Here is a 57,671-nt window from a genome sequence, read left to right on the forward strand (position 1 = left end):
TGGGCATGACCTCTCTGGTGTCGAGACGTACGGTCTCCTCCCGGCCCCGGCTGACCAGGAAGATGTTGTAGTCGACGCAAGCGCCACCAGGACAGGAATGCCAGCAGCGGCACTGAAATAGTCGACATCCTTGAAGCCGAGGATCGTGTCGAAGACGAACCCGCTGCCGCCGAAGGCCGCAGCGAATGAGGCGATCACGGTGGCCATGAGGACCAGCGGGGCCACGATCGCGCGCAGCAGCAGTCCGAGGATGATCAGGACGAGGTCGCGCACCAGCGGGATCACCAGCTACTCGTCGCGGCTGGTGGTCATCTTGGTGTCGAGGTTCTCCACACTCGGCTCGCCGACGCAGGAATTGGTCCTGCTCCCGCAGGGCGCCGGTGTTGCCGACCAGCCCGATGGCGGGCACGCCGAGGATTCCGAGCGGGATGGCCGGCCAGATCCGCCTGCCAGGCACCACGAGCACCGCTGGCAACACCGTCAGCATGGCCACCAGCGCGCACTGGATGCCGGCAGCGCCACACGTAGCGGAACAGTTCGCCGAGCGCGGTAATGGACAGGGCGAGACCGAGGCCGAGGGCCAGGCCCAGCGTCGGGTTGGATTCGAAGGCGGCGCCGCCGAGGTAGCCGATCAGGCCGCAATAGCCGGCCCAGGTGACGGCGGCGATGGCGGTGAACGGGGTGAAGCGGGCAAGCGGGTAGCCGGTGGCACCGCTGGCGGTCACGATCGCGGTGCGACCGCCGGGCACGAACCGGCCCGCGATGATCAGGGCGCCGCCCCGGCGGTGCAGGTGCGGGGCGATCCTGTCGGCGGCGCGGATCAGGCGGCCGCCCGGACGGCGCTCGCGCATCAAGCGCCCGATGAGGTAGCCGATGTGGTCACCGGCGAAGGCGCCCAGGGCGGCGAACACGATGATCAGCGGAAGCGACGGGATGCCCGACCCGGCGAAGACCGCCGCCGCGATGACGACCGACTCCGACGGCAGGAAAGGCAGGAACGCGTCGAGGGCCGCCAGCGCGAGGATCGCCAGATAGACGACCGGAGAGGCCATCGCGTTCTCGATCATGGCCATCAGGTCCATCGGGGCCGCTCCTCGCCTTCGAGCACCCAGGCGCAGAGCCCGACTACGACGAACACGAGCGCCAGCAGAACCCGTTCGGCCAGGCCCGCGAACGGGAGATAGCCTTGGCCGAGCAGCACCGCCGGCCCGTTCACCGCCGCGAACGCGACGCACGTGGCGAGCGCGGACCACCCGGCCGCGCGTAGCCAGCGGACCCGGGCCGGGTCGGCCCCGTGCCCGGCACGCTTGGCGATGAGCAGGGCGAACAGCGGTGGCAGCGCCGCCATCAGCGCCGCACCGATGCGATGCACCCCGGCGGTGACGCCCGGTTCGGTCCCCGGCAGGTTCGTGGGGAACACCACCACCGCGACCAGGGACACGCACCACACCGACAGCAGCACGGTGAGGGGCCAGGCCGGTAGCAGCACACGCCGGGCACCGGCCAGGAGCCAGGCACCGGCTGCCGCGAGCCCACACGCCGCCAAGGCCAGCAGGACGGCGCCCGGCACGGTCCGGATCGATTCGCTGACCATCTCGTCCACCGGGTCGACATCGCCGACCATCAGCAGGCCTGTCCCGGCCGCCGTGCCCACGCCCAGGCTCAGCTGGACGTTGCGATACCAGCGGGAGGTGCCCACCCGGACGATCGTCGCTGTCATGCGGCGGCCTCGACGGGCGCGGGCGCCTCACGGGCCGGACGGATCCGGTAGAGCTGCTCGAACGCGGACACCGTGCGGGTCTGGTCGTGCTGCTCGGCCACGGCACGAGCCCGGCGCCCCAGCTCTTCCGCGTGCTTGGGATCGCAGAGCACCCTGAGCAGTCGCTCGGCGAGCACGACAACGTCGCCGGGCGGGAACAGGTAGCCGGTCTCCTCGTCCCGGACGAGGTGGGGCAGGGCTGCGGCATCGGCGCCGATCACAGGTTTTCCACTGGCCATCGCCTCGAGCGTGACCAGGCTCTGCAGCTCGGCAGTGCCCGCGTTGACGAACACCGCCGACGCCGCGTAGGCGGAGGGAAGGTCCTCGTCAGAGATGAAACCGGTGAACGTGACATGCTCGGCGACGCCCAGCTCCCCGGCGAGCGACCGCAGCGTCCGGTCCTCGGACCCGGTGCCGACCAGGAGCAACTGGACGTCGAGGGAGCCCCGCACCAGCGCGAACGCCCGCATCACGACGTCGAGGTTCTTCTCGGCGTCGAGTCGGCCCACGTACGTGATGGTGGGCTTGTGCGCCAGGCTGTGGGCCCATCGGAACTCGGCCGCGGGCGCCTGCTCGCGGAAGCGGGTCAGGTCGATGCCGCACGAGATGGGCAGGACCGGCCCGGACACACCGGAGAACACGGCGAGCGCGGCGGCGTACGGGGTCGGGGCCGTGACGATGTCTGCCTTGGCGAACACCCGGGCGGCGTCGCGCCATGCCCACTCGTGCACCCTCGTCCGGCCGGCGTTGCCGACGGGCAGGTAGTGGATCAGGTTCTCGGGCATGAAGTGGTTGGTGGCGATGACGAACAGGCCTCGCTCGTGCGCCGCGTCGACCAGCGCCCGGCACAGCGGGAAGTGGCTCTGCACGTGCACCACGTCGGGCTGGACCTCGTCGAGGATCCGGCGGGCTGCCGCGCGCAGCCCCAGTGGCGGGCAGAACCGGAAGGGTGAGTGGCCCGGCACCGGCAAGGAACGCACGCGGTGCTCGACGACGCCGTCGCTGGACATGCCGGCATGGCTGCGGGTGTCCGTCGACGGCGCGGCCACGTGCACCTCGTGCCGGGCGGTCAGTGCCACGGCCAGGCGCTGGGCGAAGTAGGCCGCCCCGTTGACGTGCGGGGCGTAGGTGTCGGCACCGATGAGGATGCGCATGGGACAACTACCTTTCGTAGGTGGTAGCGCTTCATGAAGAGGTGGAAGACAGCGACCGGCACGGCGACGGCCGCGGTGAGCAGGAAGATGCCGCCAGGCAGTGCGAGCAGACCGGACAGCTGGCTACCGAGCAGAGCGCCGAGACCGATCAGCACCAGGCCGCGTACGGCGGCGGTGGCACCCACCCAGGCGGCGAATCTCCGGTACGGAAGCCCGACGAGCCCCGCCGACACGAATGCCGGGAGGGCGAAGACGTCGACGAGCTTGGCGGTGATGACCAGCCGAGGCAGTGACATCCCGGCCAGCCGGTCGAGCAGCGCCGTCGCCTTGAGCCTGCCCAGCAGGGACGCTACCCAGGGCCGCCGGGCCGACCGGCCGACGAGGTAGAGCAGGCTGTCGCCCACCACCTCGGCCAGCGCGACGATCACCCAGATCGGCCAGAACGCCGCAGCGCCGGCGCCGACCAGGGTGCCCGCGGTGATCGTCGCGGCCGGCCCCTCGATCAGTACGAAGAAACCGAGCAGCAGGTAGGGGTGATCGAGCACGGCCTGTGTCACAGCCATGCCGAGAAGCTTCGGCCGGAGGTTCCACACCGGTCGTCCCTACGCCGGGCCGACCGATGTAGCTCCGTGGTACGGGGTCCGATCACCAACCACGGCACCGACCAGCCGGCCAACCGACCGGCCGGCGCCTTCCCGGGCGGCGCTGCGTTGACTGCCATCACTAGCCCCCTACATACGGGTTACATCGCTCTCTCTGAGGCCTACTAGTACCGAGCGAACCTGAGGCGACCGTTAATGCGCTGCTCAGACCGGGTGACCGAACCAGGTGCCCGGCGCACGCACCAGCCCGGTGACGTCGAGGTCCTGCCCGGCAGGCAAGGTCCAGGCGACCCAGCCGTCGGGCCGGATGAGCAACGCGTCGACGTCGACCCCGTCCGTACGGACGGTTACGGTGCGCGTGCATCGGCATGCTGCGGGGGCTCGTAGAAGGGGTTGAGCCCGGTCGAGTCGCGGGCAGCCCGAGCGCTGGGTCGCTCGCGGGGAGGACTGGCCGCCGAACTGCAGCGGCCAGGACAGCGCCGACCTCTTGCGGCGCGGCACCTATCGAACAGCAGGCCGACGGCGAACCCCGATCAGCACCAGGCTGAGCGGCCAGCGGACGACGTCCCACGCGGTGCGGGTGCCGCCGCGCCAGCCGAGCGGGCGCCGCGCCCACGGTCGATCCCGTCGGTCTTGTTCCAGCTGACGGAGCGCAGCGTCACCTGCGCACCTCGGCCGGCGCCGCGCGCATGTTGGGCCGCAGCACCCACCACAGCAGGCCGACCCAGAGCGCGGTCAGGATCGCGGCGCCGAGCAGGTCGGTCGGGTGGTGCATGCCGCGGTACATCCGGGACAGCGCGACGCCGGTCGGCATGACCACCGCGAGCACCCCGGCGAGCCAGCGCCACCGGCTGTGCACCCGGCCCATGACCAGAACCGCGATCGCCACCCAGATGCACATCGTGGCGGCGATGTGCCCGGCCGGGAACGACGACGTGGGCATCGGGTCGTCGAGCTGCGCCACCGGCGGGCGGTCCCGCTGGACGGCGGCCGCGGTGCACAGGAACAAGGTGAGCCCGCCGAGCATGGTAAGCGCCACGAACACCGTTGGTCGCCACTGCCGCCACACGGCCAGCGCGATGGGGCAGAAGACCAGCGAGATGGCCAGAATGGCGTGGGTGTCGCCGGCCTTGCTCCACACCCAGCTCACGTCGTCCAGGGCGGGCGTACGGAACGCCTGCAGCCACCGGACCACGCCGTCGTCGAAACGCCCCAGCCAGGTGCCCTCGGTGTAGTTCTTCAGCAGGTAGCCGACGACGTACAGGATGCCGAACGTGAACACCCAGCCGGTCAGGATCTCGGTCGCCTTGACCCACCGGTGCGGGATCGGGCGGCTGGAGTCAGACGCCGGCTTGATCGCCTCGGCGGCCTCGGGCTCCGGGCCCTCGTCGAGCGGCACCACCGGGTATCCCGCCTCCCGCCGCCACACCCGGAACGCGTACGCCGTGACGCTCAGCCACAGCACGCCGAGCAGCCAGCCGGCCAGCACGTCGGTCAGGTAGTGCACGCCGAGCGCGATCCGGGTGACGCCGATAGCGAACACGATCAGCCCGACCGCCAAGATGAACAGCTTGCGGTAGCGCACCGCGGGCAGGAACACCAGCAGCACGGCGCCGTAGACGACCATCGAGCCGAGCGCGTGCCCGCTCGGGAAGCTGTTGCCGGACGCGGCCGCCACCGGCACCTCCACCACCGGGCGCAGCCGGCCGACCAGCGACTTCACCGACGGGACGAGCAGCAGCGCGCCGGTGGCGGTCGCCAGCAGGTAGACCGTGAGGTGAAACCGCCGGCGCACCAGCAGCAGCACCGCGGCGACGCCGACCAGCCAGAGCATGACCGGATGCCCGCCCAGCCGAGTTGTCCCGTTGAGCGCGTTCACCAGATACGACCGGGGCGACACGACCTCGTTGAGCCGCCGGACGACATCGCGGTCGACGCTCATCACCGGTTCGAGGTGCAGCTGGACGAGGAGCACCAGCAGCCCGAACCCGAGCCCGACCGCGACGACCACCAGCAGCGGCGACCACCGGCCGGCCAACCGACCGGGCTGCGCCGCTTCGACTGCCATCAACAGCCTCCCAGGTACGAGCTACATCACCAATTCGATGCCAACTTCGTACCGAGCGAATCTGAGACCACGATTAATGGACGTGCGGGCGGCGCAGGTGACGTGGTACCGCGCTCAATGTCGCCACCGGCGAGATCGTCGGCGAGTGCCGACCCTCGTGCGACGGGGCGGCGTTTCTGGCCTCCCCCCACAAGTCCGTGGCCCACACCGGGGACGCCAGGTCCACGTGATCCTGTTTCCCCTGCCGAAGAGGCGCTTTCGTCTATTTACAAGCCGGTCGGACCGCGTAGGCACATTCCTCGCACACTGTGCGACGGAGGCGTCAAGAACCGCACAGGCTGAACCCGCCAGCGATGTCAGCAACGACCTGCACCCTCAACCGGAAATAGCCGGAAAACCCGGAGCGGTTCAGGGTCAAATGCGTCAGACCTTGATGCCGAACAGATTCTCGGCATTTCGGAAGGCAATCTTTTCCTTGTCCTCACGCGGAAGATCGACCGCCCGGAACCAGTCAGTCCCTTCTTTGATGCCCGCGAAGGGATAGTCGGTTGCGAACATCACTCGATCTACGCTGATGTATTTCAGTAAGAGATGGAGCAGATTATCTTGAAAGAACGCGCTGGTTGTGAACCAGAAGTTGTCCTGAAAGTATTGCCCGAAGGGCTTCTCGAGTGAGTCTTCGGTCGGCTCGCCCATGTCTCCGACGATCCGCTCGTAATAGAAGGGAAGACCTTCGCCCATGTGGCCGATGATGACTTTCAGTTTGGGGAATCTGTCAAAAACCCCGTACGCGATCATCCGGATGCATTGGGTTAGAACCTCCTGGTGCCAGCCATATCCAGACCCACTAAAAATGTAGTCTTGGTACTCTTCCGTGTATTTGGACCGTGTGGTGCTGTAGTAGATCTGGAAGATCTCGTCAGCCGGGTAGCCGGGGTGCAGGTATATCGGCACATCGAGAGCCTCGGCACGTGCCAGAACAGGCTCGAAATCGGGATGATCGAGGTACTTCTTCGCGATGTGTCCGTTGGTCAGTGCACCCAAGAAGCCGTCTTGCTTGACCGAGCGTTCCAGTTCGTCCGCCGCCGCCTCCGGGCTCTGCAAAGGCAAGGTGGCGAAAGCCTGGAAGCGGCCCGGATAACTGGCGATTGGCCCGTCTACAAGTTGCCGATTGAGACGATAGGCAAGGTCGATACCCCGTTGCCCGGGGACGTTTTGTACGGACGGTGTATGAGCAGAGAGGATTTGAACATCGAGTCCCCCCTCGTCCATATCGCCGATGCGGCGCTCGCCTAGATCCGAAAGACCAATCTCCTCAAGGAACGCTATGTGATCCTTATTGATGGAGTTCATCTTCAACAACGTGGGAGTCGAAAAGGTCTCCTCCGTGCCGATGAACTTCAGATCTTGGTCACGAAGCGCGATGTCCTTCTCACTGAGGGAGGCTTCCGAGTCCTCTTTGTCGTCGGTGCATGCCGCGAGTGCCGTCGCGGACAATCCAACGCCAGCGCCGATTGCAGCCGCGCGAGCGATAAAGCCGCGGCGCCCAATCAACGGTTTCGCTGTGCCTTCTCCGATCAGCCTCATGCCATGTGCTCCTTTTGCTGTTTTGTGTAGTGCGGGTCGGTGAGTTCGTGGAACAGGCCGAGGAGTTCGTCCTCAAGGGTCATGACAGCTCCGTGCGGAGTTCGACGGTGCGCGGGCGTGGCGCGACATGGCCGGCCCGTTGCTGGCCAGAGGTCATGTGGTGGCGAGTGCTTCAGGACATGTCCCTTGGTTAGGAGATGCCCTTCAGCTGTGAACGAGAACGCACGGATCGCCATCCGCCAGCGGGACGCAGTCGGTACTCCTCCAGGAGCATCTGGGCCGAACCGAACCTGATCCTGTCGTGCCTCGAGCGCTCCTCAGAGGACGTCCTATGACCTAGTTTGTGTGTTATATGGTCTTGGTCGTATCGCCAGATTTAGGGTGGTTTCGCTCAGAGGCGACGACAGCAGCGAACGTTGTCACCAGCGTCATGGCGCCCCGTGGACTGTCAGGTCTCTTCGTATCCTGAACTCTAGGACCCATTCCGTCGTGTCTCGTCGTACCACGGTCGTCAATCTCGGGAGGGAGGCGGTACCGCGGTACTACTTCACCTTCACCGCGCGTACGTGAAATAGCCTCGATGATTCGCGCTTGACGCCGCCTCCTTTGGCCCGGCGGAGCGGATCATAGTTGATTGATGTGGCCTGGTTCCGGGCGTGGTGGCTGGCCGTCTGTCGCGGCGGTGGGCGTGGTCTCCTGGGTCCGCCCCTTCGGTGGGGCAGCGGTTGAGCTGGTCAGCCGGGGTCGGGGACGGCCATGATCCGGTTGAAGGCGGTGGTGATCTGTTCGGCCCAGGGCCAGGTGGTGGGGATGCGTAAGCGTGCACCGGCGACCAGGCCGAGGCAGGCAGGCCGGTGATGGCGGCACACGTTAGGTTCCGCCGATCGACCAGCCGGGAGTACTCGACCCGCCGGCTGCGCCTGTTGTCCTGCTCGCGGAGCCAGTCGAGCACGGCGTGGGTGGCCGCGCGGCCGGCTCGCACAGCGCGCACGCGGACGGGTCGTCAACTCCACCGCAGCCGCTGCGCGCCGGCTGGCGGGCCATGAAGGTCGAACTCAACCCGGGCACGCCGAACGCCAAGGTCGTGCTGGACGTGTCGCAGTTCGACTTCGACAGACGGGCGGTGACGTGGGCGGCTGCACGCGGACCCGGCAGCGGAGCGGTCGATCACGCGGAGCGGATCGGCCCGGAGCGGTGCGGCTGGGATCTACGGCCGCGCCCTCGACGGACGCGCGAGATGAAGCGCTAGTTCGGCCGGGTGAGTCTCAGGTCGTAGGCGAGGGTGACTGCCTGGATCCGGTCCCGTGCGCCGATCTTGGCGAGGACCCGTCCGACGTGGGTCTTCACCGTCGACTCCGACAGCGTGAACCGTTGCGCGATCTCGCCGTTGGTGAGGCCGTGGCCGATGGCGACGAGGATCTCGCGTTCCCGGCCGGTCAGGGAGTCCAGCCGGGGATCCTCCCGCATGGGCCCGCAGAGGTCATCGTCGAGCCGGTCGGCGAACGCGTCGAGCAGCCGCCGCGTCAGCGCCGGCGCGATCGCCGCGTCCCCGGCGGCGACGGCCCGGATGCCGGCGAGCAGTTCCTCCGGGCGGGTGTCCTTGAGCAGGAAACCGCTCGCCCCGGCCCGCAGCGCGGCGAACGCGTACCGGTCCACGTCGAATGTCGTCAGCATCAGGATCCGCGAACGCCCACCGGCGGCGACGATGCGCCGAGTGGCCTCGATACCGTCGACGCCCGGCGTGCGGATGTCCATCAACACCACGTCGGGATGCAGCTCGGTGGTCCGCCGAACGGCCTCGGCGCCGTTCTCGGCCTCGCCGACGACCTCGGTGTCGGGTGTGCTCTCCAGCAGCATGCGAAACCCGAAGCGCCGCAGCGGCTGGTCCTCCACCACGAGCACAGTGATCATGAATGGCTGCCTTCCCGGGTCGCGTGCACGATTTAGCCGCCGTCCGGTGCGGGACCGGCGCTGACCGTGCCGCCGTAGGACACGGCGCCTTCGGCCATGCCGCCGAGGCCGAGACCCGCGTCGCCCGGCGGTGTCCACTTCATACCGAGCGAACCTGAGACGACCGTTAGAACCAGTGCGTACGGTGCGCATGCCGCCGACGTCGTACTCCCACACGTCTGGGTGACCGAGGAGAACTCCCCCTCCGCCACCAGCAGGACTTGGTGCTCTGTCGCCTGGGCCTTGCCTACCGGGCGGTACCTCGACGCCACCACGCTGGTGGATGCGCCGGGCACCTGGTTCGGCCACCCGGCCTGAGCTCCGCATTAACGGTCGTCTCAGGTTCGCTCGGTAGGAAGCAGGGACAGCACGCGCCAGCTTCCGACCCAGATCACTCGCCGCGTCCGGACATCGATCCGCGCGGGGCAGGCCTGCTCGATGAGACAGCTGCGGTGCCGCCGGGCCTGTGCATGCACACCGAACCCGACCCGGAAACAACGACAAAGCCATAAAGCACCCTCGGTTCCATGGAACACCGTGTGAACCCTGACCAACCACTCATCGGAGATCTCGTGTCCTCACGTCCAGATTCAACGGTCGTCGACCGGCAGTCCGCGAGCGCGCTGTCAGCCAGTGTTGATGACGCTGCGGCCACGCTCGTCGGCGCCGTCAAGCGATACGGCTCCGGCCGGTCGGCCGTTGTCGCGCTCGACGACGTCACCATCGCGTTCCCCACCGGGAAGTTCACGGCTGTGATGGGCCCGTCGGGTTCGGGAAAGTCGACGATGATGCACTGTGCCTCCGGGCTGGATCAACTGACGTCGGGCCGCGCATTCGTCGGCAACGCCGATCTGTCGACCCTCGACGATCGCGAGTTGACCAGGCTTCGCCGAGAACGGATCGGGTTCGTGTTCCAGGCGTTCAATCTCGTGGCGACACTTACGGCCGAGGAGAACATCTGCCTGCCTATGACGTTGTCCGGGCGGCGGCCGAGTGCCGCGGTGCTCGATCAGGTCGTGTCGCTGCTGCGCCTCGGTGATCGCATGCGTCACCGGCCGACGGAGCTCTCGGGTGGGCAGCAACAACGAGTCGCGGTCGCCCGAGCGCTGGTCGCCCAGCCGCAGGTAATTTTCGCCGACGAGCCCACCGGCAATCTCGACACTCGGTCCGGCCAGGAAATCCTTCGATTCCTGCGATCAGCAGTCGATCTACATGACCAGTCGATCGTGATGGTCACGCACGATCCCAACGCCGCTGCCTGGGCGGACCGCGTCGTGTTCGTCGTCGACGGCCGAGTGCACGACGTGATGGATCACCCGTCGGCCGATTCGGTGATCGACGTGATGAAGGGTCTGGCGCGATGAGCCAGATGATGCGGAGTGCGGCTCGAAGCGTGCTCGCGAGTCGGGGTCGGTTCCTGCTGACCGGCACGGCGATCACGCTGTCGGTGGCATTCCTCGTCGCGACGCTGGTGCTGTCCGACTCGATGCGTGGCCGAGCGGCCCGTGACATCGCCGAAGCGTTGGCCGGGACGGACGCCGTGGTGCAGGGCGTCGTCCTCGGCGAGCCCGGCGGAGGGCCCGGAGACCCGGAGAGGTCGGTTCGGCGATCACTGGATCCCGACATTACCGAGCGCGTGACTACGGTCGATGGCGTCGACGGGGCCGCCTCGCAGTGGGTCGGCTTCGCGAAGCTGGTCGTCGACGGATCGTCAGTCGGAACCGGAACGGCGAGCGACGTCGGTCGCAACTGGGTCGCCGACCCGGCGCTCAACCCGTTCCGGCTCACGAGCGGGCGAGAACCGATCGAGATCGGTGAGATCGTCATCGACCGATCGCTCGCCGGTGACGCCGGCTTGGCTCCGGGTGACGTCGTACAGGTCCTGACGACGACGGGGATACACGACGCGACGATCGCCGGTGTCGCGACGATCGCGTCGGCGGACGCGGCGCCGCTGCAGCGAACGGTGCTGTTGCCCGTCGCAGCGGTGTCCGCCTGGCTCGACACTGCGGCGCCGACGGACGTGCTCGTCGACGTCGCAGAGGGCGCTGACCGCGCCGAGGTACTCGACCGCTTGTCGGCACTGACCGATGCCGAGGTCATCGACGGGCCCGACCACATCCGGACGATGCAGGACGCCGCGACGTCACCGCTGCAGTTCCTGACCGTGTTCCTCCTGGCCTTCGCCGTGGTCGCGGTGGTGATCGGTGTCACGATCATCTTCAACACGTTCGCGCTCACCGTCGCCCGCCGCCGACGGGAGTCGGCGCTACTACGCGCGATCGGTGCGCAACGACGCCAACTGCTCGGCGCGGTGGTGATCGAGGCGGCGATCGTCGGGACGATCGCCACGCTCGTCGGCCTTGTGTGCGGGGTCGCGGGAGTGGGCGCGCTGCGCTGGCTCGTCGGACTCGCCGGGGTCACGTTGCTCACCGGGCCATCGATCGTGAGCACGACCTCGATCGCGGTCGCCGCGACCGTCGGTATCGGCGCGACGATCCTTTCGGCATGGATCCCGGCTCGCCGCGCGGCGGCGACGCCGCCGATCGAGGCGCTGCGCGAGAGCGCGGCGGAACCCCGGGTCGTGAGCCCGGCGCGAACGGCGAGCGGGCTCGTGCTCGCCGCGGTGGCGATCGCTGGAGGAGCTGTGGCTGTGGTGCGCTCGAACGCGACGTGGGTCATGCTCGTCGCTGCCATCGTCCCGGCGCTCGTGCTGTGCGGCCCGGCGATCGTGACCGCCACATCTCGTGGGAGCACTCGGGTGGCCCGCCGCGTCGCCGGTGTGTGTGGCTCAATCGCAGCGGGCAACCTGGCTGCGAGCCCTCGTCGATCGGCGTCAACGGCCCTCGCGCTCATGCTCGGCACCGCGATGGTGACGATGTTCGCGGTCTTCGCGAGCTCACTGACGAGTGCGGTCGGGACGGACGTTCGGGACGGACTGCAGGCGGACCTGGTGGTCACGTCGGCGACCGCCGACTTCCCGACGATCGACCCCACCCTGGCCGGCCGGATCGCAGAGCTGCCCGACGTCGACGCAGTCGCTGCGCTGGCCGTCACCGAAGGGATCGTGGCAGGCAAAGCCGAGGCGATCGGCGGCATCGACCCGACTGCGCTGCCCAGCATGTTCGACCTCGACCCGATCGCCGGCGACCTCGCCGACCTGAACGCGGGGGGCGTGGCCGTGGTCGGCGACGACCCGACGCTGCTCGGCGGCAACCTCGTGATCGAGTTCGAACGCTCGACACTCGAGGCGCCGATCGTCGCCGTGGTCCCGAGGAGCACCGGCGGTTTCGAAGCCCCTTTGTACTTCGTCGACCGTCAGACACTCGACACCCTGGTCGGTCGCCTGCTCGACGCTCGGTTGTTCGTCGACCTCGCCGACGGAGCGGTCGCAGACGCCGACGAGGACGTGAGGGCGCTGGTCCGAGCCACGCCTGGGTCGTTCTTCGAGACTCGGGCGGAACACGTCGCCAACAGCGGGAGCGGAATCGCCGCGTTCCGGAACTTCATCGACGGGATGCTCCTCCTCGCGGGCTTCATCGCGCTCCTCGGAGTCGCCAACACCACGGCGCTCGCGATCAATGAACGCTCCGGAGAGCTCGGGCTGCTGCGAGCCGTCGGCGCGACTCGCCGCGAGCTGCGTCGAATCGTGCGGCTCGAGGTGGCACTCCTGTCGTTCGTGGCAGCATCGATCGGTATCGCCGTCGCAGTCGGTCTCGGCTGGGCGCTGATCGACGTCGCCGGTGGCACGGAGATCCCATCCGTCGTCGTACCGTGGCCCCGCCTCGCCGCAACGCTCGTCATCGCGGTCGCAGCCGGCCTCGCCGCCGCGGCGTGGCCCGCGTTCCGGGTCTCCCGGGTACCCGTGCTCGAGCTGGCGAGCCGGGACCGCTGATTCAAGGGTCTCCGCACCGGTCGCCGCCACAGCGCGTACAGCGGCGTGTTGGCGTCGGTCTCGTCTCACGGCCGAGGCTGTCCCGGGTCGGCGGCGGGTACGCTTTTTCATCCCTTGCGGTCGATTGGGTGCTCGGTGCGTACTCGTGCGACGAGCACCACTCACGGCCGGACCAGTCCGGCCGTGAGTGGTCGCGTCCGGCCGGGTTTCGATCGTGGCGGAGTGGCCAGCGGTCCGGGTCCGGATACCCGGACGGCTATGCCGTTTCGCGTAGACCGAGTTCCTCACCACCCAGGCCAAAGGCACCCTGGCCTGCGACTTCCTACACGTCGACACCATCCAGCGCTACCGGACCGTGGCATCCAGCGCCCCGTTGGCCAAGGGGCCGACGGCCTACTCACCAACGGCGACAGCGTGGTGGTTGCCGCCAAGGTGGCTTGGGTTGAGCACCGAAAATACTCGCTGACTGCGGTCGGCGTGGGTGGTCAGCCCTGGTGGCGGGGCCTGCCCTTGAGTCGACGGCTGAACTCCCGGGCGATCTCCCGGTCCGCCTCCCGTTCGGCGATGGCCTGCCGCTTGTCGAAACTGCGCCGGCCCCTCGCGAGGCCGAATTCGACCTTCGCCCAACCCTTCTCGAAGTACAGCGACAGCGGTACGAGCGTCAGGCCGCCCTCTCGGAGGCGTTCCAGGATCCGATCGATTTCCACCCGACGCAGGAGCAGCTTTCGGGTACGCCGGGGCTGGTGGTTCGTCCAACTCCCGAAGCCGTACTCGGCGATGTGCAGCCCGTGCAGCATGATTTCGCGGTCCCCTTGCTGCGCGAAGGCGTCCACCAGCGACACCCGACCGGCCCGCACCGACTTCACCTCGGTGCCGACCAGGACTATCCCCGCCTCGTAGGTGCGCAGGATCTGGTAGTCGTGCCGCGCCCTCTTGTTAGTGGCCACCATCAGGTGACCGCTCTCGCCAGACCTACCCATGGAAACCATCACCTCGCTGCGGCGCTTCCTCACAAGGGTATCGGGGCGCGGTGTGCAGCGGGCTCGACGCAAGAATCCGGACCCGGGTACGCATCGAATGTCGTACCCGGCGGGCACCATGACCGTATGGCTGCCCCCGCCCTGGATCCGGAGCACGTCCGGCCGCAAGCCCTGTCGTTGCGTGAGGCCCGCACCCGGCTGGCCCAACTCGTCGCGCTCGCCGAGTTGACCGACACCGTCACGGTGATCGAGCACGACCGCGACGCCCGCCCCGTCGCCGCCATCGTGCCGGCGGCCGCCGCGCGGAGCGTCGCGCAGGCACGCGCCGATGCGGGACGGATCGCCGAGGTCACCGCCGGCTGGGCGCACCGGTTGGAGCAGACGCGACAGCGCAGCGCCCGCCAGCACGCCAACAACCTGCGGGTGCTGACCGACGCCCTCGCCGAGGTCTGGGCCGAGCTTGACCGGCGGATCCCGTCGGCCAGCGACCCGGCGCTGGCGCGGCTGCGGGCCGCGCACATGGACCTGCTGCGGCGCTGAACGCGCTGGCGGGGTCGCTGGGCGGGCCGGTCTGTCCTATGGGAAAAGATGCGGCCATGCCCAGAATCAGACACGAGCCGTCGCTTGACCAGCACGGACGGGACCGTCGGCACCCGCAGTGTTCGCCCAGTTCCCGGCCGCGCGGGGCCTTGCCATCGACATGTGCGGGCGGACTCGGCGGTTCGTAGCAGCCGTTGACTCTTGACACTCCCCGCCGGTGGCCGGAAGACACGGCTGGGGTACCGCCGTATTCACGGCGAACTGCTCGTGCTGGGCGTCAAGGTCGCCGTCTCGACCGTCAGGAGATCCTGAGAGACGCCGGCGTCGATCCGGCTCCCGAGCGCGCCCATGCCACCTGGGCGGCGTTCCCGCGTTCCCAGGGCGGACTTCTTCGAGACCACGACGGTGACCGGCGCCCGTTTGTACGTCCTGGCCGCTATCGAACACGCCAGTCGACGGATCCGGACTCTCGGCGTTACCGCTCATCCGACCGCCGCCTGGGTGACCCACGCCACCACGCAATGCGGTGAGGCCGATGCCTAGCCAGATGAGGTTGAGCGCGGTCGACGGCCATGCCTGGTGAAACGCGCCGTTGACTGCGAGCCCGCCGGCACCTGCGAGATTGAGCAGGTGGTACCACATCCCCACAGCGAGCCGTCCGCTGGACAGCCGGGCGTAGGCGAGCAGGAGGCAGGCTGCGCCGACCCAGCCGATGGCGTCGGTGGCAAGCATCGCCATTACCGCGGCACGATGGCGTAGGCCCGCACTGGGAACGTGCCGAAGCCGCGTACCCGCGGCGGTGCCGCGTGGAGGCGGGCCCCGGTGGCGGGAAGGTCGGCCAGGCCGGTGAGGTGTTCGAGCACCGGCACACCGGCGTCGAGCAGGATTGAGTGGGCCGGTCGCTGCCCGCCGCTGTACATGTCATCGATGTTGACGCTGTCGATGCCGACGAGCCGGGCGCCAGCGTCGGCAAGCAGCTTGGCGGCCGGCTCGGTGAGGTACGGGGCAGGATCCCCGTACGCCTCGCTGCCCCAATGCCGGTCCCAGCCGGTGTGTAACAGCACCGCGGCACCGGCTAGGTCCAATGCTGCCAGCGCCTGCGGCCCGATGCCGCGCTGGTCGAGATCGACGAGGCGCACCACGACCGTAGGCAGGTCTGCGACCGTCTCCAGCGGCAGGGCGGCTAGGTCGGCTCCGTCTGCATAGCGGTGGTAGGGGCTGTCGAGGTAGGTGCCCGTGTTGCCGACCATGCTGATGAGGTCGATGGCGAACTCGACGCCCGGCGCGTAGCGAGTGCGGGAATCCTCGCGGGTGAGGTGTGGAGTGATCTCTGGTCCCGGTAGGCCAGGATACGTCGTCATGCCCGCCTCGATCACGTGGTTGAGCTCCACCAGGCGGCCTGGCGACGCTGGCGTAGCGGTCGTGGGCACGTCACGCGAGCCCTTGTCCGGCTCACGCACCACCCGTAGTCGGCTGATGCGCACCTGGTCGACCATCAACAGGCCGAGGTGGCCAATGAGCAGGTTGGCGAGTTCGTTCTCAGCGATGTCGGCGGCCGGCAGGTCGAGCCGGAACCCCTGCGTCTGCAAGCCACCACCGTTGAGGAAGGTCACCTCGGCGTCGAACACTGCGCGGTATTCGGTCATGTGGCCATGCTCCGCCAGCCTGGTGTTCAGCGGAAGTGACGGTTTCTGTATGCCGTATGTAGAATTTCTGAATGCAGATTGATCCGCGGCGTCTGGCCGTCCTCGGAGCCGTGGCCAACGCGGGCGGGGTTCTCGCGGCTGCCACGGTGCTGCACCTGACCCCGTCGGCAGTGTCCCAGCACATCGCCCGCCTGGAAGCCGAGACCGGCGTGACACTGCTCGACCGGTCGCGGCTCGGTGGGCGGCGGGCCGCCGGTCTCACCCCGGCCGGACGGCTCCTCGCCGCGCACGCCACGCGCCTCGCTGAGACCCTCGCCACCGCCGAGCGGGAACTCGCCGCGCTGACCGGACAGGTGACGGGGCCCGTCAGCGTCGGGGCCTTACCGACAGCGATCCGGCACCTGGTAGCGCCGGCAGCCGCCGTGGTGGCCGCGACGAACCCGAACGTCGAGGTCCGTATCCGCCAACTTGAACGCGAGCCCGGCCTGGCGGCGCTGCAGGCCGGCGGACTCGACCTACTGATCATGGATGCTGGCCCGATCGATCCGCCCGCGAACCAGCCCGGTCTGCGTGCGATACGACTGCGTGACGATCCTTTCCAGATCGTCTTTCCCGAGCAGTGGGCTCCGGTGGCCGGCATCGAAGCCCTGCTGACCCGGCCCTGGGTCGACGGGCCGCCGGGCTCCGCGTCGCACCGGGCGCTCAACCGGATCGCCGCCCGCTACGACGCCGTACTCGACCGTGTACACGAGTGCCTGGAGTTCCCCGCCACGCTCGCCGTCGTTGCAGCCGGGCTCGCAGCGGCCGTGGTCCCCACGCTCGCCCTGCAGATCCACAAACTGACCGCCATCGAGGCGCTCCACGAGCCCTACGTCGGAGCCCGCCGAATCGACATGGTCCACAGGCACGGCCGGCACGAGCCGAGCCCCGCTACAGAACTGGTCGCCCAGGCGATTTTCACCCAGGAAAACCAGTGACAGCGGCGACCGCAGAGCAGTCGTTCCTGCGCCAGTGGTTCGTCGACCGCGACCGATACGACGCCGCATGGCACGAGGGGTGACCGGAAGGTGCCGACAGTCCCGTCCGCGCTGGTCAAGCGACGTTCTCGTATTCGTGTAGAGTCCGCCGAGTCGGTCGTGCCACGAACGTGTAGACGGTTCAGCGCTGCGGGATCGGTGAGCGGTTCGGGTAGCGGTTGCAGAGGTCGGGCGTTGGCGATGCGGCGATGCGGGCGGTGCCGGTTGTGATGTCGTTCGTACTCGCGCAGGGCGCGTATCAGGTGGGCTTGGTTCCAGGTCAGCGCCCGGTCGAGTAGTTCATGCCGGCAGGCTCTCGCCATGCAGCTACCGCTGCAGAACGGCGGCTGTGGACGAGGGGCCGACGTGGACGGACAACGGCCCGTCCACGTCGGGCAATGGCTGCGGATTTGTCGCCCTGTCCTAGTCGTCGCTGTCCGTGGCGGGCACCGTCGGTGGTGAGGACTCGGCTGCTGGCTCCCGCCCGGCCAGCTTCTCCCGGGCCTTGGCTGCGGCGTCCTGAGCGGCCGCTGTAGCGGTGCGTGCGGCCGCGCTGGCCCGTTCTGCGACCGTCACAGCGGCGGAGCGGGCCTTGTCAGCCACCGCCGAGGGCGGGTCGTCCGGCTGCGCCGTTGCGGCCGAGTCATGAGGGTGTGGCCGCCGGTTCAGCGTAGCCGCCGCGACCGCGCCGATGATCACCCCGGCGGCCAAGCCGATGCCGGCCCACCGCCACCGCGAGTTCGGCAGTTCGCCGCGCAGGGCGAGCCGTGCCAGCGCGGCTCGGTCCCGGGCCAGCGACCCCCGCGCTCGGGACGTGTCCCCGACCTGTCTCGCGGCTTCCTGAGTGGCGGTCAACAGGTGCTCCCACGCCGCCGACAGTTCGGTGCGAGCGCGCTGCGGATAGTGGGCGGGACTTCGATCAGACAGGTTAATCATGCTGCCACCTTCCGTTGCCGGAACTGCGTACGACGACCGTCTTAGCCGACCCGAGTACACACCAGCGCCAGCCGGTGCGCCAGCCCCAACCCGTCGCATCCGACCGAGGATCCCTGCGCAGCCGGCGCCTGAGTCGCCGCCGATACCCATGGCGGGCGCCACCAGCTGCTGATCCGCCGCCACCGCAGAACCGGCGAGCTGGCCCTCTACCGCTGCTGGGCACCCGTCACCGGATCGAAGCCCAGCCGGCGACGTCGGTACCGGTCCTCGGAGCGACGACTCCGTCGGTACGGCCCGCGTGCTCATGATCAACAGCGGAGGGTTCGCGGCGCCGGTAACCACTCACCCTGGTCAGCGTCCCGCCCATGCAGGCAAGACACGGGTCCCAGGAAACGCCGTCCGGTGACTGGTCCGAGCCGTGCCCGCCGTACGGCGGGAGAACGCCACCACCAGCGCCGCCAGGTCGAAAACCCACAGCCATCGACACAAGCTGATGACCGCATCGTCGTCGAGGCTGCAGGTGGTCGGAAGCTTGACCGCAATCCAGACACCGTCGCCCGGCAGTCGCCTGACCGCGTCGCGGCACGAGTGCGCACGGCGGACGTCTCACCGCCGCCCAAGGCAGCGCAGGCAGGGCCGATGCAGGTTCGGGGCTCCGCCTGATGTGGGACAGATCCGCCGCACGTGTACGGGGTCGTGAAGTTGCGTGGGCCCCGACACCGGCGGTCAGTGCCAGGTAAAGGCAACAGAGGAAAGGGAGGGCGGTACGCCGTTGGATCGCCCGCCGGCAGGACGTAGTCGCAGTCCTGCCGCGGACACCGTAGTCCCATCGAACGTGAGGTGGTGGTCTCCGGTCACGCTTATGCGATCCTCGCATCCCCTGTCGCAGATGGCGGCACGGTGCGGAAGCGAGAACCCGACGAACCTGTCGGTAGATGGTGTATTCAACCCGTAACCCTGGGCCCCGGCGCGCTCTGCGCCGGGGCCCTCGTTCATGAAAGAGGTATGCATGGCCCCACCCGACGACATGCTCGACGACGACGACTACCCCGCCTACACCATGGGCCGAGCCGCCGAGATCGTAGGCACCTCGCAGGACTTCCTGCGCCGCCTCGACGAAGCGAAACTGATCATCCCGTTCCGCTCCCCCGGCGGGCACCGCCGCTACTCCCGCTACCAACTGCGCCTGGCCGCACGAGCCCGGGAGATGGTCGACCACGGCACCGCCCTCGAAGCCGCCTGCCGGATCATCGTCCTCGAAGACCAACTCGAGGAAGCCCTCCAGCACAACCAGCGCCGCCAGCAAGCCGGCACCGCCTGACCCCACGCCCTCACGGTCCTTCTCCCCCACGAGAGGGACCGTCGGTCGTACCCGGATTCCCTCGCCGCCCGTAAGAAGGGCATCTTGTCGAAGCAGGACGCACCACGCGGGTGCTGATACCGCACCCGCGCGCGACCCCGGCACACGGGACAACGCCGATGAGGCGGGATGATCCGGAGATGTTGTCGGCGGACCGCCGACAGGACTCTGCCGCCCCGTCGTAGGGTAGGCCGCCCCGTCTTCGGCGGCGTACCGGCCCGTCCACCGTTGTCCCGGCGGCCGGAGGGCTCATCACCCCGGAACCTGCCCTCCTGGGTGCCGGAAGCCGCCGGAGGCAGTCGTCACCAAGAGTTCATCTACTCGCACCGGCCGGCGGATCGGCCCTCGTCGGTCGGGTCTGAGCTGCGGATTCGTCCGCCCGGGGCAGGCTGCGGCCGGCACGGGCCGACCACCGCCCGCGGTTACCATCAGGGCGCGGTGGCGCCGTACCCGGGCCGGCTACGGGCGGAGGAGGAGCACGGTTGAACACGCCGTCCTTCAGCGATCTCGGTCGGTTCCTGGACACCAACCGGCAGACGCTGCTCACCGTACTCACCGTGCTGGAGCTGTTGATCCTGCTGGTGGTGCTGCTGCGGTGGTTCGACCGCCGGTACGGCATTCGGGGCACCGGTCGGCGCATCCGGCACGGCATCGGCGGCGCGGCGCGGGACCTGGCGGCACCGATCGTCGGCTTCGTCCGGCTTCGGCAGGGGATGCGGGTGGTCGCCGGGAGCTTCGCCGGGTCGGGTCCGGTGCCGGCGGCCCGAGCCTGGATCGGATCCGCTCGATCGGCACTGGCCGAACGGAACGATTTCTGGCCGTACCTGGTGTTGCTGGGCCATGGGGAGCTCAGCGTGCGGATCGCCGGCGCGGGAGCGGACGTACCGTCTCCGGCGGCGGAATCTCCGTGGCAGGTCACCGCGCCGCGCCACTGGCGGGCCCGCGGCCAACTGCCCCCGGCTTCCGCCCCGGCCGCCGGCGACGCACTACCGATCGCCGTAGGAGTAAAGGACAGGACGATGTCCCTGCTGGACTTCGCCCGCTGCCCCGGAATCCTGTCCGTGCACGGTGCCCCGACACCGGCGGAGCGGCTGGTGTCCGCGTTGGTCGTCCAGCTGGCCGCGCTGACCAGCGGGCACGGCGTGCACCGCCTGATCGTCGCGGCGGAGCCCGGCTACGGCTCCGGGGCGGTCGGCATCGACCGGATGCCCCTGTCCGAGGCGCTGACAGCTCTCACGACCCGTCTGACACCGGACGGGCGTACCGTCCTGGTCTGCCGGCGGCCCGATCCGCAGACCGCAGCGCAGCTCGCCGGCCTGGCCGCCGATGATCCCGGGCTGCTGGTCCTGGTCGCCGGCTACCTACCCGGATCACGTTGGCGGTTGCGGGTCGATCTGGCTGGCCGGGTGAGCGCACCGGAGTTGCTGCTCGACGTGGACTCCACGCCACTTGTCCGGTGCCTGCTGCCCCGCCGCCGGACTGCGCCCCCCGCCCCGTCGGCACCCGCCTGGGCCGAGGAGGAGGTTCCCGGGTCCACCGCCCTCGGCGCAGCATCCTCTGCGCCAGCGGAACCGGCCTTGCCCGCGAGCCCTCGGCAACCCGCCCCGGCGGCGGCAACGCTACCGGCCGCCCATCCACCGCCCAGACCGTCGGCTCCGCCCACCGCCAACGATGACCTGATCGAACAGGCGCATGACGGGCAGCGGCCGACGGCATACTCCGGCGTCGAGTCTGTCGGCCGGCCTGGAGACCGTGTCAGCCGATCCGGAGACCGATAGTGCGCCTGCTGCTGACCATCTTCTCTGGCGGTGCCGACCGGGACATCGCGATGGACGTCGAGGCGGACACCCCGGTGGGTGCGCTCATCGAGCAGGACGGCTCCCCCAGCGACTGGTATCTCGACGCGGCGCGGCTGAATCCGACCTGGACGGTAGGCCGGGCAGGGCTGGTCGCCGGGGTCCGGTTGGGCGACGGTGCGCCGGTGCCCGGCGGCGGGGTGCGGTACCTGCCGGGCGACCCTCGGACCCACTGGCTGGAGGTGCACGGCGTCGGCGGCCCGAGCGCCGGACGGATCTGGCCGGTCGGCCTGGGCTGTCACGACATCGGTTCGGCGCCCGGGTCCGCGATCGATCCGGGCGGCAGCGGGGTGCCCGCGCACGCCGCCCGGCTCACCATCGACGAACAGGGTCGCGCCTGGGTGGCTACCGGCGGCGCCCAGGTGCGTCTGGCGATGCCGCAGCCGCCGGCCCAGACCGATCCGATGCCCGCGCCCGGGTACCCCAGCCCTCCTGAGCAGCGCGGATCGGATCTCCGGGCCGAACAGGGGCAGGAGCACGCGGACGAGCCCGACGCCTCAGAACCCAGACGCGACGGATCCCGCCGCTGGCCGACCGGTGTGGACCTGGCGGTGGGCGGCAGCCTGCTGCGGCTGGTGCCGCGCCCGGCACCGGACGCCGCGGTGACGCCGGCCGTGGACGTGCCGATGCTGGACTTCAACCGGCCGCCACGGATCGTGCCGCCGCTGCTCTTCGCGCGGCGACGGCTGCCCAGCCCGCCGGCCAAGCCGAACGGCCGCCCGATCCCGCTGCTGATGATCCTTGCCCCGATGGTGATGGGCCTGGCTTTCGTCTTCCTCTTCCGGTCGTACTTCTTCCTGCTGATCATGGCGCTCAGTCCGGTGCTGGCGTTGGCGAACTGGTACACCGACCGACGCAGTGGCCGTAAGCGGTACCGCAGGGATCTCGCCGAGTACCTCCGTAAGCGCAGCCGGATCATGCGGGAGCTGACGGCGGCGGTCGCCGAGGAACGGTCGGCCCGGTGCGAGGCGTCGCCGGACCCGGCGACCGTTCTGTACACGACCGTCGGCCCCGGACGGCGGCTGTGGGAACGACGCCGCCGCGACCCCGACCATCTTGTACTGCGGGTCGGCACGATGGATCAGCCGTCGCTGATCGAGGTGGAGGACCCGGCCCGCACCGAGCCCGACCGGCAGCTGCGTTGGACCGTGCCGGACGTTCCGGTCACCGTGGACGTGGTCGACCGCAAGGTGGTCGGCCTGGCCGGCGCGGCGGAGACGACGTACGCGACAGCACGCTGGCTCGTCCTCCAGGCCGCAGCGCTACACAGCCCACGTGACCTGCGGATCCAGGTGTTGACCGAGCCGGCTGGGGAGGAGCGGTGGAGCTGGGTGCGCTGGCTGCCGCACACCCGGCCGGCCGAGGATGGTATCCCGACCGCCCGGCCCTACACCCTGGTCGGCAACGACCCGGAGACCGTGGCGAACCGGATGGGCGAGCTGGTGTCGCTGGTCGCCGCGCGGACCAAGGCCCGGGGTTCGCAGCTCGGCCAGGTCCTGTTCAGCGAACCCGACGTGCTGCTGGTCGTCGACGGCGCGCGACGGTTGCGCGACGTTCCCGGCATGGTTCAGGTGCTCACCGACGGGCCGGCGGTGCGGGTCTTCGCGATCTGCATCGACGCTGAGGAACGGCTGCTGCCGGAGGAGTGCACCGCCGTGCTACGCGCGGACGCGGACGGGCTGACGGTACGGCAGACCGGCGTGCCCGAGGCCACCGGAGTACGTCCTGACGTCGTCACCGGGCAGTGGTGCGAGCGGGTGGCCCGGGCGATGGCCCCGCTGCGGGATGTCACCCCGGACGAGACGGCCGGGCTGCCCGACCGCTGCCGGCTGCTGGACCTGCTCGACGCCGACCCGCCGGATAGCGTCGACCTGGCCGACCGCTGGTCGCGACAGCCCGCGTCCACGAGTTTCGTGATCGGTAGTGGTTTCGACGGAACGGTCGCGCTCGACCTGGTCCGCGACGGGCCGCACGCGTTGATCGCGGGAACCACCGGCGCCGGCAAGTCCGAGCTGCTGCAGTCGATGGTGGTCTCCATGGCTGCGGTGAACCGCCCGGACGAGATGACCTTCGTGCTGGTCGACTACAAGGGCGGTAGCGCGTTCCACAGTTGCGTACGGCTGCCGCACACCCTCGGCATGGTCACCGACCTGGACAGCGCGTTGGTGGTCCGGGCGCTGGAGTCGCTCGGCGCGGAGTTGCGCCGCCGCGAGGAGATCCTGGCCGGAGTCGCCGTCAAGGACCTCGTCCAGTACCGGACGATGCGTGGCCGCGACCCCTCGCTGCCGGCGGTGCCCCGGCTGGTGCTGGTCATCGACGAGTTCGCCACGCTCGTCCGGGAGGTTCCGGACTTCGTCCCCGGTCTGGTCAGCATCGCCCAGCGCGGCCGGTCGCTGGGAATCCATCTGATCCTGGCCACCCAACGCCCGGCTGGCGTGGTGACCACCGACATCCGCGCCAACACCAACCTGCGCATCGCGCTGCGGGTCACCGATCCGATGGAGAGTCAGGACGTCATCGACGTACCGGACGCCGCGATGATCCCGGTGGCCACCCCGGGCCGGGCGCTGGCCCGGCTCGCCCACCGGTCCACCCTGCCCTTTCAGACCGGGTACGTCGGCGCGGTGTACCAGGGTGCCGACCCGGACGCGCCGCAGTCCCGGCCGGCGGCGCCGGTGCACCGTACGGAGTTGCCCTGGTCACGGCTCGGCCGGGCGCTGCCGCCGCCGGTGGAGCAGACGCGTGACGGCGCCGCGCCGGACGAGTTGGCCGCCACCGACCTGGACGTGCTGGTCGACGCGATCGAAGCCGCCGCCCGGGAGGTGGGCTGCGAGCAGCAGCCGAGCCCGTGGCTGCCGCCGCTGCCACCGGTCGTGCTGCTGGACGACCTCGCCCTCCCGCAGTCGCGTACCGGTCCCGGTCTGCCGCCGGTGCCGTACGCGCTGGCCGACCTGCCACAGCAGCAGCGCCAGCCGGTGCTGGCCTGCGACCTCGCCGCGCTCGGACATCTCTACGTGCTGGGCGCCTCCCGTTCGGGCCGGTCACAGCTGCTGCGCACGCTGACCGCGTCGCTGGCCCGGTCGTTGTCCGCCGCCGACCTGCACCTGTACGCCGTCGACGCGGCCGGCGGGTCGATGATGGTGCTGTCGGAGCTGCCGCACTGCGGCGCGGTGGTGCCCCGGGCCGACCTGGAGCGTCTGGAACGCCTGTTCGGTCGGCTGCAGGGCGAGTTGGCCCGCCGACACGAACTGCTGGCCCAGCACTCCTGTGCCGGACTCGACGAGTTACGGGCGGCGCTGCCGCCGGCGCAGCGGCCGGCGCATCTGATGCTGCTGGTGGACGGCTGGGATTCGCTGGCCGCGATCCTCAACGACCACGACGGCGGACGGGTGCTGGACCAGTTCCTCGGCTTGCTGCGGGAGGGACCGGCCGCCGGGCTGCACCTCGTGATGTCCTCGGAACGGTCGCTGTTGACCGGGCGGGTGGCCAACCTGAACGACCACCGGATCATGCTGCGGATGACCGACCGGACCGACTACTCGGCGATCGGCGTCAACCACCGTCGGGTGCCGGAGGTGGTGCCACCCGGACGCGGCTGGCATTCTGCGGACCAGGCTGAGATCCAGATCGCCCTGCTGGACCCGGATCCGTCCGGCCCGGCACAGGTCGAGGCGATACGTCGGATCGCCGCCAAGGCCACCGCCCGCGACAGCGGGGTGCCGGCGCACCGCCGGCCGTTCCCGGTGGCCGGGCTGCCCGCTGCGGTCACCTTCACCGAGGCGTTCGCACAGGTCCCGGACGAGCAGCGGCGTCCGCTGCACGCGCTGCTCGGCATCGGCGGCGATGCCGCTGAGCCGAGATATGTGGACTTCACCGGCCGGCAGGCGACCTTCCTGGTCGCCGGCCCGCCCGGTTCGGGCCGCAGCAACACCCTGGCCACGCTCGCGGTATCGCTGCTGGCCGGGGGGACCGCGCTGGTGATCCTGACGCCCCGCGAGTCGGTGTTGCGCCGGCTGGCGGCGCACGGCCGGGTGCGGGCGATCGAGGGGCCCGCACCGGACCCGACGCAGGTGGGAGCTGCGGTGGAGGAGTTGGGCGGCCCGCTGGTGGTGCTGGTCGACGACGTCGACCTGTTGGGCTTCGCCAATCCGGTGGAGGCGGTACTACGCCAGGTGGTGGGCACCGGCCGGGACCGGGCGCTCGGCCTGGCCTACGCGGGAACGGCCGAGACCCTCACCCAGTCGTTGGGCGGCTGGATCGCCGAGGCCCGGCGGTCCCGACAGGGCGTGCTGCTGGCGCCGCAGTCAGCGATCGAGGGTGACCTGGTGGGTGCCCGGGTGCCGCCAGGGCTGCTGCGCTCGGGTAGCCGACCGGGTCGCGGCTATGTGCCGGACCCAGCGACCGGCGTACTGAGCACGGTGACGATCCCGCACACCGTGCTGCGCTGACCCGGCTGCCGTCACCGGCGGCCGATCCGCCAGGAGCACGGCCCGGCCGCCGGTGACGGCAGCCGGGCCCTGCGGGCGGCACTTGCCGCGAGGCTCGGATCGGGTCACTCCGCAGGCGGCGGCTGGGACAGCGTCTGGTCCATGTCGCTCAGGTTCTTCGCGATCATCGAGAAGCTCGACGCGAAGCTCTCCAGGTTGCTGACAGCCTTGGTCAGCGAGGTGGTGAACTCGGTGTACTGCGTGCTCATCACCGGGCTGGACTGCTGCAGCCAGAGACCGCCCTGGCTGGTCAGCAGCTCGGTGACGCTGGTCTGCAGGTTTGTCAATACACCGGCGATTTCCGCACCCTCAGTGGTCAGCCGTCCGGAAACGGTGTTGATCAGGGCGTAGTCGACGTTTACTTCTGGCATCGGATACCTCCGGTCGACGGGTCAGGCGGAGCTGCTGGAGGTTGCGATCTGCTCGTCCATGGTGCTCAGCTGAACGGTGATGTTGTGGAACTGCTGGGCGAACGACCGAATGCTCTCGATCGCTGCGGTGAGCTCGGTGTTGAAGGTCTGGTACTGCCCGCTGAGAGTGGGGCTCGACTTCTGCAACCACAGGCCACCGTCGCTGGTGAGCAACTGGGACACCGCAGTGAGCAGATCCTCCAGCCGCGGCACGGTCTGCGTCACGGCCGAGTTGAGCTGTTCGTTGACCGACTGCACCTTGCTGAAGTCGACGGTGATGTTGGGCATGGCGTTGCTCCAAATGGGGATAGAACAGCTGGTGGCGGAGGTGAGGGGGATGTCGCGCTCCGCTCGGACTACTCCTCGGAGACGAGCGTCCACTCCCCCGTCGTCGGATTACCGGTGTACGTCTTGGTGCCGTCTGGGCCCACGACCGTCTTGGTACCGGTGTCTGGTCCGGTCACCACGATGTCGGTCGTGGTGGTCTCGCCTTCGTGGTCGACGGTGACCTGATGCGATCCGCCGTCTTCCGTGGGGGTGACGGTGCTTGTGGTGGTGCCGTCGTCGGTGGTGGAGGTCACCACGAACGAGCCGTCGTCGTTGGTCTTCCTCTCGATCCTCTCCTCCATCCCGTCGGAGTGCGTGATGGTCGTGGTGTAGTCGACGACGTCGATCTCGCCGTCGTCGTCGGTGTCGCGGTAGGTGAACTCGGTCGTCTCGGTATAGGTCAGCCCGTCGCCGGAGGTGACCTTGGTGGTCTCGGAGATGACGTTGCCGTCGTCGTCCAAGACCGCTGTGGTGTTGTTGCTGCCCACCGGTGAGGTGCCGTCGATGGAGGTGGGCGGATCCCCCGGCTCCGGCACCGGATCGCCGCTCCACACCGGCACCGAACCGTCGACCAGGTTTCCGTCCTGGTCGTAGTACTGGAAGGTGATCTCCCGGTCCTTCAGGTCGAGGTAGTGCTCGTAGGCGGCGGTATCGGACTGCCAGCCGCTGATGCTGGCCCGCAACCGGTCCAGGTTGACCTTGCCGGCGATGTCGGCGTCCAGGTCGAAGTAGGCCTTGGCGATGCTCTCGAACGTGTTCGCCAGCTCGTCGAGCAGCTCCATCGAGTCCTTGAACGGGGTGTGGCAGGCGGCGAAGAAGGCGCTCAACGTCCCGTACAGCGCCGAGTTGCCGACCTGGCCGGAGTCGACCACGGTCCCGTCAGAGGTGACCACCGACCGACGCGAGCCGGTCTCCACATCGAACTCGATCTTGCTCTTCAAGTCGCGCAGGCTGCCCGCGAGGCTGTGCAGCAGCGCGTAGTCGAGCACCAGGTCGGCCACCCTGCGCCCCCTCCTCCGGCTCGTCGACGTGTGCCGTCTGTGAGGTTCGACGCGGCCGGGGCGGCCAGCGGTTCACTCTGAACCTCCGCGCGGGTGCGCCGCGTCGAACAGGACGACGGTGTCCCGGCAGCGGGAGGGGTACGGTGGGGGTACGGCCTGGTGACTGGTCGCCACTCAATCTGTCCGGCGACCCCACACCCGGCGATCCGGACGTGCTGCTGAGCGTCGCCAGCTACATGGACGTCATGGCCGGCCACGCCCAGACCGCCGACGACGGGCTCGCCGCAGTGCTGCGACAGAGCGGTGATGGAGCGTTCGTCGGCAAGACCGCCGACTGGCTGCGTGAGCAGATCAGCAAGGAGATGAGCGGCTTCATCACCGGGGTCCGCACCGCCTTCTCCGCCGCCGGGCCGACCATCCGCACGTACGCCGAGGCGCTGCGCGATGCCCAGGCCAAGGCGGACCAGGCGCTGCGCGACGCGGCCGGGGCCGGCGAGGACGAGGAACGCATCAACGCGCTCAAGGCGGACGCGGAGAACGCCGCGGCCGACGTGCGAACAGCGGCGGGGACGGCCCGCCAGTCCATTCTCGACGCCACCAGCCACATCAAGTCACCCGTGACGCCCAAATCGGCCTGTGAGGTGTTCTGGGAGATCTTCACCTGGCTGACCCTCATCATCACCGTGGTCGCCATCTTCGTCGGTGGCCCGCTCGGCCTGATCGCCTTCGCGATGAACGCCGCCCTGGCGGTGAAGGCGACCCTCGACTTCGCGATGGGCAAGACGAACGCGCTGGGTCTGGCGCTCGGGCTGCTCGGGCTGCTCGGCCCCAGTACCCGACCGCTGATCGCCCTCGGCGACCTGACCAAGCTGGCCACCGGCGCCTGGCGCAACATCACCCAGCTCAGCCGCAACAGCTTCAACCTGGCGCGCACCGGCATCAACGACTTCTGGCGGGCGGTCTCGACGCTGAGCCTCAGCGGGGCGATGCGCGGCATCGGCGACATCGGAGTCACCCTGCTCAACTCGGTGAAGGTCGGCGCCCTGATGATCCCCCGGATCGTCGGCCCGATGGACGGCCTGGCCGCCCGGGGGTTCGTAACCCTGGAGAAGTTCACCGTGGTGACCGTTCCGTCGGCGATCACCAGGCTGGGCAGCATCGGACATCAGAACCTGGTCAAGCTCGCCGGCCTGACCGCCGACGCGGGCCGGTTCGTCGCCGCCAACGCCGTCAGGTTCGGCAATCTGATGGTACGGGAGTTCGGCGGCTGGAAGTGGCTACGGATCTTCACGCCTCTCGCCGGTCACGAGATCGGCGCGATCGGGGTGTCCGGGGCGTTCAAGCTCGGGGTGTTGGGTCGCGGGCTCGCGATGGGCGGGTTCGACGGACTGGCCGCGCTCGGCGGTGGCGTCCGGCTCGCCAACGGAATCACCACGGTGCACGTCGTCAAGCCCGGCGGCGCTCCGCCTCCCGCCGGTGGGATCAACTTCAGTCCGAGCGGGCTGTACCTTCCGGACCTGATCGAGAAGCCGTTGATCGGCGCTCCTTCTATGCAAGAGTTCAGCTTCTCGGCCCGCAGTGTCGACTTGTCCGCGGCGCGCGGCGCGCTCGACACGCATGACCTCGCCGGGCTGCGCGGCGTGCAGAACCTGGACGTACCGATGCCGACGACGGCCGGTACGGTCAGCCCGGTCACCGGGATGAATCAGGTCACCATGCCCACGGTGCCGACACCAGGCGCGGTGACCCTGCCGAACATGCAGATCGGCAACCTCAGCACCATGCTGAACCGGGCCGCCGGCGGCGTCGAAGGGCTGGCCGATTTCGGCCGCGCCGAGCTACGCAACCTGCACATGGGCGAGGTCAGCGCGGTCCGGGTCTCGGAGACCGCGGTGGCGTTCGACCTCGGTGCCCCGGAGAAGGCGTTCGGCGGCACCGCCGTGCCTACGCCCACGCTCAACCCGACGGCCATGCCCACGCTCAACCCGACGTCGATGCCCACCCTCAACCCGACGTCTGCGGCTTCGATCTCGCAGGTGGCCCCGACGAACATCGTGCGGGTCGACACCGTCGGGACCGCGCCCCTGCACCTCGGCAAGGCCGCCGACGCGACCACCGTCCACCAGGCACTGAACCTGCTCGACGGCCCCGACACAGCCGCGCTCACCGCCCTGCACCGGCTGGATCCGCCGACGTCCGTCGCACCAACCGGCCTCGGCCGCGACCTCTCGATGACCGCACCGCCCCGTTTGGACCAGGTCGGCGGCGCGTCGCCGCAGCAGCTCAGTCACCTGCACGCGCTGGAGCAGCTCAAGCAGGCACAGCACGCGCTGGCCAACGTCTCCGGGGACGCACTGGCCGTGGCCCGCGCGGAGAAGGACGTCCGGGTCACCGAGGCGTTGGTGCGCAAGACCACAGACGGCCTCAAGATCGAAGCCCGCGAGATCCCCCTCGCCGTCGATCCCCCGCCCGCCCACCTGACCGGTCCGGTCGCACCGGACCTCGCGGCGGCCAAGCCAGCCCCCGCCCTCGACCTCGCGGCGGCCAAGCCAGACCTCACCGACTTTCCTGCGGTCCCCACCCATCAGCCCGGCACCAACACGGCAGAGTTGGAGGGCCGGCTGGCCGCCCTACGCGGCACCGATGTGCCGTCCCCGGCGGCCCGCCAGTTGGAGCTCGAACACCGCCTCAACCAGCTCCGTCCGGGCGGGGCGGCCGAACCCCGCCCGGTCGATCCGGCGATGTTCCCGGATGTCCCGACCATCTCCCCGGCGGAGGCCACCGCCCGCGCCACCGCCGTCGAACGCCTCACCGACCTGGAAACTCAGCTGGTCGCCGCGCGCGCGGAGGAGGATCCCGCCGGTGTCGGTTCGACGCGACTCGACGACGCCGGGTCTCCGGCCACGCCCCAGGTCGACACCCCGGGCCGACCGCAGACCCCCGACCAGGTCGGTACGCCGGGCCGAGCTGACGGGGCGAACGGTACGGATACCGGTGACGGTCAGCTGGACCTGCCGAGCGTGCCACGAACCGATCCGGCGGCCACCCCCGGCCCGGAGGCGCTCAGCCACCGGTTGACCGAACTCATCTCCGACGCGCGCGGTGTCGACCTGCCCGAGCCGGAGCTGAGGGTGCTCAGCACCGAGGTCCGTACCGCGATCGAGCAGGGTCGGCACGGTGACGCGGCCCGAGGACTCAACACGCTGCACGACCGGATCGACCGGCAGGCCCTGTTCCAGCGGCTCGACTCGTACCGGGCACATGTCGACGCCGGGCACCACCGCGCCGCACAGCTGGGCATGGACAAGTCGACCTGGTTGCAACACGCCATCGACATCGAGCGGGCGACCGCCGCCGGGCACACCGACGAACTGCACCGGCTGCTCGACGCCTACGAGAACAGCCTCGCCGGCAAACTGGCCGAACAGAAGTTGCACGACCAGGTCGTACCCGATGCCGCGCCGGGCCGTGCCCTTGACGAGGCCGGCTCGACGGGCGACCTCGACGAGTTGCAGGCCCGCCTCGACGCGCTGCGTGGCGACCACACCCCCGACCCGCAGCTCGCCGGCCTGGAGCTGGAGCTGCGCTTCGCCAACCTGCGCGGCGCCGACGGCCCCGACGTACCGCTGCCCCAGTTTCCGGATCCACCGACCTTGCCGCCCGGCAGCGTCGACGACCTGCAGAAGCGCCTGGACGCGTTGCGTGGGGACAGCACGCCGGACCCGGACCTCGCTGGCCTGGAGCTGCGCCACCGGCTGGACGCGCTACGGGGCACCGACCTGGACACCCCGCCGGTCAAGCTCGAGGATCTGCCCGACGTACCGACGATGCCGCCCGGCGCCCTCGACGACCTGACCGACCGCCTCGCCGACCTACGCGCCCACCGGGAAGACATGATCGGCATGCCGCCGGCCGAGCGGGCCGAGTGGAATGCCGAGTTCGCCCGAGCCGGTGACGAGACAGCCGACGCGGACGTGCTGGCCCGGTACGAAACGCGCATCACGGCCCTGGAGCGCGAGGCCCGCCTAGCGGAGCTGCGCGACGGTACCGGCCCGCTCTCCGCCGCCGAGTACCGGACCTGGCAGGACGCGCTCGTCCGGGCGGGCGACAGCCAGGCCGGCATCGACCATGTGCTGTCCCGTTACGCCGCCCGGCTCGACGAGCACCGGCTGGACAGCGCCGCCCAGATCAACGCCGCGCTCACTTCCCCGGACCACCTCCGCCCGCTCGACTCCCGCTTGGAGGAGGCCCTTGGCGCGCTGTCCCCGGGACTGCGTGACTCGACCGCGACCCGGTACACCACTCTTGGCGACCGGCTGGCCCAGCTACGCGGGGCGGACGCCGCCACGGGGTCCGGTCGGGCCGCGGACGATCTGGCGACGCCCGGGGCTCGGGCCGGCGACCAGACGGTCGTCCACCGGCTCGATCAGCTACCGAGCCCGCCCCGCGACCTACCGACGGCGCGCCCCGACGACACCGGCCCGGCACCAACCGGCCCGGTACCGAAGGGCCCGGCACCAACCGGCCCGGCCCGCGCCAACCCGCCCGCAGCGGACATACCGACAGGACCGAAGTCGGCGGAAACGCCGACGGTGCAGAAGCCGCACGAGACGGCGCGGCCGACGCCGGCTGCCGGCGACGAGGTTCTCGAACTGCCGGCACCGCAGCACCTCGCCGACGATGTGTCCACCGCCCCGGCCGAGAAGCTGGCGACGCCGCCGCGCGATCTGCTCGGCGACGGCCGACCCGCCGGACCGGCCCGGGTGATCGAGGTGGACGCCGAGCGGTGGACCCCGTTCAAGGACGCTTTCCGCTTCGAGCCCACCACCGGAGGCCAGCCGCCGAAGGTGACCCGGCCGCCGGCCAGCGGCGAGCGAGTCGGCGTCGGCTATCAGCTCACCGTCACCGACCAGGACATGCACTTCGCACTCAAGCTGCACCTCGACGCCGCGCCCGGTGTCACGGCCCGGGACATCGCCGAGGTGAAGGCGCGCACCGTCGAAGGGCTGCAGCGGTACGTCAACGCGTCCCAACAGCATCTGCCCGGTTGGGACCTGCCGATGCGGGTGACGGTGGACTTCGTCGACGACCCGACCAAGGCGCGCGGTTCGATCACGGTCGTCCCGGCCGGGACCCAGATGTCCCAGCAGACCTGGGCGACCGGCGCGTCGCCGGCCAAGTACGCCCACGAGATCGTGCACAACCTCGGCGCGAAGGACAGCGAAACACCGCCGAACGCGTTGCTGCGCGACACGCACCAGCCTGAGCACGGCGACCTGATGGGCAGCCACCCACACGACGTCGAGGAGTTCGTGCTGACCCCTCGGGCACTCAGCCAGATCGCCGCCGTACTGTCGCCGTACTTCTCGGACTCCACCGCCCCGCGTCCCGTGCCGGAAGCCCTGACCGGCAACGTCGCCGAGGAATTCTGGCACTCCGGGGTGGACGTACCTCCCCGGGTCACCGCGGCGGAGACCACCGTGCCCGCGCCGCCTGCGGCGGTGTCCACCTCGTCGGGCACCGCACCGGCGCCGCTCGCGACGGTCGCGGTCGCCACCACGACACCCAAGATCACAGTGACCGCGCCGGGCGAGAGCATCCAGCTGACGGTCCTGGAGCCGACAACGAGGATCGACAACCCACTGCCCGGCCTCTACAAGACCCGGCCCGACCTGCTGTATACACCCGACACCATCGACGACCTCGACAGCCTGGTCCGTGGCCTCGACCAGAGCGTCGCCGACGCGGTACGCGCCCGGGTGGCCGAGAAACTGCCGATGGTGCCAGGGCTGTCCAAGCTTTCGGTGCAGACCGACGAGATCGGGCAGGCGCTACGCGACGACAAAACATCGTTCTTCACCACCGGTGGCCGTAGCTTCGACGTCCGCGACGGGCTGTTCGGTTGGCACCGGGTCACCGTCACCCCGGTGTGGGCGCCGGCCGACGCCCGGGTCATCGACCAATCGGCGGACAGGGCGAAGTTCGACACCCGCAGCGACCAGGCCGCAGGGACCAAGCATGCGTCCACCACCGGCGGCTCCGGATCGATCGGCGCCGGCACGATGTTTCCGCAGCGGGTGGGCTACGGCGCCGGCGGCGCCGTAGAAATCGCCCTCTCCCGGCCGCTCGAGTCGTTCGAGGACGGCGCCAAGCTGACCGACTCGCACAACGTCCGCAGCGGGTCCGGCTCGCACCTGGTGACCGCACCGGTCGGCTTCGAGGTCGTCGTGACGGACCCGACCACGCCGTTCACCGGCCCGAAGGCCGCCGAACGGCACGTCGGCGAGCCGGTCGGAGCCGACGTGACGTTCCGCAGTGTCGACGACATCGCCAAGGCCATCCCCCGCGAACCTGACTGGCTCACGGTCGACCCGAGCAAACACACGTCGATGCTGGTCGAGAACTTCACGCCGGTACGGATTCTGCGCGCGGGCATCGGTCTGACCGAGGGCACCGACCCGACGGGGACCTGGAACGACGTGATCGAGAACACCCTCGTCCTGCTCCAGCCCACCAAGGCCGTCGGACCGGGCACGTTGGGGGCGGGGCAGGCCCGCGGCCTGTTCAAGGAGTCCTCCCTGATCGGCAACCTCATGCCGGCTCTGGACACCGCAGTCCACCCACCGACGATCACCAGCACCCACGGCGCACACGCACTGTCCCTGGAACTCACGGCGAGCGTGCCGAAGTTGTCCATCCTGGCCGACGTCGCCAAGACCTCCTTCCGCTGGCAGCCGGGGCAGAGCGAAGCGACGAAACTGTCCCACTCCAGCAGGGTCGGAACGGGCCTCTCCCTCGTCCCCGCCCGCTGGGCGTTCGGCCCCGGATACGTGCAGGCCCGGCTCTTCGGAGGCTTCCTGCGCTCGATGAACGCCTCCATCACCCAGGGCGGCACGTCCCGGACCGGCACCGAGTTCAAGGACATCCCCAACGTCCTGGTCGAGGCGCACTTCCGAGTCACCATAAACGCCGGCCTGCGTGAGGTACCGGGCAGCCGGCTGCTCGGAAACGGCACAGTCGAACCGATCACGGTGGATCTGGTGGTACTCGGACACCTACCGGCGGTCCGGGCCGCCCAACTACTCAGCGACAGCAGCGTGCTCATCCCCTCGCCCACGCAGTGGTACGTGCCGCCGTACGCGCTCGGCGGTGGCGGACGGTCCGTGATGTACGGACTCAGCGGGTTCCAGCAGCTCTATCTGGATGTGACCGGGCTGATCCGGCAGATCGAGGGTGGCTTCCTGCCCGAGTTCGGCAAGTCCGGCAAGGTCAAACGAATGACCACCAGCCGCGCCGCGATCGAACGGCAGGCCAACCAGGACGCATTGGACCAGGTGATGTCCATGCCCGGGTTGCGGCAGGGCAAAGGCGCTCTGCTCAAGACCGGCCTGATCGCCAAACTCAGTCGCACCAAGAAGATCGGCACCCGGCACATCATCGTGCACGTGACCGCCAGCTACACCAAGGCCTTCCAACACCTTGGCATCAACAAGGGTGACGCGGTACGGACCACCCACGCCGACGCCTTCCAGGAGAAGATCAGCGCCGGCAGCCAGTGGCGAGGTGCCGTGGCGTTCGAGGGCGGTGGCGTCTTCCGGCTGACCGGCAACACAGCTGGCGCATTCGTACCCGGGGGCGCGGTGGAACTGCGTGGCCGCTTCGATCGGCAGAGTGGCACACAACTCGGCGGTCAGGAGAGCCGACTCAACGGTGGCACCCCGGACTCACAGACGTTCGGCAACGACCTGCAGATCACCGTGCAGGTGTACGCGTACAAGAAGCGCCTCGGCCCGGACCCGAAGTCCCGCGTCAAGTTCGGCCGGGTGATGCACCAGCGGTTGCCCCGGCCAGCCACCGACTCGACCCGGGTGGTGAACCCGACCCACGAGCCGGCCGCCCTGGTCAACGGGAAGAAGTTCACCCGATTCCGACTGGTCGAGACCCGTCCGGTCACCGTACAGTTCGACAACGCCTCGGTGCTGGCCGAACCGATAAGTATGCCGACCACGATGATGCCGCGGCCCGATCCGTTGGCGGTCGACCGGCGAACCCAGCTCCAGCCGGCTGAGCTGCGCGACTGGGTCGACGCGGGACCGAAGTCGGCCGTCAACCGCTGGCTGTCGGTGGAGGACTTTCCGGGTAGCGCCTCGATCCTCGCGTTGGCCAAGGATGCGCTCCACGCCGCGCAGCACTACACCAACACGGAGTCGACCGACACGGAGTCCCACACCAAGTTGGGTGGTCTGCGCGGCACCGACGGGTTGGCCGAGGGGATGCCTGTCTGGGCCAATCTGATCGACCGGCTTGGCGAGTCGAGGCAGATCCACGGCCTCGCCTCGATGCTCGAAGGCCTGTGGCAGGTGGACCGGCTCACCTCTGCCGAGGACGGCGCGGCCACCGACCTGGCCATCGCGGCCGCGTTGACCAACCCGACAGTGCTACCGGCGCACGCCAACATCACCAACGAATCCGCCTCGGTCGGATCGGTCGAGATCAGCGCCGCCAAGACCGTCGAGAAGCAGCTCGCGTTGCGCGCCAACTTCTCAGCGAACGTCCGCAAGGTCGGCACCAGCAAAGACAACACCCACGGCGGCGGTGCGGTGTTCCCCGCCACGTACGAAAAGGTGCTCTACTCCGGATCCAAGCGCGACACCAAGAGCATCAGTGGCGCGATCGAACGCAACGCCAACAACCGCAAGGGCAGACAGCGGTCCTTCCTGGTCGCCTTCGACATGCGGGTATCAGCAGCGGTGGAGATCACCAACGATCCGGACCGGTACGCCGTCATCCCGCAGTCGCTGCGCAGCGGCGAATGGCTGCATCACCACAAGTCGGTGGCCCGGCACGGCACCATCACCAACGCGATCTTCCTGCGGCTGTCCGCCGCCACCATGGTAAAGCTCGGTCTGCTGCCGAAGTTGGCCGGAGACCCCGGCACGATCAGCCAACCGTGGCTGCCGACGATGCCTCCGTTGCTGACCCTGCCGCCCGGACGCAGCCTCGGCCTGGGCCTCTACGCCTTCGACGAAACCCCGACCCTGACCGAGTCGATGACCACCATGCTCCGGTCGGAGGCGGCCAAGCTCGGCCCCGAAAAGGGCAGGGTCAGGGGTCTGCTCGACATGGTGCAGGGCGAGATCACGAATCGGTCGATCGGCAAGATCTCCGAATCGCTCTCCGGCCCTGGGCTCGACGACCCGATGCTGAACCGCAGTCGCCTGCTCTACCTGTTCACACCCGAGGGTCAAGCGCAGCACTGGCCAGCCATGGTCGACGGCGGGGTTTCGGTGCTGCACATGAAGCCCGGCCGGATGACGCAGCACTCCCGCGACGTGCGCCTGATCGCCGAGCCCATCGGCGAACCGACGGTCCTGGGTTTCGTCGCCGACCACGAAGACCTCGACATCAAGACCACCCACACCAGCGAGCTGGGCGTCACCACCCAGCGGATGCACGGCAGCACCGCCACCCTCGGGGTCGCTGGCACCGGCGTCTCCAACCACAACGGCGAGAACCTCGCGGCCGGGGTTGGAGACACCGTCGGGCGGGTGTCCCAGGTGCTGAACGCGCAGAGCGACGGCTCTACCGCGATCGACACGAACCTCAGCTCCGGTCGTGGAGTCAAGGCCAAGCTGGAGACCCGGGTCAAGTACACCCTGGCCATCTTCGACAAGGGCGTGCGCGTCGACGACGACCTGTTGGTCGTACACGACACAGTGGTCCAGGACCGGTGGGCCGACGACCTCCGGCCGCCGCGGACCAAGTCGCCGAACACGCCCACGCCCTACCGCGTCGTCCCGCCGGAGAAGCTGCCGCCCGGCTGGCAGACACTCAACGGTCTGCCGCTGCCGCCACGGTTCAGCGCCGAAGACCTCAGCCAGGCCGCCCAGGTGCAACGCCTCGTCGAGAATCTGCTCACCGACGCCGCCAAACGGCTACAGACAAAGGGGTACGCCGGCGCGCACCAGATCCACCAGAGCCTCACCCCGGAGATCCTGCTCCCCGCCATGTCGAAACTGATGAGCGCCCAAGGCGTCGATCTGCCACCGGCGGTCAGCGCCCAGATCTTCGGGCAGAAGGCGACGATCAGCATCAGGCTGCTTCCCGAGAGCGCTTCGCTCGGTGGCGTCAGCTCCGGCGTCTTCCGCGAACACGCACCTCAACAGAGCGGTGGCTACAGCACCGGCACCAGCCTCGTGACCCAGAACCTACGGATCCCCCGGATCCCACTGCTCGGCCGGGGCTTCGCCGACGACCCGTACCAGGCGCTTGAGGCGGGCGGGCCCGGCATCGCCGCCGGCGACACCCAGTCCGCAGCAGAGAGCGGCAGCACCGCCACCGGTGGACTGGGCAACGTCAAACCGGAGAGCCGCTCGGCCGCCATCGACTACCTCAGCCGGGTCGAGGTCACCGTCTCGCTGTCGTACTCGGCGCGGCCAACCAGGACGGTGACGAGTTCCAGCCAGCCGGCCGAACTGGTGAACGTCTCACTGCGGATGGGCCTGCACGACGCGCGGACGGCGCTGCACATCCCGAAGGACGCCGTCGAGGCAGCCAACGACTCGCCCGGCCGGGTCAAAGCCTTCGACGAGATCGCCGACAATGAGGCAACGTTGGCCACCTTGGCCGCAGGTTTCGTCGCCGCCGCCGACAATCTCGACCAGGCCCGCTACGACGCGTACGCCCTGCCGGAAGGCAGCTCGGCACGCATCGCCAAGGAGAGCCAACTGCCTGGGTTGCACCAGGAATGGAATCGTGCCGGGCAGGCCTGGTGGGAACTCCTGCAACGGCACCATCAGATGCTCGACGACTTTCGGCACCGGTACATCGGGGTATCGAAGAGCGCGTCGGACGCCGACGCAACAGACCTCGCCAGACACGCCCAAAACCTCGGCAGCGCCGAAGGGCCTGCCAGTCCGACAGACGCCGCCCTGCCAATTAGCCCGCAGACGGAACTCACCACACCTCAGCGGTCCAATACCACACCATCCACGCCGCCAGCGCCAAACACAGTTAAACCGCCACAGCGCGCGAAAACAATATCGACCACTGGCAAGCCAGCCACCACCACCGCACCACCACCCAAGCCAGCCACCACCACCACGCCACCACCGAAACCAGCCACCACCACCACGCCACCACCCAAGCCAGCCACCACCACCACGCCACCACCGAAACCAGCCACCACCACCACGCCACCACCCAAGCCAGCCACCACCACCACGCCACCACCGAAACCAGCCACCACCACCACGCCACCACCCAAGCCAGCCACCACCACCACGCCACCACCCAAGCCAGCCACCACCACCACGCCACCACCCAAGCCAGCCACCACCACCACGCCACCACCGAAACCAGCCACCACCACCACGCCACCACCCAAGCCAGCCACCACCACCACGCCACCACCCAAGCCAGCCACCACCACCACGCCACCACCCAAGCCAGCCACCACCACCACGCCACCACCCAAGCCAGCCACCACCACCACGCCACCACCCAAGCCAGCCACCACCACCACGCCACCACCGAAACCAGCCACCACCACCACGCCACCACCCAAGCCAGCCACCACCACCACGCCACCACCCAAGCCAGCCACCACCACCACGCCACCACCCAAGCCAGCCACCACCACGTCGGCGGCCGCGAGGCCGCCGCAGGTGCTTCCGACGACGCCGGATGGGTACTGCCAGCTCTACTCCACCATCGGAAGTGCTCCCGAGTTGGTCAGCGCTCGGCTGGCCAGTGCAGGGCTCGGCTCGCCTGCCCTACATGCCTGGCTCGGTAGTCCTGAGGCCGTCCGCGCCCAGATCACCGCCTGGGCTGCCCATGCGGATCGGTTGGTGCCGCCGACCAGCCAACTCGGTCAGGCGGCGGAGCTGCTGCGCCGCCTGGTCCAGCAGCATCTGCAGACCGTGGGCGCGGACGGCGTGCCGGAGGCAGCTCTGGTGTGGTACCGGAACAACCGCGTACTGCAGTTGCGCGCCGAGGTGGATGTGATGAACCGCGACACCCTGCTGGGCCGGCTGCGGGACGCGGGCATCACGAGGCTCCGCGACCCCGGCCTGCTATCGGCCAAGCGGATGCGGGACCTCTACCTCGAACAACGAACCGCCGACCTGGTCACTGCCGGATTGGACCGGGCGACGGCCCGCGCCCACGCGGAAAGCCAGGTGCGCCTCAAACCCGCTACCCACGGCTCGACCCCCCGCGACCTGGCCGACGAGGCACTCTCGATGCGGGCCATGTTCGACTACCTCACCGCCAGCGGCAATCCTGTCGGACTACAAGCACTCTCCGACGAAGCGCTGCGCGACCAGCTCATGGCCTACCTGCTCGACCCGCTCCGACCGGCCGACGCCAGTGAGTTCTCCGCCCTCACCGAGGCGGTCCGACGTTGGAAAGTCCAATGGCAGAACCCGGTCGGCGAAGCATTCGCGGGGCTGCTGGCCGCCGCGTTGGACGCCCGGGTACGCATCCACACGGTTGAGCACATTCAAACGATCGGCCGTCCCGATGCGCCCCTGGTCGAGGTGTACCGGGGGAGCGACCACTACCAGGCGATGGTCAACCAACAACCTTCGCCGGTGGAGTCGGCGCCGGGGGAGTCCCCGCCGCCGGCCATGCCGACGACCGCCGAGCTGGACCATGCCTTCGGCCCCGCAGTCAATCCGAAGGGCGCCAAAACATTCGAAATCGATCCACCCAGACCAGCCGGCGGAAAGAACATCAAGAGGGAGGCCCTGCAGACCCAACAGATGCGCGTCAACCCCGCCTGGATGCCACTGAAGGACTTCGCTCAGGAAATCCACGCCGGCCGAACCGACGCAAACTGGCACTACGTAGTCACCGAGTCCGGCGACATTGTGATCGGCAGCGAGGAAATCCTCACCGCCATCTCCGCCAAACAACTCGACGACCTTCACACCGCGATGCGCGCCAAGAACCCCGACCTCACCCCCGACCAACTCAAGAGCAGCATCAACCAACAAGGCCACCCCACCATCGCCGTACGCTTCGACGTCAACGGCCGCGCCTACGCCGACAAAGGACGAATCAGCGGCGAGTTGCACCGCGACCCCGCAACCGGCGAATGGACCGTCAACGACAAATCCGGCCGCTACATGAGCGAAAAGATTCGCCCCGGCCTCGACCCCGCCGACGTCAAACGTTGGCTCGACAACGTCGCCACAAAACTCAGCGAACACTTCAACGAGCCTGTCCACCCCCGCCCTTTCAAACACACCACCGCACCAGCACCAGCTATTCGAACCGCACCACCACCGGAACCACCGCCACCCGCACCACCAGCGACGCAAGTGGCACCCCCGCCGCCGGCAGCCACCCAGGCGACCCTCACCAGACCAGCCGACACCACCGCCGCGCCACCGGACGACCTGCGTACGCGATGGATGGAGTTCAAGGCGCAGCGTCTGCAGGCCGAGGGCACCGATCCGGTGGCGGCCAAGATCCTCGCCGACGGCCTGACTGCCGACCGCGACACCATGCTCGCCGACCTGGCGAGACAGCACGTCCAACCCACCACCGCAGCACCAGCACCGGCCACCCAGACCATCCCAACCGAACCCACCGACACCACCGTCGCACCGCCAGCGCCAAAGGCCGAGACCGCGCCAACACCAGCGGTCGCCGAAGCCGCACCACCGCCGGCCCTGCCTGCGGAGATCGTGGCCCTGCGCGACTTCCTCACTGGCGCAGAGACCGAAGCACTCCCGGCGGCGACGTCGGACTCAGCCGGAGCGATCGGCGCTACGCCGCACGTCCCGGCGGACACGGTCTCTCAGAGCATCGTGCCCAGCAAGGCGGTGGCGTCGCGCCCGGCAGTGGAGCACCCGACGACGGTCTCGGACGGACCGCACCGGACGGGTGGCACCACCACCACCGTTCCCGAGCCCTCGGTCGGGGCCCGGGTCGAGCAGGATGCCCAGCGGGACGCGCAGCCGCCGGCCAAGCCACCGGAGACGGACGGCGGCGGTATCGCCCAGAGCCGGGCAGCTGGTGATCCTGGCGGTGACCCGACGCTGGCAGGGACGCAGGACTCCGCTGGGACCGCCCCGGCGAGCCGGCAGGAGTCGGGCACCGAACCGACACTGACGCTGCGGGGCGGCGGCTCGGCAGGCCCGCTGTCGACCCTGATGAGCCGGCTGTCGGAGCACTGGACACCGGGGGCGCGTAGCGGGATGTTCTCCGCCTCGGACGCCGTCCATTTCTACGAGGAGGCCCGGCGGGTCGGCTGGACCTCAGCGGGCGACGATCGCGTCGTGCAGGTAATGCACAGGCTGGGGCGGCAGACCCATCTGCGGTCGGCGGAGGACAAGGCGCGGGAGTTCGTCTGGCATGTCGTCACCACGGGCACCCGGGTCCAGCCCGACGTCGTGATAGACGGCTCGCACCTCTACGAGGCCCAGGTGCATGGACACACCGTCCAGGTCCGGGCCAACGTGGAAGAGGATTCGGCGGGTCGGGTGGTCCGGATCGTGCGTGCCCAGCCGCCATCGCCGCTCGATACCCAGGTGGCCACCCTCGTCGAGGACAGGTGGACGGTGGTGGCCAGCGACAGCGGCACCAGCGTCGACCCCGACGCTCAACTGGTCCACCTCGACCCCACCGACGTGGCGGTGCATTCGACGCTGCGCGACATCCACGAGATCGCGACCGATTCCCTCGGTGCTCCACACCTGGCCTACACCAACCGTGCCCTCGGTGCGCAGGAGCTGGTCGCTGAGGTTCCACGACTGGTGGAGCAGGACAACAGACGGCTTCTCGACGACGACTTCGGCAACGTACTGGATGCCTGGCGCCGCCTCGACCGCCGGATGAGTTGGCTCCTGCAAACGCCGAGACCGCGCGGATACGAGCGGCTGGGGCAGATGCCCGTCGGACATCACGCCATCGCTTCCTTCAACCGCCGGCGCTGGCAGTTGCAACTGCGGTACGACCTGGACGCCGACCGTTCGCGGGATGCGCTGGTGCACGAGAAGTTCCACTCCACGCAGGATGCGACCCAGGCACGATGGCGGGTGGCCGAGACCGGCAATCCGAGTGTGCTGGCCGAGTTGATCGACGATCCGCAGGTGCACCGCGAACTGCTCGAAGGGCCGGGTAGCCGCCTCGACGCGGCGCAGCGGGAGGTGGCGGAGCTGCTGTCGCGGCATGGACTGGACCACCCTGATCGGAGTGCGATCTACGAGCTACTCGCTCAGCGGAGCAGTCTGATGGACCGGATCCGGCGGTGGTTGGCGGCGGCAGAAGCCGGCCAGCCTGGAGGTCGACTCCGGGAACGTGTGCAACGTGCGGTGGACCAGGTCGAAACATTCGGGGCCACGGGACGGGCCCTGTACCTGAGCCTGTTGCACGAGGCCCAGGCCTTCCTGCTGGGCCTGTGGATCCAGGAGGCGGGATCGGTGCACCGGTGGGGCGCGGCGGCCGCCCAACTGCCCCCGACCGACGGGTACGACAGCATCCCGTTGGCCACACCGGACAGGTACCCCCACATGCCGGCCGGGGCCGCAGGTGTCTTCCTCCGTCCGTCGTCGTCGACGACGGCCGCGCCGTCCCGGTTGCCGCGACGCGACGGCATGCTGGTGGTGGTTCAGGTCGCCGACGCCGATCAGGCCGGCCGCGCGCTGCGCCGACTGCGCACCGACGTACCCGCAGGGACGACGGTGGAGTTGCTGACCGCCGCGCCGCTCACCGCCGCACGGGCGGTGGAACTCGCCGGGGAGTTGGGCGGCGACCGGATGCTGGCGCTCGACGTCGACCTGGTGGAGCCGACCGGGGCGCTGGCCGATCACTTCGTTGCCTACAGTCGGGATCACCGTCTCTCCCTCGGCCCTGGTGCCCGCTACTACACCGTGCATTCCGGGCCTCAGCAGCCGGTACTGGACCTCGATTCGGTCAGTCTGCGCGGCATCGGCTCGGGCTTGTACCAGCTGGTACCGGGGTGGCACGCGCAGGCGGTCGGTCAACGGGTGTGGATCGGGCCGGCAGACATGGCGCCGGCCGTTCGCGACGACGACCCGCCGGTGGTGATCGGACTGCCGTCGCAGCAGACCCCGTGGGCGGTATGGGTGCTCGGGACCTGGATCGGCCGCGCCTTGGCCAGCCATGTCGGCACCACCACCGAATCGGGGTTCGTGCGGGTGCACCGACCGGAGCCCCGACCCGCAGTGCTTTCGGTGGCGATCGACAACCTGCTGCACCCGGTCAGCGACGTCGAGCGTCGGACTGTCACGGCGGCCTTCGACGCGGAAACGGTGGTGGACGAGGTCGGCTACGCACCGGCGGACCCCGCCAACCCCGATCTCGGTTTCACCGGACACGACCTGGTGGCCGGGCTGCTGGACGTAGCCGGTGCCGCAGCGGCCGAGCAGAATCCGTCAGCCCTGGTCGCGGCGCTGGACGGGCCGGCCGGGTGGCTCGCGACAGGGTCGCCGGCGACGGCCGGGGTCGGCGAGCGGACGGCCCGGCACAATCTGCTTGCCGCCGGCTATCTGGCGGCCCGCGCCTACGGGGTGTTCGAGCTGACGCCGCAGCGGCTGGACGCGGCCTACCGGGTGCTGGCGGCCCATCATGACGACGGCCGGCTCCCTGCCGGGGAGACCGCGCTGACGCAGTTGCTGCGGAGCGTCAACTCCGACTGGTCCGGCGATGTCGATCCGGCACGGTTGCAGCGCCTGCTGGAGTTGGTCGCAGACGCCGGGCGGGACAAGGACGACCTGGTCGACATCGTCGAACTCGACGACATGTGGTTGTCGATCTGGCTCCGTGACCTCAGCCCACTCGATCACGGGGCAGGGGTCTGGTCGATGGGCGGTGCCGCAGTGGACCGGGTCATGTCCGCCGCCGACGAACTGGTCGTCGTCTACCGCGCCGGCACGGATCTGCTGCCGATTCCACCGGCCGGCTCCCCGGCACACTCCTGGATCCCGACCGGCCCGGCGCTGCTGGCACAACTCGGCACGGCGCTACGCCAGCACATCGGCGAGTACCGCGGTCATTGGGACGGGATCCGCCTCATCCCGGTGGTCGACGAGGCGGTCGACGCCGACCTGGCCGATCGCCTGACCGAGGGCGTGGCCGCGCTGCACGGGCGACGAGTCGATCGGATCATCCTGGGCGAGCCGGTGGAGCCACCCGTCGACATCCCCGAAGCGTGAGGTGCGGTCCGGTTCAGTACACGGCGCTGCCAGTCACGCCGTGGCTGCTCAACACCCGTTGCAGTTCCCGGGTGGCGTTGTGGGTGCGTGACTTGACGGTCCCCGGAGGGACACCGAGCAGCGTGGCCACCTCACGGTGAGTACGGTCCTGGTAGTAGACCAGGACCAGGGCCTCACGGTGCACCGCCGACAGGCTACGCAGCGCCGGCTCCAGCGTGGCCCAGTCCAGAGCGGCGTCGTACAGGCTCTCCGCCGGCTGCCACACCGTGCCCGTGACGTCCTCGGCGACCTCGGCGGGGCGGGCCGCCACCCGCCGGGCCTGGTCGATGCTGAGGTTGTGGGCGACCCGGGAAAGCCAGGCCTGCGGCGACCGGGAGCTGGCCACCGAGGCCAGGTTGCGCCAGGCCCGCAGCAGCGTCTCCTGGACCAGGTCCTCGGCGCGGTGCGGGTCGCCGGGCACCAGGCGCCGGGCGTACCGGTGCAGCGCGGGCCGGCTCTGCGGCACCAGCACCCGCTCGTACCAGGTGACCAGATCGGCCTGGGTTGGCTGAGGATCGCATTCGAGGGTCTCCATCGGATACCTCTTCTCTGGCCGTACGAACCGGTCAGACAACCGAACCGGCGGCGGCCACGTCGGCCGCGGTGAGCCGCAACAGGTCGTCGGTCGACGGGTCGGCGAGATCGGCCACCCGCTGCGCTTGGTGTTCGGTCATCCGCTGAAAGACCTGGCGCGCGGCGCGACCGTTGCCGAAGCCGTGGCCGTGGACGGTCGCGGCGAACAGGTCGTGTACGGCGATGCGCGCATCGTCGGCGAGCTGGTACTCGTGCTGCCGGCACTGGGCCTCGACGATGTCGGTCAGCTCGGTGGACCCGTAGTCCTCGAAGGTCAGCGTCCGGGAGAACCGGGACGCCAGGCCCGGGTTCGAGGCGACGAAGCGGCCCATCTCAAGCGGGTAGCCGGCCACGATCACCACCACGTCGTCGCGGTAGTCCTCCATCAGCTTGACCAGGGTGGCGATGGCTTCCTGCCCGAAGTCGTTGCTGTGCCCGGGCGGAACCAGCGAGTAGGCCTCGTCGATGAACAGCACGCCGCCGAGTGCCCGGCGGAAGACAGCCTGGGTACGTGGTCCGGTGTGCCCGACGTACTCGCCAACCATCGTGGTCCGGTCGGCCTCGACGAGATGGCCGCGTTCCAGCATGCCCAGCGCGGCGAGCAGCCGACCGTAGAGGCGGGCCACTGTGGTCTTGCCGGTGCCGGGGTTGCCGGCGAAGACCAGGTGTCGGCTCAGTGGCGGCGCGGCCAACCCGGCCTCTCGGCGACGGCGTACCGTCTGCATGAGTTTGATCTGAGCCTGCACATCCTGCTTGACCCGGTCCAGGCCGACCAGCGCGTCCAACTCGGCGAGCAGTTCCGGCAGGTCCGCCTCGGTAGGTCGAGCCTCCTCGATCGGGGCTTCGTCGGCCACGGAAGCGCCGGCCACCGCCGGGACACCGGGCCCGCTGCCGGCGGCGAGCGCGGCCGGTGGCAGCATCGACCTGGCCACCTCGGTCAGCCGGATCTCCTCGAGAACCGGCTTGGCCTGCGGGTCCACGTCGACGTCGAGTTCGGTGTCGCGGATCCGGGCACGCACGATAGCCGGTGTCGCCCCGGCACCGATGTGGATCGCCGGGTACCCACTGTCAGTGAAGACGCAGTCGACGTACCGGCCGCCACCGCCTTCTGCGACGAACAGCGCGTTCTTCGCGCCCGCCGTGCACCACGTGCCCGTTACCTGCGGGCTTGCGCCGGTCCACACCACGATGCCGGAGCCCTCGGCGTCGCGCACCGCGCACCGCTCGACGGTGCCCCCGCTGTCCTGCTCGAAGACGATCCCGGCGGTGCCGGCCCGGTCGATACGGCAGTCGGTCAGCTCCACCGTGGCACCGACGCCGACCTGAACGCCGGACCGGCCGCTGGCGTCGATCACGCATCCGGTCAGTCGCACCGGCCGGTCCGAGCCGACGACCACGCCGTTGCGGTTGGCGGCCAGCACGGTGCCCGTGGCTGTCACCCCGGCGCTGTCGGCAGTACTCAATCCGGCGAGCCCGCAGCCGCGCACCCAGCCGCCGGTCAGCTCGACGCTACCTGCCCCGATGGCGTGCAGCCCGTGCTCCGCCGACGGCCCCACCAGGGCGCCGGTGGCGGTCAGCCGGCCGGTGCCGCCGACGTGCAGCACGCTGTACGTCGAGTCGCCGAGCGCGGTGTCGGTGAGTGTCACCGTGCCGTGATCGGTGACGAAGATCCCGTTGCCGGCACAGCCGCGCACCGATCCGGCGGAGATGCCGACCTCGGCCTCGTCCCGGCACACCACTCCGGTCGCGCCGGCCCGGTCCACGTCGCAACGGGTCAGGACCAGCTGCGACCGGTCGGCGGCGACGACGCCCGCGGCGGCCGGATCGATCAGCCGGCACCCGGTCAGCTCCATCCGCGCCGAGCCGAAGGCAAACACCGAGTCTGCGCCGCTACGACTCACGGTGACGTCCAGCCCGATGACCGTCGCCGACTCTTCGACCCGTATCCCGTTGCGTCCAGCTGCGACGACCGTGCAGCGGGCCAGCTCGATCCGGGCGGTGCCACGTGCCCGTACGCCGGAGCCGGCGACCGAGTCGATCCAGGTGTCGCGCAGCGTGGCCTGCGCCGACTCGCCGGCCACCAGGCCGATGCCGTCGACATCGGTGACGACGCAGCGCTCGAGCAGGACCGCCGCACCGCCGGTGGCGTACAGGCCGGCCAGCCGGGCACCGGTCAACCGGCAGTCGCGCAGCACCGAGCGGGCCTGCCCGCTGACTTCGATCCTGCCGCCACGCAGGTCGCAGCCGACGAATTCGGCGCTGCCGTCCTCGACCCGGAGCAGCGGTTCACCGGAGTCGGCGCCGGCCAGCGTCAGGTCGGTCAGCGTCGCCGCAGCGGTGATCCGCACCGGGGTCTGCGGCACCAACGACACGGTGCCCGGTCCTCGCTCGGCCCGGACCCGCACTGCGGTGTCGATGAGCAGTTCCTCGTCGTACCGGCCGGGTGCCACCAGCACGGTCTGCCCGGCCGAGGCCGCCCGCAGGCCGGCCGCGACGCTCTGTGCGGTGCCCCGTTCGCCGGGTGCCACCCGGACGACGTCCGGGTCGACGCCCCGGCGGCCTCTGAGTCGTACCATCTTCACCCTCGCCGGGCACGGTCGGTTCCGGTGCTCACGGCTTTCCGCTGTGCACGAGTTGGTCCGCGTCCTCGGCGCGGCTGCCGAACGGATCGTCGGCCTGCTCCACCGCCAACCGGCGGCGCCTGCTCCTCGCCCGGTACCCGCTCCAGATGCGTCCGCCGGCGAACAGCGCCCCGAGCGTGGTCAACACCGCCAGCACCACCGGCCAGGAGACCGGCTGGGGTCGCTGCGCCGGCTCGACGGCCGTCGCGGTTGGCCCGCCGTCGACCAGCCGGCTGGTGACCGCCGCATACGGATCGAGCCGCCCGACGCTGCCCGGGCCGTCGGCCGCCCGGTCGGCGGCGGTCGCGGCGAGTTGCTGGCCGATCTGTCCCGGGGACAGTCCGGGCATGGCCGACCGCACCAGGGCCGCCGCGCCCGCGACGAACGCGGCGGCGTACTCCGTCCCGGAGCCGACGTAGGCCCCGGTGCCGGCGGCGCCGATGCTGCGGATCCCGGTCGCCGGCGCGAGCAGGTCCACCGAGCCGGTCGGGTAGTCGCTGACCGGTCGCTGGTCGGGGCCGAGGCCACCGACGCGGAGCAGGCCGTCCCCCGGGGCGATCGTCGGTCCGGCGGACGGGGCCGGCACCACCACGAGTACGCCCCAGCCGACCGCCTCGTCGACCGCCGAACGAATCGTCTGGTCGGTGACGTCGACGGAGGCACCGAGCAGAATCACCTTCGCGCCGGTGGCCACCGCGACCTCGATGGCGGTCACGGCCGCTGGCGGGCTCGCCGAAAGGCCCTGGTCCACCAGTCGCACCGGGATGATCACGGCTTTCGGCGCCACCCCGACCAGTTCGCCGTCTTTTCCGTCGTCCGCGGCGACGATGCCTGCCAGCGCGGTGCCCGAGCCGACGCAGTCGGTGTCGCCCAGTCCGTTGCCGGCGACGATGTCGGCGCCTCGGCCGAGCCGGTCATCGAGTTCCGGCCGACCCCCCGCGACACCCGAGTCGACGACGGCCACCCGGACGCCGGCACCGGTGGTGGTCCGCCACGCCCGCTGCGGCGCCACCAGGCGCTGTCCCCAGTTCGAATCGGCTGGCGGGGTTGCGACGGCAGTCGGCCGGCAGGCGGAGCGGTCGGAAGCCGCAGAGCCGGAACCGGCCGGCTGACCGGCGAGGGGCACACCGCCGCGCACCGGTTCGCTGCCCGCGCCGTTGGCGGAATCCGCCTCGCCGTTGGTGGGATCCGCCTCGCCGACGACCGGATCGGTTGGCTTGGGCGATGAGGTCGCGCCGGGTGTCGCGGCCGCCGCCGTCGTGGTGGGTAGCGGGCCGTGCCGCAGACCGGTGCCGATCCCGTCCCAGGGCAGCACGAGGTGCCAGCCCTCGTTCAGCTGCCCAGGATCGGTCAACCGGCCGCCGTCCGGCTGCTGCCGCCCGGTGTTGAGTTGCAGAATCTCGCCGGCTCGCTCGGCGTCGCCGAGGAACCGCTCGGCGACTGACCAGAGGGTCTCCGGCTTACCCTGGTACGACGCCATCACCGTGTAGTAGAGGACGTACGGTTGCTCCTGCGGATCGGCCTGCGCGGCCTGCGCGGGCCGGCGCTCGGTGACCATGTCCGTGGTCGCCGCCGTCACCGCGATGAGCGTCACCAGACCGGCCAGGGCCGCCCTGGCCCGGGGCCCGGTCACCAGTTGGCCTTTCGGATCAGTGCCCAGTCGTGATCGTCGTTGGACCGGCAGCCGAACACTTCGAGGCGAACGGCCAGGCCACCAGTCGAATAGCCGGGAACGTCCAGGCAGAGGTTCGAGGCGGTGTTGACGATCCAGTAGTACTGAACGTCGCCGGACTTCACCGTGGGCTGCAGCCGCCAGTACTGGTTCTCGTCGTCGAAACAGCCGGTCTCGTTCAGCGGCGTCGTCGGCGAAACCGAACTCTTACCAGGCAGGTCCAGGCAGTACTGGGAGGTGACGCTGCGAATCCAGTACAGCTGGTTCCCTGAGCTGTCGACTCGGCGCGGGACGAAGGCGTACTCCTGGTTGTCCGGGGTGTTCGGGTAGCAGTTGTGCTGGTTGACCGGCCCGTCGCGCGGCCCGGCGCCGGCCCCCGGAATGTCCACGCACATCTTGGTGCCCAGGTTGTAGATGAAGTACGGCCCGTACGAACGGTTGGTGCCATCGGCGTCCGCGGCCTTGACCGGCGGCTGGTCCGACTCGGTCTGCGCCGGGGTGCTCGGCTTCGTCGCCTTCGGCGACGGTCGCGTGGGTGGTGCGGTCGTCGGGGCGGTGCTCGCCTGCGGTGATCGCTCGGGCCCGGTGGTCGGGCTCGGCGACGGAGCGACCGACGGCGACGGATCGGCCGGCGGGGCCAGCCGAGGATCCTTGCCGTACTCGGTCTCGAAGTGGCCCACCTGCTCGGTCAGGGCGACGATCCGTTCACCGCCCGGCACGTCGGCCAGCGACCGGATCGTCGGGTCGCCGCGCAGGAACGCCGCCAGCGCGAGCGGATAGTCGTCCGGGCCAGTGCCGGGCACGGCCTCCAGCAGCGCGCACATGGTCTCGCCGAGGGCCGGCACCGCCGAGGCCGGGGTCCAGGGTGAGGCCTCCGCCGACGGCCGTACGTAGGCCACCCACACCTCGGGTAGGAACTGGGCGATGCCCTGCTCGCCGGTCGGGCCGAGCCGCTGCGGGTCGAACTCGGAGGTGGCCATGAGCTGTGCGGCGACCCGAGCCGGCGGCATCTGCGGGCAGACTGCGCCCGCGGCCAGGATCGGCTCGAGGTACGCGTCGGGCACCGGCAACGGCGCGGCCCGGGTGATCCGCTGCGCAACCGCCGGCTCGGTGGCGGCGGGCGCGGCCTCTCCGCTGCCACCGAAGGCCGGCTGCGACGCATACCAGATGGCGTACCGCTGCACGGTGTCGACGTACTCCAGGGCACCGGCCGGCACGTCGCCGGCCTCGACGACCGGCTCGACGCCGACCCGATGCGCCGCCAAGGCCAACTGCCACCGGTCGCCGTCGAGATCGAGCACCCGGAGCTGGCCGACCAATTGGCACATGTGGTGGGCGAGCGCGGTGATGCTGGCCGGCCGATCGCCCGGCCGCGCCCCGTCCCAGGGCGCCCACTTCTGCCACACGGTCGGCACCAGCCCGGCGGTGCCCTGCCCGCCAACGGCCTGCACTGCCTCGACCGGGGTCGCCGAGAACCGGGACGCGGCCATCACCTGACCGGCCAGCCGCGCCGGGGTCAAGGTGGGGCATGAGTCGGCTGCCTCGGTCAGCAGCTGGACATCCGTGTCGGAGATCGGGGTGCCGGGTAGTGGTTCCCTCGCATCGGCCGGGCTGGGCGCCAAGGAGGCGGTCAGGGTCACCATCGCGACCAGGCCCAGGGCCACCCCCATGAACGCCCGGTCGCGAATCCTGGTCGACATGCCCATTTTGGCCACCAACCTTCTCAGCCTTGCCTCGAACAGACCCGCCCGGGTAACCAGGGTGGATGCGCCATCCGATCGTTGTGGACCCGTCGGAGGTTAGATGCGCGCAATGTGGAACACGGGCGATCAAACTGACCCACAGGTGAAAACTGCGTGAATCGATGGGCGTAGCTACGGATGCAGGTTAGGGTTCGAGTAGTTCGGCAGCACAAGATCAACAAGGCCTGACTGCCGGCGGTCGACCGTCGACCGTCGACCTGCCGAGAATGCCGGCAGACAAGCGGTGGGTCGGATCCCTGTCGGGATCCGACCCACCGCTTGTCTGTTGTGCCACTGAGCCGGATGGGCGCGATTGCCGCACCCGCGCGGCTACGTCACGGTGCAGGGGGCACCGTTGAGGCTGAAGGATGTCGGCTCGGCGGTGTTGCCGGTGTGGATGCCCTGGAAGCCGATACTGACTGACGCGTTGGGTCCGACAGTGCCGTTGTAGGAGACGTTCCTGGCCGTCACCTGTCCGGAGCTGGGCGAGTAGGTAGCGTTCCACCCGTTGGTGATGCTCTGCCCGCTGGGCAGTGTGAAGGTCAGCGACCAGCCGTTGATCGTGGCCGTACCGGTATTGGTGAAGATGATTTCCTCGGTGAGGCCGGTGTTCCACGCGTTGACGGTCGCGGTGACCCGGCAGGCTCCGTTGCCCGGCGGAGCAGTGGTCGGACCAGGGGTGGTCGGGCCGGGAGTGGTCGGGCCGGGGGTGGTCGGGCCGGGGGTGGTCGGACCAGGGGTCGTCGGGCCGGGAGTGGCGCCCTGGAACTGGGTGAAGAACTGCCACGTCGCCTGCGGAAGCCAGGACCCCGGGGTGGGGGTGTGTCCGCCGTCGAACGCGTGCCAGACGACCGGGTGGTCCGCCGAACAGCCGGTGTAGGTGGTGGTGATGTACCTTCCGCTGCCCGGTGACGGTTCCGGAGCGTTCTGGGGGGTGCAACCGTTGTTCCTGACGAACCTGTCCCGCATGGAACGCCCGCCGGCGATACTCAGGACGTTGTCACTGATGCCATGGGCGTGCAGGTAGCCGATCGGGTCGTTACCGCCGCTGCATCCGCTGATGACGCCACCGGCGTAGACCGCCACGGCACGGAAGACGTTCGCCCGGGCGCACGCGAGCGCGTAGCTCATGCCCCCGCCGTAGCTGAAGCCCAACGAGAAGCGCTGCGAGGTGTCGACGCAGAGATCATTCTCGATCAACTGGATCATGTCGTCGGTGAAGGTCACGTCCTGGCCGCCAGAGTTGGCCCAGCCGGCGTTGAGGCCGTGGGGGGCAACGAAGATGGCGCTGTTGTTCGAAAGCGGCAGCAGTCCGTAGTAGTTGCCGTTGACGACGTCTCCGGCAGAGCCGTTGAGCCAGTGGAAGCCAAAGATCAGCCGGTACTGGCGGTTCCTGTCGTACCCGTCGGGTAGCCGCAGGGTGAAGGTCCGCGTCTGGCCGCCGCTCTGAATGTTCCGCGTGCCGCTGGTCAGCGTCGGGTTCTTACCGCAACCAGCACTCGCGGCGAACGCGCCGACATCGGTGGCCGAGGCGGTGGCGCCGAGGCCGCCGCCGACCATCACTGCACTCAACGCGAGGGCGATGACCGCCACCGTCGCGACAGATCCGGCAACGGATCTCCGTTTGGACATGATCACTCCGATCCGTCGTTCGACGTGGCCGGCGAGCCCGCCACAGCCGTGAAACACGAGACACCAAGAGACTAAATAGTCAGAGACAAATAGTCAAGATCATCAATATATTTTCCCGAAGAACCGCTGCGCGACGACGTCTCAGGCGGACGCTACGCGGTGTCGCCGCTGCGGAGGCGGTCCAGCTCGGCGTGGTACATCGCCTGTATCCGGTCGTAGTGCCGGACCAGCAGCCGGATCTCTTCGACGCTGTAGCCCTCGATGAGCCGCCGCGTCTGCTGGGCGAACCGCTCGTACGGTCGCTCCAGGTCGGCCATCCGCTCCGGCCGCAGGGCCACGATGACCCGTCTCCGGTCCGCCGGATCGCGCTCGGCGCTCACGAAACCCGCCTGTTGGAGTCGGCGGAGCATGCTGGTCACCGCCCCGGTGGTGAGGTTGGTGCGGTCGGCGATCTGCCCGGCGGTGACGGGTCCGGTGTCCGCCAGGTAGTCCAGGCATTCCAGGTCGCTCACGGTGAGGCCCAGCTGCTCGGCGATGGCGTACCGGAACACCGTGGACAGCCGCGACGTCTCCCGCCCGGCGCGCATCAGGTCGGCGGTCGCGGCCGCCCGGGCCGGCTCGTGGGCCATGCCGGCAATCATGCCTCCGGCACGGTGACCCGGTGCAGCCGAGGTAGCACGCGGGTCAGCACCCAGTGCGGTGCGGCCGCGTCCCCGGTGAGGCGGCGCATCAGCCGGGCGGCGGTGTCGACGGCGCGGAAGGCGTAGGGCACCATCTCGTCCTGGTAGGCGGCGATCGCGTCCTCCACCGGGGTGCCGTTCGTCCGGGCCTCGACCAGCCTGCGGCCGAGCAGCGCGGCGTCGCGCAGCGCGGTGTTGCCGCCCTGGGCGCCGAACGGTGGCATGACGTGTACGGCGTCGCCCATCATCGTCGCCCGGGGCACCGCCCACCGGCGCGGACGCCGGCCGGTGGCGAAGACGTTGAGCACCGTGGCGTCCAGTTCGGCGGTGTCGACCAGCCGCCGGACGAGCGGGTGGAAGTCGGTACTCGTCCGGGCGGCCAGGTCCCGCAGCGCCCGCAGGTCGCCGCGGACGACGGCGGGCACCTCCTCCTGCCGCAGCAGCAGTCCCCACATGACGTAGTCGTCGCCGGTGGGTGCGTAGCTGCCCGGGGCCAGGCGGGCGAATGCCTCGGGTGGGCGTTCGCCGAACCGCATGGAGGTGAAGAAGAAGGCGCGGCCGGGTCGGTTGGCGATGGCCAGGACCCCGCTGGTACGCAGCGCGTCCGGGATGACGCTCTCGCCGCCCTGCCACAGCGGCGACCGGCCGTAGATGCCCACCATCGGGGTGGTCGCCGGGTCCGCGTACGGGATGAGCTGTTTGCGCAGCGCCGAGCCGACGCCGTCGGCGCCCACGACGACGGTGGCCGCGGCGGTCCCACTGTCGGCGAACCGCAGCTGTGGCCTTGCCGGGTCGCCGTTGTCCACCGCGACGGCGGCCTTGCTGTAGTGGATGCGCCCGTCCAGCCCGGACTGCAGGATCGACCGTAGGGTCAGCCGGTCGACCTGGCGGGTCGCGTGCGGCTCGTCCTTGAAGGTGATGGTGAACGCGTCCCGTAGCCGGCTGTCAGTGAAGCGCAGCTGGCCACCGGGCTCGTCGCCGGTGGCCAGCGCCAGGCGGTACAGGTGGCGGGGCAGGCTCTCGCGCAGCGCCTCAAGACCGTACCGGTCGAGGATGATCCGGTAGCCCTGCCGCCGGACGAAGGGGCCCGGGTCCTGCTCGTAGACGTGCACGTCGATGCCGGCTCGGGTGAGGTATTGAGCGAGGCAGAGGCCGGCGAGGCCGGCGCCGGCGATCGCCACCGAGAAGTCCGTCGATACAATCATCCAAACATCTTAATAACTAAGATAATCGGGGCAAGGCCGGAACGTCCGTACGGGCCGCGCCGCTCAGGCTGAGCGGCGCGGCCCGTACGAAAGGTTCCTGACTACGGCGCGGCGCGGACCCGACGGTGTTCAGCCCGGCATTGCCACCTGTGCCGGGATCGACCGGTGGGTAGTGGTGCCATCGCCGAGCTGCCCGAACGTGTTGTCGCCCCAGCACCACAGGCTGCCATCGGTGCGTGCCGCGCAGGAGTGGTAGGTGACGGAGAAGCCGTCCGTCCAGGTGGTCGCGGTGCCGACCTGCGCCGGGGTCGACCGGTGAGTGGTGGTGCCATCGCCGAGCTGCCCGGACGAATTCTTGCCCCAGCACCACAGGCTGCCATCGGTACGGGTCGCGCACGACGAGTCGAGGCTCGCGTCCACGCTTGCCCAGTTGCTGGCGGTACCGATCCGCAGCGGGGTGGTCTGGGAGCCGACACCCCCGCCGACCTGGCCGTACCCGTCCTCACCCCAGCACCACAGCGTCCCGTCGACACGGACCGCGCAGGTGTGCACGTAGCCGGCCGTCACACCGGCCCACGTAGTCGCGGCGCCCACCTGCGTCGGTGTCGCCCGGTAGCTCAGGATGCCAAGACCGAGCTGGCCGTCCGAGCTGCTGCCCCAGCACCACAGGGTCCCGTCGGTCCGTACGGCGCAGGTGTGGGCGTAGCCGGCCGTGACGCTCGCCCAGGTGGTCGCCGTACCCACCTGCAGCGGGGTCGTCGCCTTGTAGGGAGACAAGCCGACGCCGAGCTGCGCGTGCCGGTTCAGGCCCCAGCACCAGAGGGTCCCGTCGGTCCGTACGGCGCAGGCGTGATTGCTGCCGATGCTGACGCTCGCCCAGGTGGTGGCGGTGCCGACCGGCACAGGACTGGTCCGTTTGGTGGTCGTGCCGTCGCCGATCTGCCCGCTGGCGTTGTTGCCCCAGCACCACAGCGTTCCATCCGTGCGCACCCCGCAGGTGTTGCCGCTGCCCGCGTCGATGCCCGCCCACGTGGTGGCGGTGCCGATCTGGACCGGACCGGTCCGGTTCGTGGTGGTCCCGTCGCCGAGCTGGCCGTAGAAGTTGTTGCCCCAGCACCACAGCGTTCCATCGGTCTGGGTCACACAGGTGTGCAGATTGCCGGCGGCGACCTGGGCCACCGGCGCGGCGGCGATCGCCACCTCCCGCGCGTCCCGGCCGGCGGAGCCGACGCCTGCCGTGGCTGCGCCCGCCGTGAACCCGATGGCCAACACGGTGATCCCGACAGAGGCCGTCGCCGCGACAGCGGTTCGGGCTGTCCGCCGCCATCGCGTCCGCAGCCAGCCCTCCTGGTGTTCGTTCATGTCCTGCTCTCCCAGACATCGTCGGTTCCGGTGGTGGAGGCGGCGTTGCCTCGGCAGGTCACCAGCGACCCGCAGCTGTACAACGTTGAACTATACATCGATATCTATCGACCTCTTGCCGAAGGGTCGTCCGGCGCTGGCGGAGGACTCCACGCACGCGCTGGCCACCCACGATGGAGGCAGCCGACGGCGGGTTGGCAGATCGTGGGCAGGAAGATTGCGGATGAAGGTCAGCGGGGTGGGTCTGTGGGCGCGGCCCCGCCGACCTCCGCAGTCACCACGACAGCACCGTCTGCCTGCCGTACGCTGAAAAATGCGACCGTATCGGCCGGCACCGGAAGCTCACCCTCGACTTCCTGTGCACCGGAAGCCCCCGTCAGCTCAGCCACCCGGAAGGTCCCGCCGTCACCGGTCACCGCATACAACTCGTACGGCAGGCCGGAGCGCAGACCATCCAAGGTAACCCGGATGATCTGGGCATCGATCTCGATTTCGATCGTCACGCCGGCACTGCTGTCCCCACTGGCCGTAATGCCCGCCGGCTGCGGCGCGGCCTGCTCCGGCCACTGCGCCACGATCGTAGCGACGGCACCGGCCAGCACCACGACGACCAGCCCGCCGACGGACAGTTGCCAACGTCGCCAGCGCCGTTTCGTCGCTGCCGGCCGACCCGGTGGTGCACCACCGCGCTCCGACCGCCGGGGCGGGCGACCCGCATCCGGCCCGTCCGCTACCACTGGCCGGTCCACTACCGCCGGGCTGCCCGCAACTGGCGGCGGGGCAGGCACGTCAGGTGCAGGGGCTGTCCGCACCTCACCCATCGTCGGCACGCCGAACTCCGCGACAAGGTCACGCACGTCGGACCTGCCGAGTAGCCGAAGCGCCGGCACGACCGGCCCGATCTCATCTCTCGCTGCTCGACAGACCGAGCAGTCGGACAGATGCCGGTCCACCGCCCGCCGTTCGTCGTCGTCGAGCTTGCCGATCACGTAGAAGCCGAGCAGTGCATGCACGTCCCGGTCATGGCAGGCTGCGTCGTTCATCTCGCATCCGTCCCGTCCGGCATGAACCTGTATCGGCTCACGGCATGGTACCGACACCTCGCCGCTCGACTGCCCCTCCGCCGCTCGACCGCCCAGCACCAAGGCTAGTCGACCCGGACAGCCAGACGCATCTCTGCGCTGGCCTGAGAGCAGGCTCGACCGCAGGTCGTACGGCAAGGTCCTACACCAACACGACGGTCATACGGGCCCGGTGGTTCACGACTTGACCGAACTACTCGAGGCTGCCTGAGAACGCGCGACCGTGACGTCACCCGAGGTGAAAACCTCGGGCGTCCAACTCCTCGCGAAGGGCCCGCAGTGCGTGGAAGAGCCGGGATTTGA

The 57,671-nt window shown here is 69.7% G+C and carries 33 protein-coding genes and 1 pseudogene (2 of these 34 only partly in view); 9 read left to right on the top strand and 25 right to left on the bottom strand.

The annotated features are described in order from the left end of the window. From EDC02_RS25375 to EDC02_RS25405, 8 genes and pseudogenes are all read right to left on the bottom strand, one after another. Positions 1-409: pseudogene (locus tag EDC02_RS25375) on the bottom strand (MMPL family transporter); its annotated part reaches 35 nt to the left of the window's first position; the annotation flags it as partial. Further along, positions 309-1,082 carry a DedA family protein gene (locus EDC02_RS25380; protein WP_233606283.1) on the bottom strand — a complete coding sequence of 258 codons (774 nt, stop codon included), beginning with the start codon at positions 1,080-1,082 and terminating at the stop codon, positions 309-311. The pseudogene EDC02_RS25375 and the gene EDC02_RS25380, both read right to left, overlap by 101 nt. Next, positions 1,073-1,720, bottom strand: coding sequence for a DUF998 domain-containing protein (locus EDC02_RS25385; RefSeq protein WP_123604110.1), 648 nt, complete (start codon positions 1,718-1,720; stop codon positions 1,073-1,075). The genes EDC02_RS25380 and EDC02_RS25385 overlap by 10 nt, the downstream gene beginning before the upstream one ends. Then, positions 1,717-2,913 (bottom strand): glycosyltransferase, encoded by a 1,197-nt coding sequence (locus EDC02_RS25390; protein WP_123604111.1) that lies wholly within the window; start codon positions 2,911-2,913, stop codon positions 1,717-1,719. Before EDC02_RS25390 ends, EDC02_RS25385 begins: the two co-directional genes overlap by 4 nt. Further along, entirely contained in the window at positions 2,829-3,476 is a 648-nt protein-coding gene (locus EDC02_RS25395; protein WP_148083616.1) for a DedA family protein, read from the bottom strand. The genes EDC02_RS25390 and EDC02_RS25395 overlap by 85 nt, the downstream gene beginning before the upstream one ends. A gap of 243 nt (positions 3,477-3,719) precedes the next feature. Further along, positions 3,720-4,016, bottom strand: a complete 297-nt coding sequence (locus EDC02_RS42875) for a hypothetical protein (protein WP_370461492.1) — start codon at positions 4,014-4,016, stop codon at positions 3,720-3,722. Between the two features lie 157 nt (positions 4,017-4,173). Next, on the bottom strand, positions 4,174-5,583 hold the full coding sequence (locus EDC02_RS25400) for a phosphatase PAP2 family protein (RefSeq protein ID WP_123604113.1): 1,410 nt from the start codon (positions 5,581-5,583) through the stop codon (positions 4,174-4,176). Positions 5,584-6,006: 423 nt separating this feature from the next. Next, complete coding sequence (locus EDC02_RS25405) at positions 6,007-7,170, bottom strand: amidohydrolase family protein (protein WP_123604114.1); 1,164 nt, start codon at positions 7,168-7,170, stop codon at positions 6,007-6,009. A 955-nt stretch (positions 7,171-8,125) separates the two neighbouring features. Between EDC02_RS25405 and EDC02_RS25410 the strand changes: the two genes are divergently transcribed. After that, positions 8,126-8,419: a hypothetical protein gene (locus tag EDC02_RS25410; protein WP_123604115.1), complete on the top strand. Its 294-nt coding sequence runs from the start codon at positions 8,126-8,128 to the stop codon at positions 8,417-8,419. Here the strand turns inward: EDC02_RS25410 and EDC02_RS25415 are convergent. Continuing rightward, positions 8,416-9,081: a response regulator transcription factor gene (locus tag EDC02_RS25415; RefSeq protein WP_123604116.1), complete on the bottom strand. Its 666-nt coding sequence runs from the start codon at positions 9,079-9,081 to the stop codon at positions 8,416-8,418. The genes EDC02_RS25410 and EDC02_RS25415 overlap by 4 nt on opposite strands. Before the next feature lie 662 nt (positions 9,082-9,743). On the opposite strand from EDC02_RS25415, the gene EDC02_RS25420 reads away from it, so the two are divergent. Next, positions 9,744-10,484, top strand: coding sequence for an ABC transporter ATP-binding protein (locus tag EDC02_RS25420; RefSeq protein ID WP_370461563.1), 741 nt, complete (start codon positions 9,744-9,746; stop codon positions 10,482-10,484). After that, a complete protein-coding gene (locus EDC02_RS25425) occupies positions 10,481-13,015 on the top strand; it encodes an FtsX-like permease family protein (RefSeq protein ID WP_123604118.1) in 2,535 nt (844 codons plus the stop codon). The genes EDC02_RS25420 and EDC02_RS25425 overlap by 4 nt, the downstream gene beginning before the upstream one ends. Before the next feature lie 485 nt (positions 13,016-13,500). On the opposite strand, the gene smpB is transcribed toward EDC02_RS25425, so the two are convergent. Continuing rightward, positions 13,501-13,965 (bottom strand): SsrA-binding protein SmpB, encoded by a 465-nt coding sequence (gene smpB, locus EDC02_RS25430; RefSeq protein ID WP_199757762.1) that lies wholly within the window; start codon positions 13,963-13,965, stop codon positions 13,501-13,503. A 156-nt stretch (positions 13,966-14,121) separates the two neighbouring features. On the opposite strand from smpB, the gene EDC02_RS25435 reads away from it, so the two are divergent. Continuing rightward, positions 14,122-14,535, top strand: a complete 414-nt coding sequence (locus tag EDC02_RS25435; RefSeq protein WP_123604119.1) for a type II toxin-antitoxin system Phd/YefM family antitoxin — start codon at positions 14,122-14,124, stop codon at positions 14,533-14,535. Positions 14,536-15,272: 737 nt separating this feature from the next. Here the strand turns inward: EDC02_RS25435 and EDC02_RS25450 are convergent. Then, positions 15,273-16,181, bottom strand: a complete 909-nt coding sequence (locus EDC02_RS25450; protein ID WP_199757763.1) for a cyclase family protein — start codon at positions 16,179-16,181, stop codon at positions 15,273-15,275. A 71-nt stretch (positions 16,182-16,252) separates the two neighbouring features. Between EDC02_RS25450 and EDC02_RS25455 the strand changes: the two genes are divergently transcribed. Further along, positions 16,253-17,158, top strand: a complete 906-nt coding sequence (locus tag EDC02_RS25455) for a LysR family transcriptional regulator (RefSeq protein ID WP_123604120.1) — start codon at positions 16,253-16,255, stop codon at positions 17,156-17,158. Between the two features lie 462 nt (positions 17,159-17,620). Here EDC02_RS25455 and EDC02_RS25465 read toward each other — a convergent pair whose 3' ends face one another. Next, the gene (locus tag EDC02_RS25465) at positions 17,621-18,133 is read right to left on the bottom strand and encodes a hypothetical protein (protein WP_123604121.1); all 513 of its coding nucleotides are present in this window, start codon (positions 18,131-18,133) and stop codon (positions 17,621-17,623) included. Between the two features lie 1,009 nt (positions 18,134-19,142). Between EDC02_RS25465 and EDC02_RS25470 the strand changes: the two genes are divergently transcribed. The 3 genes from EDC02_RS25470 (at position 19,143) to EDC02_RS25480 (ending at position 25,797) form a co-directional block, all read left to right on the top strand. Continuing rightward, positions 19,143-19,454 carry a MerR family transcriptional regulator gene (locus EDC02_RS25470; protein WP_123604122.1) on the top strand — a complete coding sequence of 104 codons (312 nt, stop codon included), beginning with the start codon at positions 19,143-19,145 and terminating at the stop codon, positions 19,452-19,454. Between the two features lie 521 nt (positions 19,455-19,975). Then, positions 19,976-21,271 carry a hypothetical protein gene (locus EDC02_RS25475; RefSeq protein ID WP_123604123.1) on the top strand — a complete coding sequence of 432 codons (1,296 nt, stop codon included), beginning with the start codon at positions 19,976-19,978 and terminating at the stop codon, positions 21,269-21,271. Then, a complete protein-coding gene (locus tag EDC02_RS25480) occupies positions 21,271-25,797 on the top strand; it encodes an FtsK/SpoIIIE domain-containing protein (RefSeq protein ID WP_199757764.1) in 4,527 nt (1,508 codons plus the stop codon). The genes EDC02_RS25475 and EDC02_RS25480 overlap by 1 nt, the downstream gene beginning before the upstream one ends. Positions 25,798-25,901: 104 nt before the next feature. Here EDC02_RS25480 and EDC02_RS25485 read toward each other — a convergent pair whose 3' ends face one another. The 3 genes from EDC02_RS25485 to EDC02_RS25495 form a co-directional block, all read right to left on the bottom strand. Beyond that, complete coding sequence (locus EDC02_RS25485; RefSeq protein ID WP_123604124.1) at positions 25,902-26,207, bottom strand: hypothetical protein; 306 nt, start codon at positions 26,205-26,207, stop codon at positions 25,902-25,904. A gap of 21 nt (positions 26,208-26,228) precedes the next feature. Continuing rightward, on the bottom strand, positions 26,229-26,534 hold the full coding sequence (locus tag EDC02_RS25490; protein ID WP_123604125.1) for a hypothetical protein: 306 nt from the start codon (positions 26,532-26,534) through the stop codon (positions 26,229-26,231). Positions 26,535-26,602: 68 nt separating this feature from the next. Then, complete coding sequence (locus tag EDC02_RS25495; protein WP_123604126.1) at positions 26,603-27,574, bottom strand: hypothetical protein; 972 nt, start codon at positions 27,572-27,574, stop codon at positions 26,603-26,605. A 143-nt stretch (positions 27,575-27,717) separates the two neighbouring features. On the opposite strand from EDC02_RS25495, the gene EDC02_RS25500 reads away from it, so the two are divergent. Further along, a complete protein-coding gene (locus EDC02_RS25500) occupies positions 27,718-44,760 on the top strand; it encodes a hypothetical protein (protein ID WP_123604127.1) in 17,043 nt (5,680 codons plus the stop codon). A gap of 13 nt (positions 44,761-44,773) precedes the next feature. Here the strand turns inward: EDC02_RS25500 and EDC02_RS25505 are convergent, their stop codons facing one another. From EDC02_RS25505 to EDC02_RS25550, 10 genes are all read right to left on the bottom strand, one after another. Then, positions 44,774-45,334 carry a sigma-70 family RNA polymerase sigma factor gene (locus EDC02_RS25505; protein WP_123604128.1) on the bottom strand — a complete coding sequence of 187 codons (561 nt, stop codon included), beginning with the start codon at positions 45,332-45,334 and terminating at the stop codon, positions 44,774-44,776. A 31-nt stretch (positions 45,335-45,365) separates the two neighbouring features. After that, complete coding sequence (locus tag EDC02_RS25510) at positions 45,366-47,948, bottom strand: right-handed parallel beta-helix repeat-containing protein (protein ID WP_148083617.1); 2,583 nt, start codon at positions 47,946-47,948, stop codon at positions 45,366-45,368. A gap of 34 nt (positions 47,949-47,982) precedes the next feature. Beyond that, positions 47,983-49,626 (bottom strand): S8 family serine peptidase, encoded by a 1,644-nt coding sequence (locus tag EDC02_RS25515; RefSeq protein ID WP_123604130.1) that lies wholly within the window; start codon positions 49,624-49,626, stop codon positions 47,983-47,985. Next, the gene (locus EDC02_RS25520; RefSeq protein ID WP_148083618.1) at positions 49,623-51,365 is read right to left on the bottom strand and encodes an RICIN domain-containing protein; all 1,743 of its coding nucleotides are present in this window, start codon (positions 51,363-51,365) and stop codon (positions 49,623-49,625) included. The genes EDC02_RS25515 and EDC02_RS25520 overlap by 4 nt, the downstream gene beginning before the upstream one ends. 372 nt (positions 51,366-51,737) lie before the next feature. Beyond that, complete coding sequence (locus tag EDC02_RS25525) at positions 51,738-53,039, bottom strand: cellulose binding domain-containing protein (RefSeq protein ID WP_123605139.1); 1,302 nt, start codon at positions 53,037-53,039, stop codon at positions 51,738-51,740. Positions 53,040-53,191: 152 nt separating this feature from the next. After that, a complete protein-coding gene (locus tag EDC02_RS25530) occupies positions 53,192-53,668 on the bottom strand; it encodes a MarR family transcriptional regulator (protein ID WP_233606284.1) in 477 nt (158 codons plus the stop codon). Positions 53,669-53,676: 8 nt separating this feature from the next. Continuing rightward, on the bottom strand, positions 53,677-54,924 hold the full coding sequence (locus EDC02_RS25535) for an NAD(P)/FAD-dependent oxidoreductase (protein WP_123604133.1): 1,248 nt from the start codon (positions 54,922-54,924) through the stop codon (positions 53,677-53,679). 129 nt (positions 54,925-55,053) lie between these two features. Continuing rightward, positions 55,054-56,286, bottom strand: a complete 1,233-nt coding sequence (locus EDC02_RS25540) for a hypothetical protein (RefSeq protein WP_123604134.1) — start codon at positions 56,284-56,286, stop codon at positions 55,054-55,056. Between the two features lie 230 nt (positions 56,287-56,516). Continuing rightward, entirely contained in the window at positions 56,517-57,329 is an 813-nt protein-coding gene (locus EDC02_RS25545; protein WP_123604135.1) for a zf-HC2 domain-containing protein, read from the bottom strand. A gap of 268 nt (positions 57,330-57,597) precedes the next feature. Further along, positions 57,598-57,671, bottom strand: partial view of a sigma-70 family RNA polymerase sigma factor gene (locus tag EDC02_RS25550; RefSeq protein WP_233606285.1) — the final stretch only. 466 nt of this gene lie beyond the right edge of the window; the window shows 74 of its 540 coding nt (coding positions 467-540); its start codon lies beyond the right edge, outside the window; the stop codon is at positions 57,598-57,600.

This window comes from Micromonospora sp. Llam0, from assembly GCF_003751085.1.
GTDB lineage: Bacteria > Actinomycetota > Actinomycetes > Mycobacteriales > Micromonosporaceae > Micromonospora_E.

Excerpts from the sequence above, each read along its gene's own strand:
- EDC02_RS25380 (WP_233606283.1), bottom strand. The coding sequence starts at position 1,082 with ATGGACCTGATGGCCATGATCGAGAACGCGATGGCCTCTCCGGTCGTC.
- EDC02_RS25385 (WP_123604110.1), bottom strand. The coding sequence starts at position 1,720 with ATGACAGCGACGATCGTCCGGGTGGGCACCTCCCGCTGGTATCGCAAC.
- EDC02_RS25390 (WP_123604111.1), bottom strand. The coding sequence starts at position 2,913 with ATGCGCATCCTCATCGGTGCCGACACCTACGCCCCGCACGTCAACGGG.
- EDC02_RS25395 (WP_148083616.1), bottom strand. The coding sequence starts at position 3,476 with ATGGCTGTGACACAGGCCGTGCTCGATCACCCCTACCTGCTGCTCGGT.
- EDC02_RS25400 (WP_123604113.1), bottom strand. The coding sequence starts at position 5,583 with ATGGCAGTCGAAGCGGCGCAGCCCGGTCGGTTGGCCGGCCGGTGGTCG.
- EDC02_RS25405 (WP_123604114.1), bottom strand. The coding sequence starts at position 7,170 with ATGAGGCTGATCGGAGAAGGCACAGCGAAACCGTTGATTGGGCGCCGC.
- EDC02_RS25415 (WP_123604116.1), bottom strand. The coding sequence starts at position 9,081 with ATGATCACTGTGCTCGTGGTGGAGGACCAGCCGCTGCGGCGCTTCGGG.
- EDC02_RS25425 (WP_123604118.1), top strand. The coding sequence starts at position 10,481 with ATGAGCCAGATGATGCGGAGTGCGGCTCGAAGCGTGCTCGCGAGTCGG.
- smpB (WP_199757762.1), bottom strand. The coding sequence starts at position 13,965 with ATGGTGGCCACTAACAAGAGGGCGCGGCACGACTACCAGATCCTGCGC.
- EDC02_RS25435 (WP_123604119.1), top strand. The coding sequence starts at position 14,122 with ATGGCTGCCCCCGCCCTGGATCCGGAGCACGTCCGGCCGCAAGCCCTG.
- EDC02_RS25450 (WP_199757763.1), bottom strand. The coding sequence starts at position 16,181 with ATGACCGAATACCGCGCAGTGTTCGACGCCGAGGTGACCTTCCTCAAC.
- EDC02_RS25455 (WP_123604120.1), top strand. The coding sequence starts at position 16,253 with ATGCAGATTGATCCGCGGCGTCTGGCCGTCCTCGGAGCCGTGGCCAAC.
- EDC02_RS25465 (WP_123604121.1), bottom strand. The coding sequence starts at position 18,133 with ATGATTAACCTGTCTGATCGAAGTCCCGCCCACTATCCGCAGCGCGCT.
- EDC02_RS25470 (WP_123604122.1), top strand. The coding sequence starts at position 19,143 with ATGGCCCCACCCGACGACATGCTCGACGACGACGACTACCCCGCCTAC.
- EDC02_RS25485 (WP_123604124.1), bottom strand. The coding sequence starts at position 26,207 with ATGCCAGAAGTAAACGTCGACTACGCCCTGATCAACACCGTTTCCGGA.
- EDC02_RS25490 (WP_123604125.1), bottom strand. The coding sequence starts at position 26,534 with ATGCCCAACATCACCGTCGACTTCAGCAAGGTGCAGTCGGTCAACGAA.
- EDC02_RS25505 (WP_123604128.1), bottom strand. The coding sequence starts at position 45,334 with ATGGAGACCCTCGAATGCGATCCTCAGCCAACCCAGGCCGATCTGGTC.
- EDC02_RS25510 (WP_148083617.1), bottom strand. The coding sequence starts at position 47,948 with ATGGTACGACTCAGAGGCCGCCGGGGCGTCGACCCGGACGTCGTCCGG.
- EDC02_RS25520 (WP_148083618.1), bottom strand. The coding sequence starts at position 51,365 with ATGTCGACCAGGATTCGCGACCGGGCGTTCATGGGGGTGGCCCTGGGC.
- EDC02_RS25525 (WP_123605139.1), bottom strand. The coding sequence starts at position 53,039 with ATGTCCAAACGGAGATCCGTTGCCGGATCTGTCGCGACGGTGGCGGTC.
- EDC02_RS25530 (WP_233606284.1), bottom strand. The coding sequence starts at position 53,668 with ATGGCCCACGAGCCGGCCCGGGCGGCCGCGACCGCCGACCTGATGCGC.
- EDC02_RS25535 (WP_123604133.1), bottom strand. The coding sequence starts at position 54,924 with ATGATTGTATCGACGGACTTCTCGGTGGCGATCGCCGGCGCCGGCCTC.
- EDC02_RS25540 (WP_123604134.1), bottom strand. The coding sequence starts at position 56,286 with ATGAACGAACACCAGGAGGGCTGGCTGCGGACGCGATGGCGGCGGACA.
- EDC02_RS25545 (WP_123604135.1), bottom strand. The coding sequence starts at position 57,329 with ATGAACGACGCAGCCTGCCATGACCGGGACGTGCATGCACTGCTCGGC.